Below are 54968 nucleotides of genomic sequence, written 5' to 3'. Positions count from 1 at the left end.
TTCTTCGAGACCATTCGGCCCTTCCGTACGACGTTCCCGGAACGCTTCCAGTTGAAGATCTTCGCGGTCCCGCGGAACCTGCTCGGGCGGTCGGAGGCCGATCTGCGGCAGCTCACCGCGCGGGCCGTGCGCCCGAGCGGCGGCTTGCCCGCCCTGCTCACCCCGTTGCTGGAACGGCTGGCGGACACCTCCGAGGCATACGCGACGCCGGTGGGCGAGCGATTGGCCGAGGGCGTCCTCGACCTGATGGCGGCCACGGCGGCGGACCGGTTGGGCGAGGACACCGCCGTCCTGCCGGGTGCCGACCGGGTCCTGCTGCTGCGGATCAAGACCTTCATCCGCTGGCACCTGTCGGACTCCGGTCTGGCCCCCCGGGCCGTCGCCCAAGCCCATGGCATCTCCGTCAGGTATCTGCACCGGCTGTTCGAGGCCGAGGACACCACCGTGTGCCGGTGGATCCGCGAGCTGCGGCTGCACGAGTGCCGTAGGGAACTCGTCGCACGGGCACCGGGATCGGTCAGCCTGGGCCAGGTCGCGCGACGTTGGGGCTTCACCAGTCCCGCCCGGTTCAGCAGGGCCTTCCACAGCTCCTTCGGCCTGTCTCCCACGGACTGGCTCGACCGGGAGCGTGCAAGCCGTGGGACGGGAGAAGTGCCGTGCTGACCGGATCAATGACCACCCCCGGCCAAGGGGCGTCCTTCTCCACCCGGAGCCTCGCTCCCAGGGACCGCACCGCCGCGTGGGAACGCGCGCTGTCACAGGTCTTCGTGGGTCTCGAGGTCGCCGTGGAGGGCGGCCGTCCGTGGGCGGGCGAGCTGACTGCCGAGCGCCTGGGCGCGCTCCAGATCGCCACCGAGGAGTTCGGCCCGGGAACGATCCTGCGCAGCGCCCGCTCGGTGGCCGCCGATCCCAGCACCCACATCCTCGTACGTCTGCAACTGGACGGCACCGCAACGCTGTTGCAGGACGGCCGCACCGCCGAACTCCGGCCCGGCAGCCTGGCGTTCCACGACGCGCGGCGCCCGTACCGGATCGTGCTGCCCACGCGGCAGCGGGCCCGGATCCTTATGATGCCCCGCGCCCTGCTCCGGCTGGAGGAAGGACAGCTGGCCGCCCTGACGGCAACCGTGGTGGACGACGCCGGGGAGGGAGCAGCGGCCTTGCTGCTGCCGCTGCTGTGCGGGCTCGTCGACGAGATCATGCGGACCCCTGCGACCAGACGCGACCACCTCGCCCGCATCGCGGCGGAGATCCTGGCCACTCTGGCCCTGGAGCAGGTCAGCAGTCGGCCCGCGCCTGCGCTGTGGGAGCGGATCACGGCATCCGCCCAGGCCCGGTTGCAGGACCCCGGACTCACCCCTCAGAGCATCGCCGACCAGCACGGCATCTCCCTGCGCTACCTGCACCGGCTCTTCCAGTTGCAGGGCACCACCGTCAACGCCTGGGTGCGGACGAGGCGGCTCGAGTCGGCGCGCGAGGAACTCGCCCGGGCCGGCGCGGCCCACAGGTCGATCGCGGCGGTGGCCGCCCGCTGGGGATTCACCAACCCCTCCCACTTCAGCCGGACGTTCCGCGAAACGTATGGGATGTCGCCGGTGCAGTGGCGCGCTGCGCACCTGGGGACCGGACACCCGGCCGGCACTGTTCCCGGAATGGCATAACCCCGGGCGCTGTCAGCATGATCGCCCCCGCGCTCGGCGCCTAGCTTTCGCTGTATGCGGTTCCTGCGGAAAGGAACGGAAATGAAGCGCAGAGCGATGGCGTGGATGCTGCCCGCCCTCATGGTGGCACTGAACGTGGTGGGATCCGGGGCACCGTCCTCGGCTCAGGACGAGGCGGCCGCTGCGCCGGCCTCGACCACGGCGGTAGGTCCCCAGTACGACACCACGCACGTCTATGTCACCCCCGGAGCGGTGGACGCGTTCGTTGCCGGCTGGGGCGCGACCTTCGGCGGTACCCACACGGCCAAGATCCTCACGACCGTCACGCCGACGCCCAGCAAGACCGAGTCGGAACTGGTGATGTCGCCCGTCGGCAACCTGTCCGTGTTCGACTTCCGGACGCCCGCCCCGTACCCGTTCGGCGCCGAACGGACGGGCTGGCTCATGAGCGACTTCGACAAGGGCGTCCGACTGGCCAGGCAGAGCGGGGCGCAGCTGGTCGTCGCGCCCTTCGACGACCCCATCGGGCGGGACGCGATCGTCCAGTTCCCTGGCGGCATCAACGCTCAGCTGTACTGGCACACCACGGCGCCGTCGTACAAGCCCCTGGAATCCGTGCCGGACAACCGCGTCTACCTGACGCCCGACTCGGTGGGCCAATTCCTCGGCTCCTACCTGCGGTTCACCGGAGGGCGTGTCGTCTCCGACCGCCGGGCGGCGGACGGCGGTGACATCGGCTTGCCCAAGGAGACATATCGCCGGATCGCCATCCGCTCCCCGTTCGGCTGCACGGTCGTGAGCGTCACCGACGGCCATCTTCCCTACCCGTTCGGGCGGGAGACCACCGGTTACGCGGTGAAGGACCTCGTCCTGACACTGCGGAAGGCCGAGGCGGCGGGTGCGAAGGTGCTGTGGGGCCCGTACACCGGCGACGGCCACTCCAGCGCCATGGTGCAGTTCCCCGGCGGTTATGTGGCCGAACTGCATCAGGACAGTGGTCACAGGTGACCGACGGGACGATGGGGGACGACGTCTGCCAGCCGGACGGCTCGGAGATGCAGGACGACGACGGCCTGCTGGACGCGTCGGACCGGCCGGGCCGAATCCGGCTATGACGTGGAGACGGATCTCGGCGTGGAGCCGCGTCAGCGTAGCGGCTCAGCCGTTCGTCCAGCTTTCCAGGCCTTTCTCCGTCTTCACCGGCACCCCGACCCGCGTCGGTCTCAGACGTTCCCCGCCGCGCCGGATCGCCCCTGGCGAGGAACCGGTCGGCTCCATCGAGGGCTTCGGCGAACCGCGCCGACGGTTCGCCGGCTGAGCACACACGTCGAGTCTTCACAACGGAAAGGAACACCACCATGTCCGCAGCCAAGCGGTGGTCACGGACCGGCCTGCTGGCCACAGCCGTGGCGGCGACCCTCACGGTTACCGTCACCGGCGCGGCGACCGCCGCTGCCGGCCCGGTCTCGGACGCACGCTTCCTCGCGCATCTGAACATGACCGACGGGCAGCGACCGGAAAACATCGCCCTGGAGCCTGGCGGCAGCGCGGACGTCACCTTCGAGCTGCGGCCCACCGGATTCCTGGGTGCCAACGGCATCAAGATTTACAACGGGACGGCCTGGGTGTCCAACCTGGACAAGGGCACCGTGCTGCGCATCCCCCTCACGTGCCACGGCAGCGCCGGGCCCGTCGAGACCCGGGCCACCGGACTGGTCGACATCGACGACTTCGACTTCACCGGCGCCGGTGACACCCTGCTTGCGGCGATCAACAAGGGCAACGAGGTCGTCCTGGTCAGGCCCGGCGGCAGCCACAGCATCGTGCTGACTGCCGCCGACGGGCTGCAGAACCCCACCTCGCTCGCCGTACGGGGCGGCACGGTGTACATCGCCGGCGGCGCCTACTTCACGAACAGCGACCCCAACGTACTCGCGGCCCACATCGAGCACGGCAAGTGGCGCAAGGAACCGATGTGATGGGCAATCAGACAACTGCGGACACCAAGGATTTCGACCCCGATGCCTTCCCGGTCGTACCGGTCCGGACCTTCGAGGAGTTGCGCGTCGCCGAGGTCTTCCGTGCGCCCAGCCGGACCCTGACGGATGCCCATGCCGCGGCGTTCCAGACGGTCTCCGCGGACAACCAACAGCGATCCGCTCGACCCCGCCACCGTGGTATTCCCCTTCGCACGCACCGGTGAACGTCGGCGCTCCGGAGTCCCACCATGGCAAAAGCGGCAGCTCAGCGCGCACGCGGTAGCTGGGGCGGGCTACCCGGGGCAGACGCATGAGGCCCTCGCACGGCTGAGCTGCGCCACTTGGCGGGGGAAACCCCGTAAGCGGCCCGGAACACCCGGCTGAAGGGGGAGACACGTGTGAAACCCCAGCGGTGCGCCACCGCGGCGATGGTCAGTCCCGCCGCCTCCCGGCGGGACAGCGCACGCCGGCACTGCTCCTGTCGGCGCTGCTGGATCCACCGGCTGACCGTTGATGTTCTTCAGCTGGAACAGCTTGTGCAGATAGCGCACGGCGATGTGGTGGGCCCGGGCGATGGCCTCCGGTGTCAGTACCGGCGGCGGTACGCCCACTACGGTCACGGCCGCCCCGAGGAGGGCATCGTCGGTCTCGGTGGTCAGGCCTTCATGCGGAGGAACTTGCAGGGCGTGTACGGGAGTTCCGCCCCTACCTCGACAATGCGCCGGTCTACGGGTGCGGCCCCTCCCTGGAGAACTGAGCAGACACCGCTGACGGTGGGCCTTCCGCAGCAGGTCATCGAGTGGACGCCGGCCTTCCATGAGACCGTCGGCGACTACAGCGGCAGCTGTTCCTCATGGACCACGCGGGCCTGCCCCTGAAGGCCGTACTGGAACAGCTCGACCTGCTCGGCGAGGAGGTGGTGCCCGTGCTGCGCAAGGAGTTCGCGAACGACCGCCCCGCCGATGTGCCGGACGCGCCAGACACACGCTGTCCGGGTCGCCGCCGCGGCCTCCCCGAAGGGAGAGACCGCCGCATGAAGCTCGTCGCCGTGTCCGCGGGGCTGAGCACCCCGTCCTCCATCCGTCGGCTCGTGGACCTCCTCGCCGAGGCGGTCCATGGCGAACTCGCCACCCGGGACCTCGACGTGGAGACCGAGGTCGTCGAGCTGCGTGAGCCGGCCGTCGCCGTCGCCGTCGCCAACAACCTTGCGACCGGCTTCCCGCCGCCCCCGCCGGCCGCCGCGATCGACGCGGTGACGGGCGCCGCCGGTCTGATCGCCGTGCCCCCGTTTTCACGGCCTCGTACAGCGGGCTGTTCAAGTTCTTCTTCGACCTGATCGATCCGGGCGCCCTCACCGGCAAGCCGGTCCTGATCGCGGCGATCGGAGGCGCGGCCCGCCATTCCCCGGTCTTGAGGCGCGCGCTGTTCTCCTACCTGCGGGCGGCTGTCGTTTTTACCGCGGTGTACGCGGCGTCCGAGGGCTGGGGATCGGGCGGTGACGCCTACACGGAGGGGCTGCCCGCGCGCGTCCGGCGGGCGGGCAGCGAGCTGGCCGCCCTCATGGCCGCCCGTCCCTCCGAAGCGATACCCGAGGACGACGTCACCGCGCTCGAACGGCAGCTGTCCGACCTGCGCTTCGACTGAGGGCGGCCGCCGCGGGCCCTGCCGGGCCGCCGCCGGCCCGGTCCCCGCCTCGCCCGAGGCGGACGACCGCGGTCGGCGGCCGGGCAGGCAGGCCGAGGTCCTGCTCCTGCATCGCGATCACCACCGAGGTCTCGGGCAGTGTCCGGAACAGCGCGTCCAGCAGTGCCTCGGCGGTGGGCCGGTCCAGGCCGGCGGTGGGTTCGTCCAGCAGGAGCACCGGGGGGTGCCGGAGCACGGCGCGTGCGATTGCGAGGCGCCGCCGCTGCCCCTGGGACAGCAGACGCCCGCCGGGGCCCACCGGGGTGTCGAGCGGCAGCGCGGAGAGACCAACCACTTCCTTTACGGCCCGCAGGGCGGCGGTGTCGGCCGAGGGGGCGGCTCGACGCAGATTGGCCGCCACCGTGTCGTCGGCCAGCCAGTCGTCGGCCTCCACCAGGGTGACCGTCTCGGCGACAACCCGGGCCGGCAGCTCGTGCGCCGGTGTGCCGCCTAGGAGGACCGTGCCGACAGGGGCCGGTATCCGTCCGGCGAGCTGTCCGAGCAGCGTCGACTTCCCGCTGCCGTTGGGGCCGGTGACCAGCACCAGGCCGGGGCCGGACAGGGTCGTGGAGAGGGTTGCCGGCGAGCCGGGAAGCGGCAGCCCGTCCGTTTCCAGGACGTGTGCGGTCGGCCGCTGCCGACCCTCGGGTGGCTCCTCGGCAGCGAGGGGCGCGAGGCGTCCGGCCGCTTCGCCCGCCTGGGTCAGCAGGTGCAGCAGCCGGGGCAGCCGCTCCAGCAACTCCCACCCCGCGGCCATCAGCAGCACCTCGCCCACCATGGAGGCGACCGGCTGAGCCGGGGCCGCGCACAGGGCGATCACCAGCACCGACGCCTGGCCGACGGCGGCCAGCAGGCGCAGCGCCAGACGTCCCCGCCGTTCGGCTCGGGCGGCGGCCCACTCGGCGGATTCGACAGCCGCCAGCGCGGCCGTCGCCGACCTTCGCGCCTGCGGTACGGCGTCCAGGCAGCGTAGTTCGTCGAAGGCGGCCCGGCTGCCGAGCAGCACGGTACGGAGCTCGGACCTGGCCTCGGCAGCGGTGCCCACATGGGCTCGCGCGCGGCGGTGGGCTCGCCGGGCGCAGACCAGCCCGGCCGCCCAGACGACCAGCTCGGCCGCCCCCAGGAGCGGCATCGCCCACAGCAGCAGGATCTCGATCAGGCACGCGGTGGTGACGGCCGCCGCGAGCGGTGCGTAGACGTTCGCGGGCAGACCCGCGACGGTCTCCACGTCGGAGGTGAGCCGGGCGAGCAGTGTCCCGTCGCGTTGTCCGCGCAGCTCACGGGGGGTGAGCCGGGCGGCGCCACGGGCCAGCCGGGTGCGCAGCGCCACGGAGGCGGACAGCAACGTCCGGTGGCTGACCAGGCGTTCGAGATAGCGCAGTCCCGTGCGGGCCAGGGCCAGCGTCCGTACGGCACCCGAGGGATACATCCAGGACCAGGTGGTGTTGGCCTGGAGGGTGACCACAGCACAGGTCGTCAGAAACCATCCGGACACGCCGAGGAGCGCGGCACCGCTGAGTTCGGCCGCGATGGCCAGCAGCGTGCCGGTCAGCAGGGCGCGGCGCGGAGCCGCCATGCGCAGCAGACGCCAGGCGCCGGTCCCGTTCATCGGACTCTCCCGTGCCTCAGTGTGATGACCTGGTCCGCCAGCGGCAGCAGTGCCGGACTGTGGGTGGCGAGCAGGACCGTACGGTCGCGGGCCAGCGTCCGCAGCGCCGACAGGACCCGCTGTTCCGCCTCCGGGTCGAGGTGCGCGGTGGGTTCGTCCAGGCACAGCAGGGGCGCGTCCCGCAGCAACGCCCGAACGAGGGCCAGTTGCTGGGACTGGCCGGAGGACAGGCCGGTGCCGCGTTCGCCGAGCGGTGTGTCCAGTCCGTGGGGCAGGGCGGTCAGAAGGTCTTCGAAGCCGAGGGAGGCGATGGCGCCGAGCAGGTCGTGGTCGCTCGCGGTGGGCCGGGCCAGGAGAAGGTTCTCGCGCAGGGTGCCGGGCAGCAGGTGCGCCGGCTGGCCCACCCAGGAGACCCGGACGGGATCGGCGGGGACGGTCCGTCCGTCCAGCATGTGGAGCGCGCGTCCCTCGTGCGGGGCGGACAGACCCGCCGCTACGGCCAGCAGGGTGGACTTGCCCGCCCCGCTCGGACCGGTGACGGCGAGACACCGGGCCGGTGCGAGCCGCACACTGACCCGGTCCAGAGCAGGCGCCACACGTCCTGGATGACGGACCGTCACGGCTTCCAGACACACCCCGGGAGGCGACGCGCCACGGGCCGGCCTGAGCAGCACGGCCGACAGCAGGTCCGTCTCCTCGGGTGCGTCCAGGACCGGGGCCAGCAGCTCGGCGGCGGCAGCGGCCTGGGCGCGGGCGTGGTAGCCGGCGGCCAGGTCCCGGGCCGGGGCGAAGTAGGCGGGTACCAGGACGAGGACGAACAGCGCGGCGGACAGGCTCATGCGGTCCGGGACGACGGGCAGGTGCAGGTAGTCGAGCAGGACCAGGCCGCAGTAGGTCGCCACCACGGCGAGGGTGCCGGCGATGAGCAGCTCGACCCACGCGGTCGACAGAAAGGCGATCCGCAGAACCTTCTCGGTCCGCCGGGCGACCTCCCGGTCGTCCCGCTCCAGGGCACGGGCCGCCTCGTCGTGTGCGCCGAGGCCGACCAGGGTGGGCAGCCCGCGCAGGTGGTCCAGCAGCCTGGCCTGATGGGCGCGGATCCCGGCCAGCTGGGCGCGGACGGCGCCCTGTGTGCCGAGGCCGATGACCTTCAGGTTGGCCGGGAGCAGCGGGGTGGCGGCCAGTACGAGCAGGGCGACGAACCAGCTGCGGCAGGCGATGGCGGCCAGGACGAGACCACTGCCGAGCAGCATGGTCGTCCGTGCGGGCACGTATCCGGTGAGCCAGTCGGTCAGCTGGTCCACCTCGCCGTCGACGGCCCGGTCGGGTGCCGCCTCGTCCAGGTCGGTGCGGGCCGGTCCGCGGGCGGGCAGTGCCGTCTCGATGATCCGGCGGCGCAACGTCTCGCGTACGGTGCGGGCGCCACGGGCGGCTGCCGCGTCACCCGCGGCCAACAGGCCGGCGCGCAGGGCGACTCCGACCACGGTCAGCAGGGCGGGCAGCACCAGGGCCGTCGCGGGCACCTCGCTGTGCAGCGACAGGCCGCGTTGCGCGCCCCAGGAGAGCCCGCCCGCCCACAGCACCGTGCCCGACTGGGCCGCGCCGCGCAGGATCCCCGCGCGACGCAGCTCGGGCCGGCCGACCGCGGCCCAGTCCTTCAGCCTGGCCGCGACCCGGTATTCGGTCCGCTCCGCGGCCAGTTCGTCCAGCAGTACGGCAGTGCCGCTCACGAGGTGGTCTCCGCCCCGGTGTCCATGTCGAAGTATCCGGCGCGGCCGTCACGGCGGTCGCCGACGATCCAGGCGGCCAGTGCGGCACAGCCCAGCACCGTGACGCCGATCGGGCCGATCAGATCGGAGATGCCGCCGAACACGTCCTGGGAGAGGCCGGTGGCCAGGACGCCGAGCACCGTCAGCAGGACGCGTCGCAGGATCGTCCGCGGTGCGCTGGTGGACGCCGGTGCGGCCGGAAGCGAGCGGCCCCGGGCGGGCAGCGGCGGCAGACGGCTCTCCACCGAATCGCCGTACTTGCCGCGGAAACTGCGCCACGCGTAGATGTTGTAGGCCAGGACGAACGGCATGCACAGGCCGACGCCGAGGACCAGGAAGAGCTGGGAGGAGTGCGGGCTCGCGGCCTGCTGGACGGTCAGGCCGGGCGGCACGACGACCGGCAGGGAGACGGCGGCGAGTCCCAGGAGCCCACTTGCGGTCATGGTGGCCACGGCCGCGAACGGCCGCCAGTCGGGGCTGCGGCCGAAGCCGTACCAGGCGACGGCGCCGGCCACGGCGGCGACCCCCACGGCGAGCCAGAACAGCATGGCCCGCACCGGCTGGCCCAGATGGAACTGCTGCGGGTCGGCGCCCGGCAGCAGCAGGCCGAGCACGAGCGCCATGACCACGGTGGCCAGCAGCAGGGAGCGGCCTGTGCGCCGGACTCCCGACCGCGACCACCCTTCGGTCTTCTCCTGCAGCCAGGCGGCCCCGGCCAGCAGGTACACGACGACCAGGCCGAGGGCGCACAGCACGCCGTAGAGGCTGAACCAGTCGAAGGCCCCGCCGCGGAAGGCTCCGTCCTGCTGCTGCGGGCCGGTGAGCACGGCGCCCAGGACGAGCCCCTGGCACACGGTGGCCGCGAGCGAGGCGCCACCGAACAACAGCGCCCAGCCCCGCCGGTAGCGGCCGGCCGCGCTGTGCATCTCCAGGCCCAGTCCGCGCAGGATGATCGAGACCAGCATGACGATCAGCGGCAGATAGACGCCGGGCAGCACCACGGCGTAGGCGCCGGGCAGGCCGGCCCACAGGACGACACCGACCAGGATGAGCCAGCTCTCGTTGGCGTCCCAGGCGGTGGCGACGATCTCGCCGTATTCCCGCCGGCGCTCGGGCCTGGCCGCCAGACTGAGCATCCCCACGCCGAGGTCGTAGCCGTCGAGGACAACGTACATGCCGAGCGAGAAGAGGACCAGGGCGTAAGCGGCGTACTCAAGCAACGAGGGCCTCCGGGACGTCGGGCGAGGCGGGGCCGGTGGGCAGTGCCTCGGGGCCGGCCTTGACCGTGCGGACGATGTAGCGGGCCCAGATGGCCAGCAGGGTGATGTAGAGCAGGACGAAGCCTGCGAGTGTGGCGACGACTTCGGGTGTGCTGAGGTGGGAGACCGCGTCCGCGGTGCGCAACTGACCGTAGACGACCCAGGGTTGGCGGCCCGTCTCGGCGACGATCCAGCCGCCGGTGATGGCGATGATCCCGGCCGGGGTCATCCACACCATCCACCGCAGAAAGCGTGGCGAGTCGTACAGGCGCCGGCGCATGCGCAGGACCACGCCCGCGAAGGCCGTGCCGAACATGAGCAGCGCGGTGAAGTACATGGCGCGGAAGCCGTAGAAGGTGGTCCACATGTTGGGGCGTTCGTCGGGCGGGGTCTGCAGCAGTCCGGGCGTTGTCGTCCTGCCGCTGAGGTCCTGGGCGATGACCGAGCCGAGGTAGGGAATCTCGACGTGCAGCCGGTTCTCGCCCTTGTCGGTGTCGGGGATGACGAGCAGGTTGTAGCCGTTGTTGTCGCTCTTCCAGTTGCCCTCGAACGCCTCCAGCTTGGGCAGTTGGTGCTGTCCCATGAAGACGGCGGTGCCGTCACCGACGTACAGCTGCACCGGCATCAGCACACCGAGGACGCCGAGGGCGATGGACAGACAGCGGCGGGCCATCGGCTGGGCGGAGGTTCGTTTCTTCACCAGGTACCAGGCGGAGATGCCGCCGACGAACCAGGCGGAGCTGATCAGCACGGCCAGCAGCATGTGCGGGAAGCGGTGGGCGAAGGCCGGGTTGAGCAGGATGCCGATCCAGTCCTTCGCGTGGAACTGGCCGTCGACCTTCTCGTAGCCGACCGGGTTCTGCATCCAGCTGTTGGCCGACAGGATCCAGGTGGTGGACAGCAGGGTTCCGAAGGCGACCATCCAGCTGGCCAGGGCCATGGTGCGAGGGCGGATCCGTCCGTCCCCGTACAGCATCAGGCCGATGAAACCCGCTTCCAGGAAGAAGGCCGTGATCACCTCCATGCCGATGGTGACCCCGATGACCGGACCCACCGCGTGGGCGTATGTGCCCCAGTTCAGGCCGAACTCGAAGGTCATCACCGTGCCCGCGACGACGCCCAGGCCGAACCCGACGGCGAAGATCTTCTTCCAGAACCGGAAGATCTGCAGGTAGAGGGGATTGCCCGTGCGTACGTAGACCGTGTAGACGGCTGCAAGCAGCACGGAGAGCCCGACGGTGAGCGCCGGGAAGGTCATATGGAAGATCGCGGTGATCGCGAACTGCCATCGGGACAGTTCGACGACGGTGGACGAAGCCATGGGCACTCCAGGGGAGCAGCGATGTGACGGGCGTCGGGCGCGGGCCGGGCCTCCGGACAGCGCCCGGGGCGGGGACATGCACCGTATGAGCGGAAGGGGGCGCGGCACCCGCAGCCCGATGCCGTCGGGGCGTCCGCCGGTCTACTCGCCCGACGCTGCGCACCTTTCGCGTGCCGTGCGGACGGCTCAGGCCCGCACCAGCGGGGTGTCGACCAGGTGCTCGGCCAGGAACCAGGCCTGCAGTTCGCCGGCGCGGACGATCTGCGAGACCAGCAGGTCGTTGGTGCCGTCGTCGCCCAGCTCGGCCGTGCGGGCGGCCGCGTCATGGGCATCCGTGAGGATGATCTCGTGGGCTTCGAGCAGCCGCGACAGCATGGCCGGTACCTCCTCCACACCGTCCGGCGGGCGCGGAATCGACGTGATCTCGGCGACGTGCCGCGGATCGCCCACGGCGACACCACCCAGCGTCTGGACACGTTCGGCGAGGACGTCGACGAGTTCCAGTTGCTCTCCCGCGTGCTTGTCCAGGAGCAGGTGCAGCTGGTAGAAGGTCGCGCCCCGCATGCTCCAGTGATGCTTCTTGTAGAGGCCGTAGAGTATCCGGGTGTCCGCCAGCACCTTGTTCAGGCGCTGCGAGGAGTACATGCGGGCCTCGTAGGACAGAGCGACGGGAAACTGCTTGACGGTCCCGAACTCCTGGATGACCGAGCCCTTCTGGTGCAACCACGGCTGGCTGCTCGTGGGCTGGGAGCCGGTGGTCATGGCGTGCCTCCTGCGATGTCGTGCCGAAACGTGCGCGGTCGACGCTAGGGGCCGAACCGGGGGCCGCATTGCCCGCGAGCGCACGCGTAGACGCCCCTCAGCGCACCGGATCCGGGCGAGGCGGACGTGCCTCGATCCGGCGGCGGGGCAGGCCGGGCGGTCACTCGCTGCCGGCCGTGAGCTGTTCGACGACGCGGCCGAGATCGATGTGACGGTGCTCGGCGCCCGGCGGCACCAGCGCGTCGGCGCGGTGCAGAAAGGCCGAGACATCACGGGCGGCGACGTCAAGCACCGCCGCCCCCGTGCCGGGTCCTGAGCAGGACGCGGACCGCGTCCGGATGGCAGCGGTATTGGCGGATCGCCGGCCACGGTGACAAGGATCGTCGTCGTGAGGACGATCGGGGCTTCGTGCGCGGCGCCGGCAGGATGCCGTCTCATGCCGCCTCCCTGTCCGCGACTGTTCTGTTGCCTCCCTCGGCCGGGTTTCGGCGACCGTACGGCGGGTCCGGAGAACGGTTTGCCGACGAGCGCACGAGGTGTTGTCGGTCGAAGAACGTGTCGAAGAGCTTGAGAGAGCAGACCGTGCAGTGTGGAATTTCCTGGGCCGGAGTCATGGGTCGCGGTCACGAGGATATTGTCAAATCCCGGGGGAGTGGCAAACCTCTTCCGGCCTCAACCGAAAGGACACCCGATGAGCCAGTTTTCCGTCGCTCCGGTCATCGGGCGCGTAGATGCGGAGAACTGCTACGAAATCCTGGTCGACGGCGAGCGCACCGGGCTGACCGCCTACCGTGACCGCGGGGAACTGCGCGTCTTCCACCACACCGAGATCGACGACGCCGTCGCCGGACAGGGCCTGACCTCCCGACTGATCCAGGAAGCGCTCACCGGCGTACGGAACTCCGGGAAGCCGATCGTGCCCTTCGCCCTTACGTGGCCAAGTTCTTGAAACGACATGAGGAGTTCGCCGACATCACCGACCCCGTACGGTCCGACGTCCTGCGGTGACTGGACACGGAACCGGGCTGACCGCGCACCGCTTCTGTCCCCGGAGTGCACAGGGCCTGCCTGTCGCTCGCTCTGCCGCTTCCTCCGCGGCTAAGGGCTGTCCCGTAATCCCTGGCGGGCGTGCGACGACAGCTACGGCACCTCGCCGCGTTGTCGGAACGCCCGAATACATCCAGTATGAGGGCGTCCCTCCGCCTTGCGATGCACCGCATCTGACGCCGCACGCTGATCCACCAGGGATTACGGGACAGCCCTTAGTATCCGAGCAGCTGAATTCCACCGGCGTGCTGTTCCATCGAAATGGCGTCGGAATGGCGTCAGTTCCCGCAAAGACACGAACGGGGTGTTGTTGTGGAGCAATGGACAAGGCGTGAGGACGAGCGGCTGCTTTCCGGGAAAGGCCGGTATGTTGCCGATATTCGCGTTCCTGGATGTCTGGACGCGGCATTTGTGAGAAGCAAGGTGGCCCACGGCGTACTGCGTGCCGTGGACTGCACGGCGGCCCGGGATGTGCCGGGGGTCGTGGGAGCCTGGTCGGCCGCGGATCTGCCGGAGCTTCCACCGGTTCCGTACACCCTGCTGGCCAGGCTCTCCACGGAGGACGCCGTCGCGGGCCGGGAGTGGCCGGCCCTCGTGACGGACCGGGTGCGGTATCCGGGCGAGGCGTTGGCGGTCGTCCTCGGGGAGGACCGGTACCGGGCCGAGGACGGGGCCGCCGAGGTCACCGCCATGATCGATCCGCTGCCCGCCGTGGTGACACCCGCCGCGGCGCTGGACGACTCCGTCCGGCTGTTCGACGGACTGAGCAACGTCGCCCTGCGCGGCGAGGCGGGAGAGCCCGTCGATCCGTCCGTCTGGCAGGACGCCGCAGCCGTGGTCGAGGCCACGTACCGTCAGCAACTGCTGATGCCCAGCCCCATGGAATGCCGGACGATCCTCGCCGTACCGGACGGAGACCGGCTGACGGTGTGGTCGGGGCACCAGATGCCGCACCGGCTGCGACGTGAACTGGCATCACTGCTCAGCTGGTCCGCCGACCGGATCCGGGTCGTCGTCCCGGACACCGGAGGCGCCTTCGGGTCGAAGAGTGCCGCGTTCCCCGAGTTCGTGGTTGTCGCCTACCTGGCGGTGAAGCTCGGGCGGCCGGTCCGCTGGATCGAGGACCGCCTGGAGTCGACGCTCGTCGCCACCCGGGGCAGGGGACAGGATCAGACCGTACGCCTCGCCGCCGACGCGGCAGGACGGCTCCTCGCCTACGAGCTGACGATCGACGCCGATGTCGGCGCCTACCCGCACCTGGGCGTGGGACTGCCGATGCAGACGGCGTGGATGGCGACTGGCGCGTACACCACCCCACGCGTCCATGCGACCCTGCGGTCGGTGCTCACCAACACCATGGTGACCTACCCGTACCGTGGCGCCGGGCGTCCCGAGGCGGCGATCGCGATCGAGCGGGCGATGGACCTGCTCGCCCGGCGGCTCGGGATCGACCCGATCGAGCTGCGGCGGCGCAACTTCATTCCGCCCGATGCCTTCCCGTACGAGACGCCGACCGGACGCCGCTACGACAGCGGGGACTACGCCGCCGCCCTGGACCTGGCGCTGGAGACGCTCGGCCACGAGAAGTGGCGTGCGGAGCGGGCCCGTCGTCGCGAGGATCCGGACGCGCTGCCGCTGGGCATCGGAGTCTCCTGCTATGTGGAGCGCTCGGGCGGTGAACCCGGTGGCCTGCACGAGTTCGGCAGCCTGGAAGTCCACGAGGACGGCATCGTCACCGCCCGCTGCGGCGCGGCCCCGAGCGGCCAGGGGCACGAGACGGTCTTCCCCGCCCTGGTAGCCAAGGTCCTTGGCATCCCGGAGGCGCGGGTCCGCCTCGTCGAGGGCGACACCGACGAACAGCCCGAAGGACTGGGCTCGTTCGCCAGCCGGTCGGCCCAGGCCGACGGCGCCGTGCTCCAGCACGCCGCGACCCGCCTGATCGAGGAGGCGCGCACCCGGGCGGCGAACCTGTGGGACCTGCCGGTCGACGAGATCGAGTGGTCGGACGGCGCCGTACACGCCGCCCACGACGGTTCGGCAGCCACCGGCCTCGGCGAACTGGTGAAGTCGACCGGCCCGTTGCGCGTGGAGGAGCGCTATGAGGCCGGCATGGCGTTCCCCTTCGGCGCACACGCTGCGGTGGCCGAGGTGGATCCGGAGCTGGGCACGGTGAACGTCCTGCGGCTCGTGGCCGTCGACGACTGCGGCGTGGTCCTCAACCCCATGGTGGTGCGCGGGCAGGCGTTCGGATCGGCCGTGCAGGGTATCGGCCAGGCCCTCTACGAAGGCATGACGTTCGACGACGCGGGAGTGCCGCGGCTGGCGAACGGCTTCCTGGACTACCTGCTCCCGACGTTCACGGAGGTCCCGCCCATCGACATCAAGGACACCCGCACACCCGGCCCCGGCACACCGCTGGGCGCCAAGGGCGCGGGGGAGTCGGGCTGCATCGGCACCCCGGCCGCCATTGTCAACGCCGTGGCCGATGCCCTGCGGATCGCCGATCCCGGCCTGCTGCAGATGCCGCTCACCCCGGACAGCGTCTGGCGGGCGGCGCAGGCCCCGAAACATGAGGAAGGCGTCCGGTGAAACCCGCATCCTTCGACTATGTGGTCCCTCGTACGGTCGCCGAGGCCGTCGAGGCACTCGGCGGCACCAGGCGCAAGGCCCAGGTGCTTGCCGGAGGACAGAGCCTGATCCTGGAGATGCACCTGCAGCGCATCCGCCCCGAACGCGTCGTCGACATCAACCGCATCCCGGAACTGGACCGCATGAGCGTCGAGGGCGACGAACTGCGCGTGGGCGCCCTCGTCCGCCACGCGGCCTTCGAGCCGGCCGGTGCCGTACCGGGCCCGCTCGGCACCCTGCTGTCGCGGGCCGTGGTCAACATCGCCCACCCGCCGATCCGTTCTCGCGGGACCATGGCCGGCAGCTTCGGCTGGGCCCATCCCGCCTCGGAATGGTGCGCCATCGGCGTTGCCCTGGACGCCATCGTGGAGGTGACCGGCCCCGACGACGCCCGCGCGATCCCGGCCGGCGACTACTTCCTGGGGCCGTACCGCACCGCACGCCGACCGTGGGAACTGATCACCGCCGTACGGCTCCCGCTGCTCGGCGAGCACACCGGGGTCGGCTTCATCGAGCACCGCCGAACCCACTTCTGCTTCGCCCAGGTCGCCGTCGCGGCCGCTCTCACGGTGCACGACGGAGTGATCGGCGACGCGCGGATCGGACTGGTCAACTCTGCCGACCGCCCGGTACGGGCCCGTGCCGCCGAACGCACCCTGCTCGATACCGAAATCGGCACGCTCCCCGCGGGGCGGCGGCTGCCCGACGACCATCCGTTCGCCCGCGCCGGCCGAGTCGCCGCCCAGGAGGACGCCGCACCGCTCGCCGAACCGTACGCCGACGTGGAGTACAAGCGGCAGGCCATCGCCGTCCTGGTCGGCAGAACACTCCGCGAGGCGGCGCTCGACCTGCGCGCACGTCTCGCCGCACGCGAGAGGGACCACCGATGAAGATCACGCTCACTGTGAACGGAACCGCACACCGCCTCGACGTGGAGCCCCGGCGCCTGCTCGCCGACGTCCTACGTGACCACCTGGGCCTGACCGGTACGCATCTGGGCTGCGAGCACGGCATCTGCGGGGCCTGCACCGTGCTCATGGACGGCGAGCCGGTCCGCGCGTGCCTGGTGCTGGCCGTGCAGTGCGATGGCAGCCCCGTTCGTACAGTGGAGGGCCTCGCGGGACCCGGCGGCGAACCCCACCCGCTGCAACGTGCCTTCTCGGCCGAGCACGCGCTCCAGTGCGGCTTCTGCACACCCGGCTTCCTCATGGTGGCCGCAGGAGCGCTCGACACCGATCCCGACCTCGCTGACCATCCGGAGGCCATCGCGAGCGTTGTCGGCTCCAACATCTGCCGGTGCACAGGCTACGAACCCATCCGACGCGCCATCACGCGCGCGGCCCAGGAACAACGGGAAACCACCGCCTGACACCCGTCTGCCCCGCGCGGGGACGCGGCTCCCCGGAGTCGGCCGAGGAGAACGCCATGAACGGTGACGGCGATCTCGAGCTCGGTCGCGAAGGCGATGGCATCGGTGATGCCGGCCTCCGGCAGCGGTCGCGGTCCTGCAACGCCCCGGGCTGATCGGTCGCTCTGGCCGGGCACGACACGGGTACCACCCGTATGGCCAGCGGTATGTCCGGATTCGCGGTGCAACTCGCCCTGAAGGACATCGAACTGGCCGCGGCGGCTGCCGCCCCCAGCCCTATGCTCCAGGTCGTCCGAGACCGCCTGGAAGCGACCGTCGCAGCCGGCCACGACAGCGCGACCTCGCCGCCGTCGACTGCTTGAGGAACCCGCCGTCGTAGTCCTTAGGTGCTCGGCGATCCGAGGATCAGTAACGATGTCACCCGGCCGGGCTCCCCGGCGCGGGGCGCAGGGGACAACCGGTTCCCGTGAGCCGGCTCGTCGGCGTGCTGTGGGCATCGCGCGCACCGCGCTCAATGTGATTTGCCGCAGTGTCGGGCGCGCTGCTGCCTGCCCCGCTCGGGGAGTACGGAGGTCTCAGGCACCGGAGTCCGGGGTACCGGTGGCCGCCTGATGCGGTACCGCAGGTCCGGACGTGGTGTCGAAGGCATGGGTCACCTCGGGGAGGGTTTTGGGCGTGAGCAGTTCACGAGCCCTCTCCTCTTTGGCGGCGGTCGGTGGCCGTCAGCCGGACGTGATGCTGGGCGAGGTGTTCCGCCCAGGAGGAGACCAGATAGGTTTCGACGAAGCGTTCCGGGGCGTTGCCGTCCTGGTAGAGGCCCCAGGTGAGGGCTCCCGTACGGCGTCTGGACCGGGCCACGTGGTGCATGCGGTCCGTGAACTCGGCCCGGTTGTCCGCGGGGACCCGGTAGGCGACGGAGACCAGGACCGGGCCGTCGGCCTCTCCCGGCTCGAACACCAGGGGAGGCGCGGGCCAGTGGTCGGAGGTCGAGGGGTTGATCCCCTCGCTGTCGTGCAGCGGCCACCGCCGCACCCGTCCTACTCGTCTCCGGCCCGGGAGAGTGGCACGCCCCGCACGGTGTGCGAGCTGACGAGGAACCTCTGGCTCGATGTGCTACGGGGTGAGTCAGTTGCGCAGGAGTCTGCTCACGGTGGGCATCGCCACGTACGTCATCAGCACGTTGACGACGCAGGCGACGATCGCGCTGCTGAGCAGGAGTGGGAGCGCGGCCAGGCGTGGGATGAGGAAGAGGCTGCCGAGCACGGAGATCGGGTAGATCGCCAGGGTCGCGCTGATCGCCATCTTTCACGGAGGCGGTGCGGGCCGTGTCGAGCCCGGCTTGGCGAACCAGGTTTTCATGCCGGTCGGTTTGCGTCGGGCGATCTCGGTGTGGTGGTGTCCCTGGCAGTCGGCGAACCAGGAGGCCCGCTCGGGCGAATCCTGCCAGGCCCGGCAGGCCTCCGCGTCCCGGAAACGGTGGACGAGGAACCAGGGGCGTCGCCGCCGAAAGGGAGGAAGAGTTCGTATCCCTGGTGGCCGGGGAAGGCGGCCGCGCTGTCGAGGATGTCCTTCGCCCACGACTCGGAGGCGGCTTCGTGACCGGGCTCCACCCGGCGGGCCATCACAAGGGTCACCTCGCCGGTGCCGGCGGGGACATTGGTGTGCTCAAGGCTGACCGTGGTCGCACATACTCCTCGTGATCACACCGCGCCCGTCCGCACTTTGCGCCCTGCTCGGTCAGCTCGGGCTGTCTGTTCGGTGGCGTCAGCGTCCCAGCTGGGCGTCGAGCCACGTGAGGACCTCGGGGGTCACGGGGTCGGTGATGTCCGTGAACTCCTGGTGCTTCTTGAGGAACTTGGCCACGTACGGGCAGACGGGGACGATCCGCATCCCGGAGGCGCGGACGTCGGTCAGGGCCTGCTCGACGAGGATCGCGGCGAGTCCCTGGCCGGCGTGGGCGTCGTCGATCTCGGTGTGGAAGAAGACCCGGCGGTCGTCGCGGTCGCGGTAGGCGGTCAGGCCGGCGCGCTTGTCGTCGACGAGGATCTCGTAGCGGTGGCGGGCATCGACGCGACGGACGAGGGGGGTAGTGCTCTGCTCGCTCATGACGGTCCTTTCGGTGGGGGGTCAGTGATGGGAGGGGTTCTTGCGGGGGGCGATGACGGCGTTCGGCAGGGCGGGGGCGGGCAGCCGGTCGCCGGGGTAGCCGTCGACGCTGCCGAAACGGTCGGAGGCCCGCTCCCATTCCTCCCGCGCCTCGACGATGTCCTGATGGCTGCGGCCGATGAAGTTCCACCACATGACGATCTCTTCCCCGAACGGCGTGCCGCCGAGCAGGACCGCCCGTGCGCGGTGGTCGGAGGCGTTGGTGAGGGTGAGCGTCGTCCGCCCCGTGGCCACGTAGCCGAGTTCGGCGGGGTGGAGGACCGTGCCGGCTAGGTGGACGTCGCCTTCGTCGACGAGCAGGCCGTGTTCGAAGGCCGGGTCGACGTCGAGGGTGACGGTGGCGCCGGGGTCGAGGAGGAGTTCGGCGCCGAGGAGCGGGGTGAAGGTGCGGACCGGGGAGGTCTCGCCGGCCAGTGTGCCCAGGAAGACCCTGAGTTCGGCGCCGTCGACGCGGAGTGGCTCAGGGGCGTGGTGCTGGAAGTCGCGAGGGGCGTGGCGGTGTTCGTCGGGAAGGGCCAGCCAGAGCTGGACGCCGTGCAGGACGGCGGTGTCGGGTGTGGAGACCTCCGTGTGGCTGATGCCGTGTCCGCCGGTCATGAGGTTGATCTCTCCGGGCCGTACGAAGGCGTGGGTGCCCAGGCTGTCGCGGTGCTCGATCTTGCCGGTGAAGAGCCAGCTCACGGTCTGCAGTCCGGTGTGCGGGTGAGGGGCGACGTCCATGCCGCCGGAGTCGGCGACCAGGTCGGGGCCGTAGTGGTCGGCGAAGCACCAGGCCCCGATGAGCGTCCGGGCCCGCTGGGGCAGTGTGCGGCGTACGGTCATGGCGCGTGGGCCGCCCAGTGGGACGTCCCGGGCCGTGAGGACCTCGACCTCTGTGTCGCCCATCTCCTGACCCCTCCAATGTAGTTTTGATTTCAACAATTATGGAGGATGATAGCCGTGACGACAACGCCCGGCAACAGACGAAGGAGTACAGGGTGAGCGAGACGGCACAGGTCACGACAGCCCTCCGGCCCACCGGACGGATCCACCTCGACAAGCAGAGCCCCACCGCGTACCAGGCACTGGTGAAGACGGCCGACGCCGTCCGTACCACCGCCGCCGATGCGGGTCTCGACCGGATCCTGGTCGAGCTGATCAACCTTCGCGTCTCCCAGCTCAACGGCTGCGCCTACTGCCTCGACGTGCACACCCGGGCCGCGCTGCGGGCCGGTGAGACCACCCGGCGCCTCGGCGTGCTCGCCGCCTGGCGCGACACCGAACTCTTCACCGCCCGCGAGCGCGCCGCCCTCGCTCTCGCCGAGGCCACCACCCACCCCGCCGACTCCCTCGCCCAGGAGCGGGCGTACGCCGAGGCCCACGAGGCGCTGAGCGACGACGAGCTGTCCGCGGTGATCTGGGTGGCCATCACCATCAACGCCTTCAACCGGGTGTCGATCCTGAGCAAGCACCCGGTACGGGAGACTCCCTCCCGCTGAAGCGCATGACCCGGCTCACGGCGCGGCGGCCCACCCCGCACCCGGGACCGAGAGTCGCCACAGAACCGCCGCGCCCGTGGCGAGCAGTGCCAGCGCCACCGCCAGGACGAGGGAGATCCCGATCTTCAGGAGTACGGCTCCGGCGAGGGCGCTGAGGAACATCGCCAGCACGGACAGGATCCGTCGGCCGGGCCGGGGCGCCGCTCCGCCGGCCGGGCCGGAGTCGGCGGCGAGCCCGGTGAGGGTGAGGGTGAGTACGGTCGTCGTCAGGTCGGGGACGCCGAGCCGCCGGGCGACCGCGTTCTGCAGCCCCATCGCGAGGCCGAGGAGCACGATCAGGGTGTACTGGACGGTGGTCCCCACCTTGTCGTGCCCCGCGACGGTCGTGCCGAGCGCCCCGGCGAACAGCACCGCCTGTACGGCCATGGCCGAGGCGAGCAACCGGCCTCGGTGCACGGCGAACCGGACGCCGAAGCGGCCGCCGGCCAGCGCACCGGTGAGAAAGGCCACCAGGGAGACGACGGAGGCGAGTGCGGACAGGCCGTCGGCTCCCGCCAGGGCGAAGCCGAGGAACACCACGTTGCCCGTCATGTTGGCGACGAAGACATGTCCGAGCCCCAGAAAGCTCACCGCGTCCACCAGACCGGTCACCACCGTGAGGGCCAGCATCAGCGGCGGCAGTGGGCCATGCCGGTCCCCCTTCGGGGGGACCAGCGTGCGGGCCGCGTCAACCAGCAGCGTGCGCATCGTCGGATGCTCCTTCCGCGACGGAGGGGTGGTGCAGCAGTGCGCGCGTCAGCAGCCCGCTGACGGGACCGAGGACGAGGGCGGCGACGGAGACCCACACGGGCCACGGGGCCAGCCCGAGAGCGTGATCCGCCGACCAGCGGCCGGGGCCGGTGAGCGCGAGCACCGCGGCCACGACGACGAGGAAGAACGGGTACTCGTACCCGTCGTGCTGCACCCACAGCCCATTGCGCCACTTGACGGTCGTGGCCACCGTCATCACTCCCGCGGCGGCCATCGCCGCCGCGGGAGTGAGCAGCCCTGCCGTCAGGAACAGGCCGGCGCCGACCTGGCCGCCGCCCGCCGCGAGCGCGGTGAGCCGGCCGCCGCGGAACCCGTCCCGCCGGAACTCCTCGGTTCCCCCGGCCAGGCCCTCGCCGCCCAGCCGGAAACTGACTTTCTGCACTCCGTGCCCGGCGACGAGGAGTCCCGCCACCAGCCGGAGGACCAACAGTCCGGTGTCCATCACGTTCCTGCCTGTTCCCGTCTTCTCCGTCCCTGTCCGTCCCCGGTTTCTCAGCCGGCCGCGTGGGCGCCGATCATGGCCTGCGCGTAGACCACCCCGAGGCCGTAGGCACCGGCGTGCTCCTTGACGACGTCGGTGGTGGCGACGTACGTCTCGGTGCGCGCCCAGTCGCGCTGGAGCTCCAGGAGCGCCTGGACCCAGGTCACCGGTATCGCGCCGCCCTGGATCATGCGCTGCACGGCGTGCTCGTGCGCCTGCGGGCTGACGCCGCCGGACGCGTCGGTCACCACGTACACCTCGTAACCCTGGGCGATGGCGGACAGCGTGGGCAGGACCACACAGACCTCGGTCCACAGGCCGGCGATCACGAGCTTCTGGCGTCCGGTCGCCTTCACCGCCTCGACGAAGGCCTCGTCCTCCCAGGCGTTCATCGAGGTGCGGTCGATGATCTTCTGGTCGGGGAAGACGTCGGCGAGCTGCGGCAGGATCGGGCCGGAGAAGGACTCGGCCGCCACGGTGCTCAGCACGACCGGCACGTCGAAGACCCGGGCGGCCTTTGCCAGGCCGACGGTGGAGTTGATGATCGCGGTGCGGTCGCCGCTGCCGGTGCCGAAGAACATCTGCGGCTGGTGGTCCACGAAGAGGACGGCGCAGTTGTCGGGGGTGAGCAGGTCGGGGCTGGGGGCCGCGGTGACCTGGGCGATGTCGACCATGGGAGTACTGCCTTTCGTCGTGGACACAGTGGATACACAGGTGAATCGGTGTGGTTTCAGAGGGAGACACAGGGGTCGAGAAACCCGTCCCCGTCCGCGTCCCCGCGCTGGGGTACGAGGCCCCGGCGGACCCGCCACCGCAGGTGCTCGCCGGCCTCGCCGACGGCCTCGCCTATCAACTCGGCCTGGCGGACGCCGCCGAGGCGCGCGGGGTCGGCGGACCGGTAGCCACCGAAGTGCGCGACCGGGCTCCAGGCGGGGGTCACGGGCGGCAGTTCCTCGTCGAGGCCCTCGTACTCGCCGGCGGCGTACACGATGCGGCCGCCCACGACCGTGAGCAGGGACTCGATGTGAGGGATCACGGGCTCCGGCACGGTGAAGTAGTCCTCGGAGAGGACCGCGAAGTCGCCCAGGTACCCCTGGCGCAGGACGCCCTTGACGTCCTGTTCGCCGGTGAGTTCCGCGCCCGCCGTGGTGAACATCGCGAGCGCGGTCTGCCGGTCGACCCGGTTGGACGGCGGGCGGATGAGGCAGTCGCCGACGGTGCGGCCGGAGACCAGCCAGTGGAGAGCGACCCAGGGGTTGTACGTGGAGACGCGGGTGGCGTCGGTGCCGGCGCCGACGGTCAGGCCGCGCTCCAGCATGGCCCGGATCGGCGGCGCGGCGGCGGCGGCGCCGATGCCGTAGCGGCGGACGAAGGCCTCGCCCTGGAACGACAGCCGGTTCTGCACCGACAGGGCGCCGCCGAGCGCGGCGATCCGGTCCAGGCTGTCCTCGGTGACGGTCTCGGCATGGTCGAAGAGCCAGCGGTTGCCGGACGGGAACAGGCCTTCGGCGGCGAGCCGTTCGAAGACGGCGAGGTCCCTGCGGATGGTCTCGTCGTAGGTGGCGTGCAGCCGGAAGCCCCAGCCGTTCTCCATGAGGAGCCGCACGGCCTTCTCGAATTCCGCCTCGTAGTCGGAGGCGAGTTCGGGGCGGGGCTGGGCGAAGTTCTCGAAGTCTGCCGCGGCCCAAGTCAGGTTCTCTCCCGCGCCGTTGAGCCGCAGCCACTCGTCGCCGTCCTCGGGGCGGGCCGTCTCGACCCAGCGGGTGAGGTCGGCGATCTCCTGGCCCGCGGTCTGCGGGAAGAGGTGGTAGGCGATGCGCAGCGACAACTGTCCCGCCTTTGCGAGGTCGACGACCGTGGCGTAGTTGTCGGGGAAGTTCTGGAAACCGCCGGCCGCGTCGATGGCCGAGGTGAGCCCGAAGCGGTTGAGTTCCCTGAGGAAGTGGCGGGTGGAGGCCTTCTTGTCCTCGTCGTTGAGGACCGGGGCCTTGGCGAGGGTCGAGTAGAGGATCAGGGCGCTGGGCGCAGCGAGCAGCATGCCGGTCGGCTCTCCGTCCCGGCCGCGTACGATCTGGCCGCCCCGGGGTTCGGGGGTGTCCCGGGTGAAGCCGGCGGCCCTGAGCGCCGCCCGGTTGAGCACCGCCGACTGGTACAGGTGCAGCACGAACACCGGAGTGTCGGGGGCGGCGGCGTTCAGTTCGGCGACGGTCGGCAGCCGCCGTTCCGCGAACTGCTCGGCCGACCATCCGCCCACCACACGCACCCACTGCCCCTTGGGCGTACGGGCGGCCTGTTCGCGAAGCAGCGACAGGCCCTCGCGGAGACTCGGTACGCCGTCCCAGCGCAGCTCCAGGACATAGTTGAGGCCGCCGCGGATGACGTGGAGATGGGAGTCGTTGAGCCCGGGCACCATCCGGCGGCCGAGCGCGTCGACGACTCGGGTCGCGGGGCCTACATGTCCGCCCATGTCGTGGTCGTCGCCGACGGCGAGGACACGGCCGTCGCGGACGGCGATCGCCTGGGCGGCGGGGCGGGACGGGTCTCCCGTGTGGATCTTCGCATTGCGGACGACGAGGTCCGCCGCGTTCTCGGTGACGCGGGGCACCAGCCCGTCGACCGGCATCGTGGACACCTTCCGGAAACCTCCTGCGACGTGGACGAACGGCTCTCGATCCGCTTCGTCGTCACGCTAAGTCCGCTCACGGCGCTCGGTTTTCCCGAGAGCGCACCGGCATCGTTCCGACAGTGCACTCAGGGCGTAGCCCGGTTCACCATGCGTTGCGGGGAACATCGCGGTGCGGGCGCGGGCCAGTCTCCGAGCCCGTCGCGGCCCAGTAATGCAACGGTCTTCTGTGTGATGGTGGGTCGGTCTCTGGTGGTTGCGTGGCCTCGTCGTCCGTAGTGGCTGGTGCGGCCTGGTGTTGTCTGCGGCGGCGCCGGTCGGACCAGTGCAGACGTGCTCGATGCTTGAGCGGGGCCGGTCGAACACGCGTGGGCCGTGGGCGCCATTGCCGTACGGGCGGCGTTTCCACTTCTGCCGGGGCGGACCCGGGAACAGGTCATGGACGGCGTGGTCGATGGCCCGGCGGGTGACGACGGTGTCGTGCCGGGTGGTGGCCATGACGTGGCAGACGTCGGCCCGCTCAAGCTCGTGCCGCCAGCCCTTGCTGTAGCCGTAGGCGGCATCGGCCGTCACCCAGCCGAACGGGATCTTCTCCGCGATCGCGCGGCGGACCATCGCTTTCGCCATGGCGACTTTGGTATCGAAGCCGGTCGCGTCGTCGATCCCGGCCCGTCGGCACCGCTCGCGGTCGTCGGTCCACGACGTGGGCCCCGTAAGGGCAGCCGGATCAGGCGGCGGACTCCGACGCAGGCCGAGAACGCGGGGAACACCAAGCAGATCGAGACCGGGACGGTCCCGGGCGACGCCGGCGGACTCATCGGTGGCGTGTTCTACGTCGTCGACCACATCGAGAAGGTCGGCGAACCGCAGGTCCTGAAGAAGACCGAGGGCTGCGACGGCTGGTGGGACCAGCTCTTCTACGACGGCGACTGCACGATGACCCAGAAGATCGGGTACAAGGCCGACCTCGACCTGTACATGTGCACCACGGAGGTCTGGGAGAACTCGTGCTTCTCCGGGGACACGCTGTACCTGGGCGAGCACAAGACGGAGACGCAGTACACCGAGGTCACGCACACCATCACGATCGCGGAGTACCAGCAGGGCGTCGACCCCGTCGACATCCTCTTCGGCAGCTGGATCCGATGCGCCCAGAAACTCACCCCCGGTGGTGAGAACGGGAGCTGGGGCGGTTGCGCCTGGGCCGTGGTGGATGTGGCGTCACTGTTCGCCGGCAAGATCATCCGCCCCATCGCGGACGCCGTCCGGGCGATGGACGCTGCCGCCAGGACCGGAATCGGATTCATCGACGCCTGGGCGGCCCTGCGTTCGCTCCGGTTGTCCGAGGTCGCCGTCGCGGGCATCGCCAGCAAGATCATGCAGGCGGTGTACGAGGCGTGCGAGACAGGCACTTCGAGGGCGCTGCCCACCGCCGGCGCTCGGGCGTTCGCCGCTCAGAGCTCGCCTCAGGAGTGCATAGAGACGGTCCTCAAGGGCCTGGTGAAGGACGGAGACCACGTCGTCCTCGGCATCAACCCCTACGCGGACGACCTGGCGAAGACCATCGGCGCCAAGACGTTCAACAACGGTGCCTATGGCGCGAACCTGCCCCGGGAGATGGGTATGGGCGAGCGTCTGATCTGGACGGTCGGAGTCGAGAGGACGGTGTCCAACCCCAACGTGCGGCTGACGGTCTCACTGGACGGCGTCGCCGGCGCCACCAACGCCGACGACGCGCTCAAGCGTCTCCTGCAGCGGGGTGAGACGATCAACGGCAGCGACTGGGAGATGATCAGGTCCAGCGGCTACGGCACCGCGTGGGAGATGACAAAGCTGCGCACCGCGGTCAGGCTGGGCGATCGCAGCTGGTCGTCGATCGAGTGGCGCATGGGCGGCAAGGAAGTCTTTCCCGAGCGCTCCAAGCTGGCCCACGGGGAGCCGGTGCCGTGATCAAGAGAGGGCTTCGGGCATGACCGATTTCATCCGTACCGGGAGGCTGTTCCGCGTGGTCGGGTTCAACCCGTCCCACCGGCAGCTCTTCCTGCACAGCGAAGCGACGCTGATCGACAACACCTCGACCCACATCGAGGTGTACATCGGCCACGTGGAGCTGATGCTCTTGCAGCCTTACTACCGCAACGGCCTGCACATCCGGCGCGCCAGTCCGGAGGAGTTCGCGGCGCTGGCGGAGCGGCACGGGCTGAAGCCCGACAATGCGGCCCACACCTGGATGCTGGACCCTGACGGCGACAGCTTCGTCGTCGGCAGCAACCCGAACTGGCGCGAAGCGGAGTACGCGCTGATGGGCGACCGGGAGTCGCTGTACGCCGGGCCCTGGCCGCCGGACTTCCCGGCGGATTCGGGGAACGTCTACTGACACCTCGGCGCTGCGGACATGAAAGGTGAGGGCGGCACCCGTATCGCGGGTGCCGCCCTCGGCTTGTCACTCATGGTCCGGCATCGAACGCGACTCGACCTCGAAGCAGGCAGTTCCGCTGATCAGCTGGCCTGCTGGCAGGCGCCGGGCAGCCCGGCCGGAACGGCTACTGTTCTCCTGCAGCGGGGCCGCGAGTCCCACGGGGACGCTGTCCGACTTGCACGCGCACTGCCAGAACCGTATGCACAGGTCGGCTTCGCCGGGGGTGAATGGACCGCGCCCTGGACGTCTACGCCGCCTGGCTCCAGTAGGGTGCAGCCCTCTCGCCACGACCATCCCGTCATCGAGGCCCTTACCGGGGATCGGAAGCGTGTCCGGCTCAGGGACGCGAACCCAGGGCGCTGATCATCATGAACAGCGCATCCTCCGAGGGGTCGTCGAGGCGGTCGCCATTCTCGCTGTCGGCGCCGTAGCACTGAGCCCCCATCGTTGCCTCTCTTTCACGCGCTGGAGAAGCGGGGCTGGCTGGTGCGGGCGAAGGACGGACGGTTCACGCCCGCGCCCGGAGCAGTCGGCCGGGGCGCTTCTCCGGCCAGCGCGGAGCGTCTCCGGCCAGGCGCCGGGACAGCCTGATCACGGCGGCCCACCACACCATCTGGGCGTGGTGGTCGAGGCGGCGTTCGTGGTCGCGGTTGAGGCGGCGTGAGCAGGAGAGCCAGCTCAGCGTGCGCTCCACAACCCACCTGCGGGCCAGTACGACAAATCCGCGTTGTCCGTCGGAGCGGCGCACGACCTCGATCCGGACTCCGTGGCGGGCGAACGCCTTCGCCAGCGCCGGACCCTGGTAGGCACTGTCGACCCACACCAGCTTCAACAGCCGGCCCGGCTGGTCCATGAACGTCTCCAGCAGCGCGGGGGCGGCCTTGGAGTCGTGCACATCGGTCGTGGTCACGGTGACCTCGAGGAGCAGACCCTCGGTATCGGTCAGGATGTGACGCTTGCGCCCGTCACGTGACTTGCCGCCGTCGTATCCGCGACTGTCCTCGCCGACGGTCTCGGAGGCGTCCACCGACTGACTGTCGATGATTCCCGCGCTGGGCTCGGCATTGCGGCCTGCGCGTGCCCTCGCCGTGAGGCGCAGGCGTTCGTGCAGTTCACGCACGTAGTCGCAGGCCCGCCGGCGGCGGAAGAAGTCGTAGACCGCCTGTCAGTGCGGGAAGTCGACCGGCAGGGCCATCCACTCGCGCCGTTGTCGACCAGGTAGCGCACAGCGTCGGGCATCTCGCGGTGGCAGTACGTCTCCGGACGCCCGCCACGCGTGAGGAGCCAGGCCGGCACCGGCATCGCGGAGCGGACCTCGGCCCACTCCGCATCCGTCATGTCACTCGGATAGCAGCCTGCCCGCAGTCCTGGAGCGATCGAACCGAACCGGTGCACGTAGCAGTCACACCCAGGGGTGACCGTGGTGGACGCAGGCACGGTGGTGCTCAACTGATCAGGCAACGGGCTTCCTTGGTCGTGCTGGGTCTCGTAACCGCGTCACTACCAAGGTGCCCGTTCTTTCATGCCCGCGGCCGCACCCGTACCTCTGTCCAGACGAACACCGCGCCGCACACCTCGAACGAAATCCGGTTTGCCACAACGCACTTATGCCGGTGAGTCCCTTTTCGACCAGTCCTTGCGAGGACCGCTGCGGGTGATCCTCCGGGTCATCAGGGTGATGAGTGCCCAGGTCAGGTGGGCTTCGGAATGTTGTGGCAGACGTTCGTAGTCGCGGACGTTGCGCCGGGCCTTCATGATCCAGCCGAGGGTTCGTTCGACTTTCCAGCGGCGGGGCAGGACGACGAAGCCCTTCGCACCGCGGGGCCGGGAGACCGTTTTGAGGGTCATGTTGAGGAAGTCTTCGGACCAGTTGACGAGCTGGCCGGCGTAGGCGGAGTCAGCCCAGACCTGCGTGATCTGCGGTTGCATGAGCCGTAGGCGCCAGAGGAGTTCGCGGGCTGCGTCGCGGTCGGTGGTGTCGGCGGGTGTCACCGTGATCATCACCGGAAGCCCGAGGGTGTCGACGGCGATGTGTCTCTTGCGCCCGTTGATCTTCTTTCCGGCGTCGAAGCCGCGGGTGGCCTTGGAGACGGTCTCTGCCCCTTTGACCGACTGTGAATCGACGATCAACGTCACTGGCCAGGCGCATCGGCCCTGGCCAGCGCGGATCTGCCGACGAAGTTGATCACGGAGGAAGGCGATGACGCCACGGCGGTGCCAGGCGGCGAAGTGGTAGTAGACGGTCTGCCAGGGCGGGTAATCGGCTGGCAGCGCGCGCCATTTGACGCCGTTGTCGACGAGATAGCGGATCGCGTCGACTATGTCACGGCGGTGCCACTTCTCCGGCCGACCGCCGGTCTTGGTCTGGCAGGCCGGGACGGGAAGCAGCGGTTCGTTCTCTGAACTAAGTCGTCACGCCGCTTGATGACTTGTGTAGCCTGCGGTCGGTGGACATGGGACTGAATGCAGATGACTGGCTGGCAGATACGCGGACGTCTTATGACACCGTCGCTGCAAGTTACGCAGAGCTGACACGTCACATCTTGGATGAATCACCGGAAGAACGTGCGGCCTTGGCCCTGTTTGCCGACCTGGTGCGTGCCCAAGGCGGCGGGCTGGTCGCGGACGTGGGGTGTGGGACAGGCAGGATCACAGGCCACCTGCGGGAGCTGGACCTGGACGCGTTCGGCATCGATCTGTCACCTGGAATGATCGATGTGGCCCGTCGCCATCACCCTGGGGTGCGGTTCGATCTCGGTTCCATGACGGACCTCGCCTTGGCTGACGCCTCGGTGACTGGCCTGGTCGCCTGGTACTCACTGATCCACATTCCTGACGACGAGATCAGCTCGGTTCTTGCGCATTTCCGTCGAGTGCTCCGGCCCAGTGGGCCGTTGCTGCTCAGCTTCCATGTCGGCGATGAGTCGCGGTTGAAGACGGAGGGCTATGGCGGGCACCCGATGAAGGTCTATGTCCATCGTCGGCAGCATGACCAGACGATTGAGTGGCTTAACGAAGCTGGCTTCGCCGTCGAGACGCACAGGACTCTCACCTCGGCCGAGAGCAAGTTGGGAGGGATCACCCTCGCGCGTCGTCAGCCTTGAGTGTCTCCGCCAGTCGCCTGGCGGAGACGGGATCAGGTGGCTCGTGCGGCGATCTCGTGGAAGGTCGGAATCCCGAGGTTGATGGTCGTAGCCCGGCGTCGGCGGTCGTCGAGCTGAGCGAGCTTGTTCTTCGTGCCGGCAAGGCTGAAGCGCAGACCTTCGGCCTCGCCGAGCCAGCCTTCGCGATCGGCCTCAGCGATCCGCTCGTCCAGATTGCTGCGGATCGCTTCCAGACGGAGCCGCTGAGCAGGGTCGATGCGGAGAAGTGGGCAGCGGACGCAGCTGTGTTCATGCTGGCAACTTGTGCCGTAGGCGCGACCGCAGTCGCCCAGAGCAACCTTCCTCCGCTCGAAGTGGCCGAGGAACTCTTCCCACTCTGCATCGGTTGGCGTGCGGTACTCCTCACTGGGACGCAGTGCCCGGCGGCGGGCGATGAAGGCCCGGTGACCGTTGATCGCTTCCTCGGGATAGACCGCCTTGTAGCCCATGGTGGTGTTGATGTTTTTGTGGCCGAGGATGAGCTGGGCGATGTGGGGTGGCATCCCGTTCATGATCGCTTCTGTAGTGAAGATCCTCCGGAAGTCGTGCGGCTGGTAGTTCAGAGGCTGCCCGGTGGCGTTGGTAAGGCCGGCGGCCTGGAGGATCTCGTTGAGTTCCTTCCGGATGGTCTTGGAGGAGACAAGCCCGCAGCTGACCTCCGCTGGACCACTGGAAGAGGAGTGGAGTTGGCGGATGCCAGATCTTCTCCAGGCCGTCGTGGAAGGGGATCAAGGGGATGGCCCCACTGGCCCCACGGACCCGGCTGACGATCGCGCTGAGGACGTCGGCGAGTTCCGGGCTGACAACCATTCTCTGAACTAGGGTCGGGAATCGCCCAGTTGTGGTGTCCTGGTGTGTTTCCAGACCAAGATCTCCCTGAGGGCAGCAGTAGCTGCCGCTCGTGACGCTCGGGAGGAGCCCGCAGCGACGGTGTTCCGTCGTCCTGGGTCGGGTAAGGATCCGGCGTCGCGTGGATCTGCGAGAGGAATGTTCGAAGTGAGTGACTCTGTGACCAACGAAGACGGTGTGAACGTGGAGCCGACGACCTTGACGATCTCGGCGGAGAGCCTGGCCGATGCCGGGCTGGAGTCGCAGGTCCAGTCGTGGATCGGCGAAGGCCCCAACGAGTCGATCACCGCCGATCAGATCGCTGCGATCGTTGGCGAGGACCAGCTCGCCCAAGCCGCCGAATCCCTGGGCAAAACCCCCGACGACCTGGCTGCGGACCTCGCCGCCAAACTCCCCGGACTCGTCGACGCCGCGAACGCGCAGGGCCAAACACTCGAACTCCAGGGCCAGTTGCGTGGGTTCGCCATTATCGCGCCGGCCAGCGACCTGACCCTCATCGACGAGTTGCCGATCGACGGTCACGCAACACTTCAGCTCAAGTACTTGTAGGCCAGCGACCCCGGGAGTGCGAAGGTCCCTGGCCGAAGCCCCCGGTCGGTGCGTCGATCAATCCGCGTGCCGATCGAATACCGCTTCCCGAACGGCGACTTCGCCGATTGTCGGGAACCCGAGAAGAACGGGCGATGCGGCCCGCTCCTTTTGAGTGTTCAATCGGGTGATCTTCTCCTCGGCGGCGGCAAGACTGCCCGAGAGTCCCTGGATCTCTCCGGACATTCCTCGCATTCGGTTTCGGATACAGAGCCCGGGCCGGCAAAGCGGCGTGCGCCGGGAGCGGCCTGCCGGTCATGCCGGGTCCTTGTCCGAGGGTTTGGTGCCTGGATCATTGCTGGCGATGCGGGCGATGGTGGGCATGCCGACGTCGACTGGGAGAGCGGCCTTTGAGTGGCGGTCGATCTGAGCGAGTTTGTCACGGGCGCCGGCGAGGCTGATCCTGAGCCCCTCGGCCTCACCGCGCCAGCCCTCACGTTCGGCTTCGGCGATGCGGGCGATCAGGTTGTCGTGGATCTCTGCGATGCGGGGTCGTTGGGCGGGATCGGGCCAGTGCATGCTGCAACGCAGGCAACTGTGTTCGTGGATGCAGGGGGTCCCGAACGCGCGGCCGCAGGTGCCGGTGGCGACTTTCCGCAGTTCGAAGTGGCCGAGGAACTCGGTCCATTCCTCGTCGCTGGGGACCCGGTACTCCTCTCCGGGCCGAAGGGATCGGCGGCGGGACAGAAACGCCAAGTGGGCCTGGATCGCCTCTTCGGGGTAGACCGCCTTGTAGCCCATGGTCACGTTCAGATCCCGGTGACCTGCGATGATCTGGGCGATGTGAGGGGGCAGGCCGCTCATGATGGCGTCGGTAGTGAAGATTCTTCGGAAGTCGTGCGGGGTGTAGTGCAGTGGCTGTCCGTCGGCGGGGTCGACCAGTCCGGTGTGGGCGAGAGCACCGTTGAGCATCGTTCGCAGTGAACTGTCGCTGATCGCACGGCTCTCGGACTTGAAGCGACGCTGGAACAACACCGGGGACGGCGCCTGCCAGAGACACTCGTAGCGGTCGTAGGCGGGAACGAGCGGCACCAGCGCCCGAGGGTTGGCGGACCCGGCGAATGATGGTCGACAGCACGTCTGCGAGCTCCGGTGAGACCACGAGAAGACGTTCCTCATCGGCCTTGGACGGGACGATCTGCAGCAGCGGAACGAGTTCACCGGTCGTCGGGAGCCGATACTGGATCAGGCTGTGGTGGCTGATCTCCAGCAGTTCCTCCACACGGCAACCGGTGAACCGAAGGACCTCCACGGCAGCCCAGGCACAGAATGCGTGGTCTTCCTCGTGTTCCAAGTCGCGACGCTCTCCGGTGGCCGGGTCGTCTGCCCACACCTTGTCCGAGACGCTCTTGACGACACCGCAGGTCAGAGACTGGCCGCCGGCAGTGAAATTGTCCCCGGGCGTGGTCTCCCGTGCGGCCCGCAAGAGGGCTTCGGCGCTCTTGCGCCGGTCGTCGACGGTGCGCACCAAGACCGGTAGAACCGGTAGCCGTTCGCGCGTGCGCGCGTCCATGCGTGCCTTGCGCCGTCGCCCGAATTTCCGCTGATTGATCTCCTCCTTCCCGACGGGGCAGGGAGCAACCCACAGCCCCCAGCGACCCGGGTCCTCGATCGCCCACTGCGCGAGATCGAGGTAGAGGGCGCGCACCGGTGTCAGGCATTGGCGGTAGCCGACCCGTTCGACCGTGACCAGGGTCCTTTCGCCGGACTCGGCAGTGATCATCTGGGGTTTTGTGCGCTGGCGCCGCTTCCACGCATCAGCGACCTCCCTGGTCAGGCGCAGGTTCTCGATGCCGGGGTGGTGCTCCTCAAGGTCGACCCAGAACCGCTGTCCCAGGTAGTAGGCGAGGTTCTTCAGGCTCGTGTAGTCCATCGCAGGCTGGCGTTCGCGCAGGTAGTCCACCAGCAGGTCGCGGACAGGCCGGCAGGCCGGCTTGTAGCGGTCGATCAATTCCGCCGGCGTGAGCTGCCCCGCGGTACGGAACTCCCGCAGACGCGCGGGCGCCTGGGCACCGAGGATCCCCATCTCGTGGAGCATCCGGTAGAACACCTTGGTGTCCCGGGTAGCCGCAGCGAACGTTGCCGATTCGCAGTCCAGCAGTTCCAGGACGTTGCCGACAGTGATGTCGGCAAGCATCCCTCCCTTGGCCGCGTTGATCAGGGAGCTCCGCCTCACGGTGTAGTTCCCGGCCGCGGCGGAGACGCCGGGGTCTCCGTTACACAGCTCGCGCAGTCGTGCGAATCCTTGCGGATCGCGGATCCTGGCCAAGTTCCTGGCCAGGGATCCTTTGCCCGCAGCGCCGGAAACCAGACAGCCCAGCGAGGGACGTACGAGGTCCGCGCAGATCGCCACGACAAGCGATCCGGACAATTCCTCGCGCAGCCATTTGGAGTTCCTGCCGCGCTCCTGAAGCCATCTGATCGGCACCTGCCGCCAGGCGCCGTCGGCGGCATCGGCGCCGCTGGCCAGCCAGCGTTCCTGCCAGGTGGCGCCCGGCTGGTCGGCCAGCCACTTCAGCAGCCAGGCCAGACCGCGGACGCGTCTTTCCTGGCTGTTGGCGTTCTCCAGGACGAACGGCCCGCGCGTGAGCTGTTCGGACAGCTCTTGGTGTTCCTGTCGGGTGGCGGGCCAGTCCAGTGCCACGGGACGGGCAGGGAAGCCGATTCGCGCCGATTCGCGCTGTGTCTTCGACGGCCTGGCGGCGATACCCGGCGGCATGAGTACCTCGATCATGGCGTCCTGCTTCCGAACAGGACGTCCAGCGTCTCGGGTCGGTAGCCGGGGGCCGGGGCGGGACGCGCTTGGTGAACCGCCTGACGAGTCTGGTCCGCGTGATGGGCCAGTACGCGGCGGATCACGTCCTCCTTGCGTGGGGTCAGATAGATCTGAGTCGTCGTGAGCTGGGCATGTCCGAGTACAAACTGGACATTGGTGAGCGGGAGGGCGGGGTCTTCTGCCATCCGGTAGGCCGCAGTATGCCTGAGCGAGTGCAGTGTCGCCGACGTGACGACCCGGTTGTTGACCCGTTCGTACATGCGGTGCGTCGCGTGGTAGGTGAGCGGACGGGCGGACGCGAGGCCCACCACAGTGGTTGCCTCCGTCCCTTGGGGATCAGCTCGGCCATCTCTACCTGGTAGAGCCGCAGCCATACGAACGCGTCGGTGGAGGCCGGCAGCTCTTGCAGTTCGCGGGTGCCTTTGCGAATCACGGTGATCACCTGTCGTCCCGGGTCGACGCCGGCCAGAGTGGCGGACAGCAGTTCGCTGGCGCGCGCTCCAACGGAGACGTAGAAGGCAACCAGTGCTCGGTCCCGATGCGAGGGCAGCCCCGCGAGGATCTCGTTGAACTCGCCGTCCGGCACGCTGCGGGGAATTCGGCCAGGCACTTTCGGCCTGTACCGTCCGCTTCGTTCGGTACGGTAGGGCTCCATTGGATTGTGGTGCTCGTGCGCCCGCCTGCCGCGACGGTTCCGGTCCAGCGGGAAGGGATTGACGATCGGTCCGCTGCCCGCATCCAGGTGGAAGTCGTAGAAGGCACGGAGCACGGTCTCGGAATGCGCCCGGACCGAAGGGGCGAGCGCCTCACCAACCGGACCGGGAACAGACGCTCCCCCTGCCGCCTGGACGCGCCAGTGCGGCCGGGGCTGCTTGCCCGCGACTTGCAACCACCGACTGAAATCACGGGCCTCGATGCGAGTCGCCCGATCCCAGGCCACCCCGCCGTCCGCCCAGAGGAACCGGAACCACCGCAGGAGATCCATCCCGTAGGAGCGGACCGTGGACTCGGCCCGCCCCGCCGTCAGCAGGTCCCGGAAGTAGGCCGTGGCAGCAGACACGACCAGCCCTTCACCGTCGACCAACCGGTAAGGCTCGTAAGGATCGTCGGTGGCTACCAGCCGACCAGCCTGAGGTATCACCAACGCCGCCAGATCCCTGCACAGTTCATCGTCTCGGGTCATAGTGCGAGACCCTGTCAGGACAAACGGCGATGCACCTGCTGAACTGCAGAAACGCTCCCTCTTGTTCAGTCAACAGGCAGGAGCCGTTCCTCGTCGGTCTTGGACGGGGCGATCTGTAGAAGCGGGATGAGCTCGCCGGTCGAGGGGAGGGTGTACTGGGTGATGCTGTGGTGACTGCTCTCCAGCATCTCCTCGATCCGGACACCCGTGTGCCGGAGGAACTCGATCGTGGCCCAGCCCCAGAACGCGCGGTGCTCGGCGAGGGCGAAGTGGTGCCTGCGGCCCGACGCGTCATAAGCGCAGGCAGAACCACTGGCGTCGAGCCGAGTCGACTTGCCGGTGTCGGCGTACTCGCGTATGTGCAGAGGTAGGTACAGATGAACGTGCAGAGCAAGTAGCCGCCGAATGGCGCTCATTGCATGCGAGATGATGGGGCAGTGGATCTTCGTTACTTCAATCAAACGGGCTGGACTGCCATCTTCAACGGCACCGAAACCGAGATCGGCCGCATGGTGCGGGTGGAGGCATGGGACCCGGCAACGGGAACGGCACTTGTCGTCGACCCCAAGCGAGGCGCCATGCGTCCCGTCACGGACTACGAGGACTTCTCCCACCTTGAGAAGGCCGACCAGGTCGTAGCCGCAGTGCCTGGTGGCGGGTGGCGGGCCCACTGGAAGGACGAGGGCCCGGGGAAGACCCCGCTCACGGAACAGGTGCTCGCGTGGCTGATCACCTCGCAGGGCCGGGCAACGGCCATCACGATGGATGCTCACGGGCATGTTGATGGTGCCGACAGCGCCGACGCCTTCATCCCGCCGGGTGAGGAACTGGGGTAGGTCTGAGGCTCCGGATCAGGCGACTTCCGTCTCGCGTTCGATGGCCTTGAGGCGGTTCTTCAGCCGGTAGCTGGGACTGTTGATGGCGACGACTTCGCAGTGGTGCAGGAGGCGGTCGAGGATCGCGGTGGCGAGGACTTCGTTGTCGAAGACCTGGCCCCATTCATCTGGGGCTGGCACTTGTTCCCTCACGAGAGTTGCTGCTGCCACCTGGCCGTATCCCCTTCCTGCTGTCCTCGTTGATTCTCGTGGCGGCGCCCCGATTCTCCAGGTGCCGCCTTGACCGTTCAGGTGCGAGGAAGGTGTGCCGGTGGCCGAGGCGAGACTGCAGGTCATCGTGAGTGGGGCCGTCCCGCGGGAACCGCTGACGACGGATCCGTGGCAGTTCCAGACCGGGTGCGTCGACGCGCTCGTTGCTTCGTGGCGGGCCCGTGGGTTCAGCCCGGTGACCATCGACAACGACATCGGCTTGCTGGAACGGACCCTCAAAGCCCTGGGCCGGCCTGCGTGGGAGGTGACGCCCGAAGACATCGATCGGGTGGTCGGCGACTTGGCGGTCCAGGGCCGCAAGACATCCACCCGGCGCGAGTATGTGCAAATCTTCAAGGGGTTCCACCGGTTCCTGCAGGCTCGCAAGGCAGTCGAGATCGAGGCCGCGGTCGGCGTCCGGCTGGTCTGCCCGATCGACGAGTTCAACGCCTCCCGTCATGTCGGCGACGATTCCCCGGCCCTGCTGCCACCGCCGACGCCGGAGCGGGTGGGCGAGTTCTTCGACTTCATGAAGCAGCGGATCGCGACCGCGAGGAAGTACGGACCCGCGGCGCGGGACGATGCGATGTTCCGGACGCTGTATCACGCCGGACTCCGATCCGAGGAGGCATCGCTGCTGGAGAAGCCGGACCTGCACTTCACCCGCGGCCCGTTCGGCAAGCTCCATGTCCGCTTCGGTAAGGGCGCCCATACTTCCGGACCGCGGCCACGGTGGGTGCCCATGCTGGATGTCCTCGATCTGGTGCTGCGATGGTTCCTGGAGGACGTGCGGCCCAAGTTTCCCGACTCACCGGTGCTGTTCGCCGACGAGTCCGGCGGCAGCCTCCATCGCGGGACCATCTGCAACCGCCTGCGCTATCTGATGGAACTCGAAGGCCGCCCGGCGGCCGAGAGGTTCAGTCCGCATGCCCTGAGACGAGCGTGTGCGACCCACAACTACGAACGCGGTGTCGACCTGGTGGCGATCCAGCAGATGCTCGGTCACTGGACTGTCAGCTCGACCATGCGCTATGTCCGGCCGTCGGCGACCTTCATCGAGGACGCCTATCAGCGTGCCATTGCCAGCACTCTGGCCGAGCTGAGCGGGAAGGACACCACGGCGTGAAGATCCAATGGCGGCTGAGGATGGCGGCTGCCCAGCGCGAGGTGTGGACCGGCACCGAACTACGACGGCTGCTGGCCGAGAAGGCCGGCCTGGAGCTGTCCTCGGCATCGGTGTCCGCCCTGTTCGCCAAGGAACCCTCGCAGGTGAAGATGACCACGCTGGCGGCGTTGTGCACCGCTCTGGAGTGCACCCCCAACGACCTGATCGAGGTCGACATCACCCCCGTCGAGAGGCCGATTGCTCCCCCTCGCCCGGTCGCCGACCTGCCGCAGGCCGCCTCGGCCCGGGGCCGGTCGATGCCGCCCCTGTGACGGCGGACCGCGATGGGCAAGAAGTAACGGGACTGCGTCACCTGCGGCGGCCCGGTTGGATATCTCGATCGTCAGCACTGCTGCCCGTGCTGGCATCGTATGAAGGAGGAAGCCGCCAAGGCCCCGTGCCCTTCCTGCGGCCGCGACCGCGTACTGCAGAACGACACCGGTCGGTGCATCACCTGTTCGCGCGTCTGCACGGAATGCGGCCACCCGGTCCGGTCACCGAAGAACCAGCTGTGCCGGGAATGCCGACGCAAGGCCGGCCAGCTGGCTGACCAGCGGACATGCCCGCGCTGCGGAAAGCCGGGCTATCTGCGCGAGGAGACCGGCTGGTGCGGTCACTGTTCGCGGCCTCGGCCGGAGAAGAAGCCGCCGAGGATCTGCCGCGAATGTGGGCAGCTGCGGCGGCATTTCGGGCTGGGGCTGTGCTCGGCCTGCTGTCGGCGTACGACCTAAGCTCCCCAGCTGCGTACGGATGAACGTCCCCAGCTATGTCGCGGGAAGCAGCACGGCTGAGATCTTGGTTGAGATCGTCAGGCTGGCCGGAGACACTCGCACAATGAGTCGTAGCGCATCGCCCGGATCGGTCGAACGAGGTTGGGACGGGCCCTGGTACCGGGTTCGCGCGGACGCCTTCGAGGCATCGTTCCTGCCCAGCTCGGACGAGGAGTTGGACTCGGTGTGCAACGTCGATGTCTTCGTGGACCTCAAAGACGGCTCCCGGTGGAGCGCGACTGTCTTCACGGTCGCCGAAGTCGAACGCTTGATGGAGACTTGGGCAGGTAGCGACGAGGCTCTCGGCGGCCGCTACTTCTGGGTCTCGGACGGCCTGATCGTCCGAGACCCCGGCGTCGACAACATGACCCTTGTGATCGCCGGACTGATCGAGACGGACGAGTTCTCCGGGATCTTCCAACGACTCGACAGCGAGTGACCACGCCCTCGGCCGTGATCACGACGTGGCCAGTCAGGCCACGTCTGTATCCCGCTCGATGGCCTTGAGCCGGTTCTTGAGCCGGTAGCTCGGTCCGTTGATGGAGATTACGTCGCAGTGGTGCAGGAGGCGGTCGAGGATGGCGGTGGCGAGGACTTCGTCGCCGAACACCTGTCCCCATTCGCTGAAGGTCTTGTTCGAGGTCAGGATGATCGAGCCCTTTTCGTACCGTTTTGAGATGACCTGGAAGACCAGGTTCGCTTCTCCGCGTTCGAGGATCTCGTAGCCCACCTCGTCGACCACGAGGACGCCTGGCCGCAGGTAGGTGCCGAGCTTGTTGGCCAGGCGCCCGGCGGCTTCGGCGGCTTTGAGGTTGCGGACCATGTCGTCGAGGCTGGTGAAGTAGACCGAGTAGCCGGCACGGCAAGCCGCAACGGCGAGAGCGACGGCGATATGCGTCTTGCCCACCCCCGGCGGACCCAGGAGAGCCGCGTTGGCCTCGGCCTCGACGAACGAGAGGGTGGCGAGGTCCTTGACCTTGCGCGGGTCGAGGTCGGGCTGGAACGAGAAGTCGTAGTCATCGAGCGTCTTGTGGTGCGGCAGCCGGGAGAGCCGCAGGCCCTGGCGGAAGCGACGGTCATCACGGACGGCCAGTTCCTCGGACAAGACCAGGTCGAGGAAGTCGAGGTAGCCCATCTTCGCCTCGTCGGCCCGGCGGGCGAACTCGTTGATGGTTTCCACGAGGTGGGGCAGGCCGAGCTTGCCGGCCGTGGTGCGGATACGGTTGCCGGTCGGCTCGCTCAAGACGATTCCTTCGTCGCTCGATGGGTGGTGAAGGGACGGGTGCCGGTCAGCTCGTCATAGACCGACAAAGGCCGTCGGCCGACCTCGATCCGGGTGGCCGCGGCCCTGTTCAGCAGGGCCTGCAAAGGTCCGGCTTCCTCGCCCCGCGGTCGTCCGCTGCGAGGCTGGACGGGGACGTCGCCGGTGGTGGTCCGGCGTCCCTGACCGGTGGGCAGGCCGTCCCAATGGGACTCGTCGACGACACGGGCACCGCGTCCGATCGCCCGGGGATGGGCCGCCAGCAGCGTGCTGCCGTGGGCGTCGGCGAGGGTGGCATGCAGCATGACCTGGGACTTTGTCGCCCGGATCTCGACCAGCTGCCGCGGGCGGACCCTGCGTGCCGACACCGAGTAGAGGTTGCCGTCGAAGGCGACCAGGCAGTCCTTGCCCACGTGCCGCAGCTGCCGCTCGGCCACCAGATACGGAGTCTGCGGCAGCGGCTTGAGAGCCGCGTGATCCCGCGCCGCCCGATCCGCGATGACCTCCCGGTGCGTCTTGTGGATCTGGGCCCGCCGCACGGGCACCCAGGCGGTGAACGCGGCGTCCATCTCCTCGACGGAGGAGAAGGACCGGCCGGACAGGACGTGGTCGCGGACGATCAGCACCTGCCGCTCGACCCGGCCCTTGCCCTGCGGCCGGTAGGCAGCCAGGACGTCAATGTCAAAGTCGTAGTGGCCGGCGAAGCCGACTGCTTCCGGATGCAGCGGGACCGCCTCACCAGGAGCGACGTGTCGGCGGACGACGGTCTTGGTCCGGTCGTAGACGATCGTCATCGGAGCCCCGCCGAAGTGCGCGAACGCCCGGCGGTGGCAGTCGAAGAACGTCTGCAGGTCCTGGCTGGTGGTGAAGCAGCAGAACGGGTCCCGCGAGTACGAGAGCGTCATGTGGAAGGAGTAGCCCTTCGCGATACCCATGTGAGCGAGGATCTTGCCCTCATCTCCCCAGTCCACTTGGGCCTGGGCGCCAGGGATGACCTCGAACCGGCGGTGCATCCCCGCCAGTTCCTTGGGCGTGATCCCGAGTTCCTCAGCGATCCTCGGCCGGGCCGTCTGAACGTAGAGCTTGACCCGCTGATAGTTGCCGGTGAAGCCGTACTCCTGGGCCAGCCGCTCGTGAATGACTGCGGCCTTCATCAGGACCTCGGCCCGAAGCATCGAGTCGATCAGCGGCCCGAACTCGTCGATCACTCTTGCCCGCGACCGCCCGCTCGGCAACCGCCGCGGAGGCGTCGCCGGCCCCGGCGCCGACAGGTACTTGCGGACCGTCTTGCGGTCCAGCCCGGTCTCCCTGGCGATCTCCGACAGGCTCATCGCCCCGGACTCCAACAGGCCACGAAAGCGCCGAAGCTCCAACCAACGCTGCGGATCCAAGACCACTGCCAGCCCCCTCCGCCGCCCGTATCAACCAAGCAGCAGAGTGCCGAGCCGCAGGTCTCACCGCATCAGCAACTGTCCCTTTTTATCTGTACGAGGCTGGGGACGTTCACGTGTACGCCGACACCTGCTGGCAAAAGCACCCCAGCCGTCCCTTCATCCGCGGTGAACACCTTCGGGAACAACTCGACGACCCGCCCGAATGGCTCGCCGATTTCGTCGCCCAGGTCGCAGCCCGCCACTGCGTCGCCAGCGCCTGCGGCTTCATCACTGACCTGGGGCGGCTCCTGGAGGACGAGTACTCCAACTCGCCCCGGGCCCTGCTCGAACGATCGCGCAGGCCCGGACGATCGATGGGCTCCTTCGACCGTGCGCTCGAGGACTTCTTCACCCTCCGCGGCCTGGCACTGCCCACCGACCGGGCCGAACGACTCGCCGCGAGCCGACGCCGTCGGCGGGTCGAGTCCGTTCCCGAGCCCCTGCGACCATCCGTTGCGGCGTTCGACGTCTTCCGGATGCGAGCCCAGGACCGGGCTCGCCGAGCCGGCACCCGCCCGCGCAGCAACCACGCCCTGGAAACAGCCCTCGCCACCATGCGGGACCTGGCCATCTTCCTGATCAACGAGCGTGACAAGGAGAGCTGGTCCCTCGTCGACGTGCACGACATCGAAGCCTTCCTGGCCGTCCTGCCCATGGGACGTAAGCGGCGGCTGACCGTGCTGCGGCAGTTCTTCCGCTTCGCGCGAGCCCAAAAGTTGGTGCTCGTCGACCCGACCCGCGGCCTGACCGCGAAGGAGGCGACCGGCTTCCGCGGCCAGACCCTCACCCTCGATCAGCAGCGCGAACTGTTTCGACGCTGGACGGCCGAAAAGCACGTGCACCCCCACGAAGCGCTGGTGGGCATGCTCGCCCTGCTGCACGGCACCTCAAGCTCGGAGGTCCGGTTGCTCCAGATCACCGAAGTGGACCACCTCACTCAGAGCGTCCGGCTCGGCAAACGGCCCCACCCCGTCCCTCTGGACCCCGCCTCCTGGACGGTGCTGCAGAGATGCCTGGACCACCGCGATGGCTGGCCGACCGAAAACCCGCACGTCATGGTCACCAAAGGAACAAAGGCCGGGCGAAACCCGGCCTCAACTGCCTATCTCTCCCATGTCCTTGACGGCTGCGGATTCCCGCCCCGGGTGATCCGCAGCACCCGCCTGCTCGACCTGGTGAACACCATGGACCCCAAACTCGTCGCCGCCGCCTTCGGCATGGACCCACAAGCCACCTTGAGCTATCTGTCCGATTGCATCGACGAAACCCGCTTGTCACAATGGGAGACAGACAGAACCTGACCCCTGGTCAGAGTATGTAGGGATAGAGACTGACCTTCTCATGCTCGATGAAGAACTCGACCCACGTACTGGCGACATCTTCAGGCAGCGGATCAGCAAGGTCCAGCAGGATATTCGTGCTGTCGAAGTCGAGCAGGGCGGCACCGTCCTCAGTGAGGCTCAGCTGTCCCCGCAGAACTACGCAGTGCCCACCGGTCCGGAGCCCAGGACCGATGCCAACAGCCGGCTTGGCGTTGTGCCCCCAGACGATGTCCTCGTCGATCGTCCACTCGACGTGGTACTCGCCGGGCTCCGCGGCCTGATCCCCGCACCATCGGACCGCGGCGTGGCCGAACGAGGTCCGGACATCTGCCAGCCAAGGACGTCCAGGAAACTTTGCGACCTTCACCAGTTCGATCAGCACTGCTCGATCATGCAGCATCCGCGCTTCTGCCGGAACCAGCTAAGTTTCGGCGCTGCCTGACACAGGTTCGCCGGAACATGTGCGCTTTGCTGAAGGTCTTGTTCGAGGTCAGGATGTTCGAGCCCTTCTCATAGCGCTTGGAGATGACCTGGAAGACCAGGTTCGCCTCCGCTCGTTCGAGGGGCTGGTAGCCGACTTCATCGACCACGAGAACGCTCGGCCGCAGGTAGGAGCCCAGTTTGCTGGTCAGACGCCCTGCTGCCTCGGCTGCCTTGAGGTTGCGGACCATGTCGTCGAGGCTGGTGAAGTAGATCGAGTAGCCGGCCCGGCAGGCCGCGACCGCCAATGAGATCGCGATGTGGGTCTTGCCGACGCCGGGCGGCCCCAGCAGGGCAGCATTGGCCTTCGCTTCGACGAAGCACAGCGTGACCAGGTCTTTGACCTTGCGGGGGTCGAGCTCGGGCTGGAACGAGAAGTCGTACTCATCCAGTGTCTTGTGGTGCGGCAGCCGAGAGAGCCGTAGGCCCTGGCGGAAGCGTCGGTCGTCACGGACGGCGAGTTCCTCGGAGAGCACCAGGCCGAGGAAGTCGAGGTAGCCCATCTTTCCCTCGTCCGCCCGCCGCGTGTACTCGTTGATGGTTTCCGCCAGGTGGGGCAGGCCGAGCTTGCCAGCCGTGGTGCGGATGCGGTTGCCGGTCAGCTAGCTCAAGACGATTCCTTCGTCGCCCGGTTCCGGCGACTCACCGTGCACCTGCCTCCGGCGTACGCGCAACGCCTGTTCGACGCCCGCGACGCCGGGGCCAGCGACCAGCAGATGCGTGGGATCATCGCCGAAGGATTTAAAGACGTGTATTTCCAGGACGGTGGTGGCCGGGCCATGGGACTCTCGGACGTCGCTATCAACGACATCGACTACATGGATTTCGACTTCTGAGAAGAGGAAATCGTGACCGCTGAATTAACGGACTGAGCCGAAGCACGTTAGTTGTCACATAAACAGGCTTGTTGTCACCAGCGCGGACGCGGGCTGCCCCGATGGGACTCTGCGGGCCGGTACTCCTGTCCCGTCTCATGCAAGCTGGCAGATTCTCATCGCATCTCATGCTACGTGGCGGATTCTCAGTGGATGACGGCTGGTCTGAATTTTACGGTACGGCTGTCCGGGAGGAATCTGGTCGCGCCCCGGCTGCGGAGACGACAGGATGCGGCCATGGCTGACGATCTCTTGCTCATGCGCGCCCGGGAGCTTTGGACGGAGCTGGCGGGCACACCGGTCGAGTTTTGTCCTTCAGGAGGGGCAAAGGTTGTGGTCGCGCCCGGGTCGCTGTTGTGTCCGCCGCCGTGGACCGGAATCGTGCGGATCGGTGACGCCGCCCTCGTCACTGCGCCGAGTGTGCAGGCCGCCGGGATGGTGGACGACGCCGCGCGGAAGATGACCCACGAAGACGTCGTTGACATCGCTCGTCTGCGTGCGGTGCTGCCCGTTCTCGATGTTCTCGGGCCAGCTTCGCTCTTCTATCTCGGCCGGGACGGCTTTCTTCCTGCGCATGAAGGTACCGGGGTCGAGCAGTTATCGATCGGTGATGGCGGCCTGGCCGCGCTGCTGGCCTGGCCGGGGAGGAGGAGGCCGGCGAGAGCGGTCTGGAGGACATCTCTTCTCCCGCGTTCTGTCTTCGCCGGGGTGATGAGGTGGTAGCCGCAGCCGGGTATTGGTCCTCGCCGCAGTCGGTTGCCCACCTGAGTGTGCTGGTTGCCCCGCACTGTCGGGGCCGGCGGCTGGCCCGGGCCGTGGCGTCCGCAGCAGTGGCCCATGCCCTCGATGCCGGGTTGCTGCCGCAGTGGAGAGCACGGCCCTATCCATCACAGCGTGTGGCTGTAGCTCTGGGGTTCCGCGAACTGGGCGCCCAGCTCAGCATTCGGCTTGGCGACGTCCCCCTCGACCAGAGCCGGTAAGGATGGAGCCTCTTCCGCGACTGCCATGTCGGTTGAGAACGGCGAGCCCGAGATTCTCAAACGGCATGGCAACAACGCAGGTCAGCATCGTGGCTCCCGCCGATTGCGCTGCGACAGGACAACTCCTTCCAGCTCCCCGAGCTCCCGGCGTGCTGAGGCCCCTGCGCGATTCGGACGCCGCGGATCAGGAAGGGGACCCGCTCCCGGCCGCCGTCACGTCGGCGGTGGCGTCCGCGCCGGTCACCGGCTCGTAGGGGTGGGCCTGGCCGCCACGACCCGCTACGGCGCTTGAGACCTCAGGAGTCCGCGCGTCCGAAGTGAATCCCCTGCCCGGGCTCCCGGATGGCGATGTTGTCGGGTACATCGTCAAACAGGACAAGCAGCACGTCAGGGGCACTGTGCATCCGGCGTGACCCGTCCGGGGCGGACACAGGGTCGGGCGTGTGGGGGTGCGCCACGCCGTTCGACCAGGCGAATCGAGCTGGGGATGCCGTGCCGGAACCGTTCACGACGGGGAGCTCGGCCGGGACGTACTTCCCACCGCTCACGACGACCACGGGCTGACCGTCCCGGTACTCGATCGACAAGGTCGCGATGTCCTCGGGCTTGACCTGGTCTGCCGGGATCAGCGTCGGTTTGGGTGCCCCCGCCTCGGGGGACGGAGACAATCCGAGGTTTGCCGTCTGCTCGGGTGACATCTGTACCTGGGCGGGGCCCTTGGCGTTTGGCGTGGTCTCGGACATGGCGTCTCCTCACTGGACGGCTCGCTGCCGACGCGCCTGGATCTTCCCATGACGGAGTGTCAGCAAACCATTACTGACGCCCCTCACGGGAAGCTCCGGCAGCCGAAATGCCAGGTGTTCAGCAGTGGAGGGATCGGCCGGTGCGTCAGCCTTCCGGCTGGCCGCGGAAGGACAGGGATCCTGGCGGCCGGGCGTCCGCGCGGAAGTGGTGGCGGAGCTGGATTCGGCCCAGGCCGCGCTGACCCAGGAGGCACGCGCGCTCTCCCGGGCCGCTGACCCCGACGCACTCTGATCACAGCGGCCGACAGCACGAGACTCCGGGAGCCAACGCCCGGGGTCTCTGCGTGACATGACGTGACGTCTGTCCGACCGGTTCAACGACCGGCCACAGCAGGTGTCACGCCCATTCCACCCCGAGCCCGGCGAGGACGTCGCGGTGCGGGCTCGGTCTGTGGCCGACCCGCGGGCCCGCTCGTGCGCCTGGGATGCGGCGAGCGCTCCTTCTGCGGGTGGTTTGGCTCCTGCCGCGCTCCAGGGACGCCGATGAAGTGGATGTAGATTCCGCCAGTTCACTTCTGAAGGGAACCTCGATGATCAAGCGTGTCTCGCTGGCCGGTCTCATCCTGATGACCGCGACACTGACCCCGATGGCGGCTCCAACCGCCTCCGCCGCCCCGGCTGCGACCCCCGGCTACCGCTGCTCGTACCTGGTGTGGGACGGCGGGCAACAGTGGATCGGAACCGACGACTGCACGCCGGTGGGCGGCGCCCCGGAGAACGGCCCCATCCAGGGCACGTTCACCATCACCGGCCGCTCCCCCGCCGCCACCGTGAAATGCACCCAGCCGACCGAGTCGTTCCTGTCCGGCATCGCCGAGACCCCCGACCGCGTCACCGGCTACCAGTGCCGCCGGGCGTGACCGAGAGGCGACGCCAGCCAGGATGACGTCCGTGCAGGCACAGCGGCGATCGTGAGCGCGGACGCGCCAGCCCGCCGTGCTTGCCCTTGCGAGAGGCGGTGTCGAGCCCTTCCAGTGTGGACTCGCGGATGTTCTCCCGCTCGGCACTCTGCGGGAAATGGCAGCTCAGCCAGCGCGCGCAGTCCACTCCGGCGGCGTCCACAACCGGGCATTGGCGCTGCCGACCTGGATCAGCGTTCCGGTACGTCGATCCTGACGCGCTGGGCGGAACCCGTCGATCGCGAACACCTGCTGTCCGCGGGTGATGTCGACGCCCTGCAGACCGGCCTCGTCGGCGATCAGCAAATGCTCTCCGTCGGTGAAAAAGCCGAAATCGCCGACCGGCCAGGGGAACGTCGCGACCGCCTTGATCCATCGGACGCCCGGCGAGCGCAGTTCGATCGAGGTGGGGTCGAGGACGTGGACGGTACCGCTGCCGGCATCGTCCCGGTCATACACCGCGATCCGCCCGTCGTCGATCCACACCACCGGCCAGTTCCACTCCGAGACCTCGGGATACACCGCATAGCTGGGCCCGTCCTCGGACTCATACGGGTTGTCGTGCAGCCAGGCGGTCAGGCTCCACACCGCCGGCATCCCCCACGGCTGCCACACCCAGCCGCCGTCGTAGACACGAGTCCCGTCAGGACTCAGCGACAGCGCGCCGTGGAAGTAATCGAGGTCGTACTCCGCATCTTCCTCATCTCTATCCGGGCTGTCCCGCGCCGTAAGCACCTCGCCGGACGCGAGATCGGTGACATCCAACCGGTTCCAGTCAGTGCGATGGACGACAACCGGCCGGCCACCGTGTTCGGCGAACGCCAACGCGAACGGGACGGTTTCACAGCAGTAATCCCCGCCGTCCAACTTCAACGCTGGCGAACCGGTGGTGAGATCGACGACGGTGCCGTACCGACCGCGGTCTTGAACCACCGCCGCCCAACGGCCACATCGAGACACATGAAGCCGCAGTCGAACGCCGCCACCGTATTCGGACGCCAGCCTCTCCTCCCGATACCGGGCCACGTCCTGCACCTCGCCGGTCGTCGGCGTCCACCGCGCCAGCCGTCCGTCCTCGGACAGCACCAGCCACGCCGGACCCGCGTCACCGAGGGCCGCTGGCAACGCTGCCACATCCACGACCGGCCGCAGCGCGTCGGGAACTGCCACGTCCACCGTGATCGTCGCCATATTGATCCCCTCGGTGCGCCCGTGTGACCCCCCGCGGCAACGTGAACAGCAGGTGATACGGCACCGTATCGGCAAAGTCGGTGAGCGCCGCGATGCCGGTCACGGCGGTGAGGTCAGCACGGATCTGGTCTATGTCGGGCTCATTCTCGCGCAGGTCCGCCTCGGTGTCGTCCAGCGAGAAGCCCCCTCCGGTCGTCATGACCGGACCAACCTCACCGAGCACGGCCCCCGACAGACCCAGAAGATCCAAACCGCTGACAAGCACACCCCAGATCCGCTACAGAGAGCTACTTGTCACTTCGCCGTAGCTTCGGGAGAACAGGGCCGTGATGGGAAGATTCGGCCCAGGCCCGGGGAGTCGGGAGGCTTCTGGGCGGCGGCGGTGGTGACCGTGACCGTCGCCTGGTCAGTCTCGGCGGGCTTCGCGAGAGTCCGGCTGACCGCTCCTGCGGGAGTTTCGGCGGGTGATTCGCCTGGTCATGAGCGTGATCGCGGCCCAGGTGATGAGTGATTTCCGAGTGCTGGATGAGGCGTTCGTAGCTTTGCCGGCTGTGTCGGTTCGGGCGTTGCGTGGGCCGGCGGTGCGCAGGTTGCTCGCCCTGCGCGGGGAGGGGAAGCTCACTACCCGGCATGTTCGGGTGGCGGCGGACGCTTTGGGGGTGCGGGAGCGGGCGGTGGCTGGCTGCCGCCGAACAGGACGAGACCGCGGCTGCGGCGCCGGGGGAGCGGGCCCCCTGCCGCGGGTGGTTCATGGTCACCGCGGAGGTTCGGGCTCTGCTCGGGCTGTGGAAGGGGAACGTCGCCGCTGTCCACCGTGAGTTGACCGCTCGCGCGGCCAGGGGCGAGGGTGATCTGCCGCCGTCGGTTCCGACGCTGCATCGGGCGATCCGACGTGACCTGACTGCGGGGGAGCGGGCCGGGCTTGCCGGTGGTGAGCGTGCAGCCCGGAAGCACGATGTGTTCCTGGCCCGGCCTCGGGGGTGGCGGAACCAGGTCTGGGAAGCCGATCACGTCCAGGCTCCGGTCCTGGTTGATGTCGAGGGCGCCGCCCGTCGGCCGTGGATCACCTGGTTCGTGGACTGCGCCCCACCGACTCACCGGATGGCATACCCGTCCCACAGGGGGCCGCCAAACTGGTCTAGCACCTCTGTCACGACCGCAGCGAAGACCTTCGTATCCCCGGTGATCGCCTGCGCGGCAGCTTCGGACAACGCGTGGTGCACTCCGGGGGCGGCCGCAGCCAGCCGCCGCGACAACCACTTGCCTCCGCCGAGCCAGTGCCCGCCGACCAGCAGGACCAGCTCCGAGGCACGCTGCAGCATGTGCGAGACCAAGTACATCCGCTCCGCAGGGTCCGCGCAGCCACGCAGGTCGTCGAGCAAGTCGGTCAGGATGTACCGCTGGTAGTCACGCTCACGGTCCGAGAGCGGCGGCGGGCCCGCGGCCCAACGTTTTCGCGCCTCGTCCTGGAGCAAAGCGCCCAGCCCGTCCGTGTCTACCAGGAGCATGCCGTCAGCACACATGGCGAGCAGTGGAGAATTCCGCTTTGCGGTTTCCTGGTCGGCGAAGCTGTGCCAGGCGGCCTCGGTCTGCACGAACAGCTCCACCGGCCAGCCGCGGTACACCAGATTCTCCCGGTTAGGAGCGGGCGGCCCGTCCAAGAGGACCACGATGTCCAGGTCAGATGTGGGCGTCCGGCGGTCGGTCAGCACGCTGCCGGCGAGGAATGCCGCCTTGGCTGCGGGAAATCGGTCCCGCACCAGTTCGCGGGCGGTGAGCACGGGGTCATCCATGATCGCAGCGTACGTTCCGGCATGGGTCTCGTAGGAGGGCGGGTGCACCGCACCACAGCGGGTGCTCTTACGATCACGGGGACAATTGGGATCGGGACGTGCTGGCCTGGGGGTTTGGCTGTCGGGTGATCAGCGGGTCGTCGTGCGGACGGGCACCAGCTCGGTACTCGTCCTGCGGCGGGTTGCCCTGCGGGCGGAGCGGTCGGAGACCAGACCGGCGATGGCGCGGTGGGTCAGGCAGTCCTTGGTGATCTCGCGGATTACTGGCGGGAGGGGGTTATTCCAACCGTGCACTATTCCCCTTGGGGTAGCTTTCCTCCCGCAGACGACACCCCCGCTCACCAGAAGTGGTGTGCGAGGGGGCATCGTTCCTGCGGCTGTCAGCCGTGCGGGCACTTCTCGTCGAGGTCTTCCTCCTCCGACGGCAGCGCTGCTGCTTCCAACTCTTCCTTGTCGTCAAGCGTCAGGGAGCAGGCCGTGCAGTAGAACTTCTGCGGGGTCGTGATCGTCCGGATCCCGTCGTCGCTTTGGCAGTTGGGGTGTCCGTCGCAGGGGCATTCCTCCTGCTCAACGTTCCCGTACATATCCCCCCAGGCCCCGCAGGCCGGGCAGTGGAACATCCATCCGATCGATTCCACGTCATCCGTGAACGGGGCGGCCCCAAGCGTCCCGTGCTCGAACACTGAAACAATCACCTTTGCCACGGCTTCGAGGCTGCCACTCGCCACCACGCGTACCGAGTTGGAGTAGGCCGAAGAGAGCGCCTTCGCCGCGTCACCGCTACCGCTGCTACAACCCTTCTGGAACCCAGCGGCGACCCGTCTGGCGACCATGGTCTTCACAGCGAGGGCAGTACGGGCCTGCTCAGCGCGTGGCCCCGGCGAGTAGTAGGGGAATTCCTTGAGCCGAGTTCCACCGACAGGATGCCGGTCGAGCGGGAGTACCTCGTAGGACTCCAATAGTGCGACGGCGGCACGCTGGGCACGCAGCCCCGAGCATTGCAGAGCAGTTTTTACGGCTGCTCGGCTAGAGAAATTCTGAACTGTCTCCCGCTCCTCACCGCTACGCTCATGTGAACCCCCGAGAGCGACGCTAACGGCCATCTGACCAGCGACGGCGCCAGCATAGAAGGCCTCCTTCTCCTCGGCTGCGATCAGTTCGGTTGCCGCCGTCTCGATATCCGGTCGCTCCACTTTCACCGGCAGTGCCGCAACCTTCGCCAAGTCCATGTGGACGCCATCGAACTCCCCCCAGAAGTCGTCTGAGGCGATGGACAGCTCGATCCGGATCGCTTCCGCCACCTGGACACTCAAGGCGACCACCTTCTCCGTCACCTCGTCGTCGTGCCAGGCCGAGTGCGCCCTACCGTTGCGGGACTCCATGACCGGCTCGAATTCTTGATGTGAGATCGGCATCTTTCCCCGCATGACAATCGCAGCACCTTTGAAGGCATCGGACATGCCGATCGTTTTGGCATGCTTCAGGGGCTTAGCGCCATCCTCTTCGCTAAAGCCTAGAGCCTGGAAACGGTGCGCCATATCTCCCTTGTCGGAGATGAGTACAGGGTCATGATGGCATAGGACTGCTTTGAGCATGTGTTCGCAGGCAATTCCGGCATACAGCACAGAGAAGTCCCGGTTTCCTGCCCGCCAGGCCCCTAATGCTTCGCGTAGCAGGCCGCCGCCCATCACGGTGAAGCTCTCCTTGTTCATACGTACTCCTTGGTTTCCTGGGAGGGGGGCATTCTTTATCGGGTGGTCGGCGTCTCGACTTCCGCGAACGAAGTCGACGTGGTTTTGACCGCAGACTGTGTACGTCCCTGGGTCTCCGCCCCCTCGCAAGATGCCATGGCCTCGGCTCGGGCGACGAGGTACTCAGCCCAGTCGCGTCGGGCGTAGGCGACCCAGCGAAGGGCGGTGTGGCGGTGCATCCCGGTCACGTCGGCGAGGATTGGGCTGGGGAGATCAGCGGCGAGGGCGGCCAGCGCCGCGTTGCGCGCGGTGCGGACCGGGATGTCGTGCCGGTTGAGCTTCTGGGTCATGCCGTGGGTTGAGATCGGCTTGCCCGGAACCATGCCTGGGAAGAGCCACCGGGGGCCTGGGTGGACTCGCGAGAGCTGCGGCCTCAGCTGGGGTTGTTCGGCGAGGTGCCGCAGGAGCTCGGCGAGTCGTGGAGGCAGCAGGACGGGGTGGCGGCCCAGGACGAGGTGGGTGTGCTTGTCGCCGGATTTGAGGTGCTCGGGCGTCAGGTGGCAGAGGCGTTCGGTGGACGGGCCGAACAGCAGGGTGATCGCGCCAGCGGCGCGGACGTCCGTGGGCAGGGCATCGTCGGTCAGGCAGCGCTGGAGGAGCGGCCACCGATCGTCCTCGTCGAGCAGGTTCTGTGGTTCCTGCCTTGGGATGGAGGGGACAGTGAGTTCGCGGGTGAGCCGACGGCTCGTGGCCCATTTCAGGAAGTATCGGATCAGGTAACGGCGTTGGCTGGTGGCTCCGGTGATCCAGTCGTCGATGTTGTCTTGGTCGAGGTCGGCGAGGACCAGGCCGCGTTGGTCCATCCAGGCCAGGAAGTCCAGGGCGACGCTGACACGGCGCCGCAAGTCGCGGTCGGCGGAGGCGGGATGGGGGCGATTTACGGCCCGTTGGCGTGCTCGCCGAAGCAGGAACCAGTGCAGGAACGGCCGGGCGAGGTTGACGTGGGCGGCCGGCTTGTCCGCGAGTTCGTGCTCCAGCCAGCCGGGGATGCGTTCGAGGTCCTCGTTCCGCTCCTCCAAGATTCCTGTGTGGACGAGGAGTTGACGAATGTAGCGCTGGTTCCGACTGGGCGGGAGTTCGTCCAGCAACTCGTGTGTGAGCGTGTTGCCTTGCGCAACGAGTCGGGCAAGGAGCTTGGTGTTCGGGCTTTCCTTGATCCACTGGATGGCAGGGAACGGTGAGGGAACGTGTGTCAGTGCGTCCGCGAGCGGTTTCAGCTGCTCGGCGACGGTGCCGTCGGGCCCGGCCAGCAGGGCGTTGACCCGCTCAGCGAGGACGCAGTGAGCGCATCGGCCGCGACTGTGGGGGTTGCCAGCCCGGCCGCACTGGCGGCATGTGTAGTCGGAGGCGAAACCGACGCAGGGTCCGCAGATCTCGACACCATGGTCGTCTCGTGCGGTCAGCGGCTGGACCATGCGGCACCTTGGGCACTCGGCCGGTGACCGGAGCACTGCGGTGTAGCAGACATGGCAGACAGGTCCGATGGGCCACCGGGTGGTGCTCGGCTTAGTCCGGCCGCAACGAGCGCACGGATCACCGGTGCGATGACGCTGGTAGCAGGTGGCGCAGATCGGCTGGCCCTGCGCATCGCGGCTGGTGCAGGGCCGGATGCGGCTGCAGATCGAGCACTCCGCCTCGGGGCCCTGGTAGCAGCCCTCGCAGATGTCCGGCTCCCCGTCACGGGCGTTGCGGGCGATGAGCTTGAGCTGTCCGCACCGCCCGCAGAGGCGTCGTGGTCGGCGATGCCGGTTGTAGCAGAGGTGGCAGACCGCGCCGTCGGCGTCGACAAGGGCAGCGGCTGCGGTCTTGCCGCAGATCACGCAGGTGTGCATCGGGGGTTTCCAGCAGTTGATGCACAGTCCTCGCCCGTCATCCCGTCGCGCCACCGGATGCCGGAGCTGACCGCACTCGGCGCACTCTTCGAAAGTGGCGGGGTCCATGCGGTAGCAGCGGTTGCAGATCGGCCCTTCGGGGCGTCGTGCGGCGACGCGCTGACCATCACGGTGGCAGCGTGCGCAAGTCGCCCGGCGAGTCCGGGCACCGCACGTCCCGCAGAGCCGGCCCTCGGGCTGCAGGTCCCGCAGGTTGGTCCGCACCTTGCCGCAGTGAGCGCAACCGGGACGGACCACCGGGTGGCCGGCTTCGTCCAGCACATGGGCCAGCCGCAGCAGGACCGGCGGGCAAAGTGAACTGCCCGACGTCAACGCGTCAGGGTGGGCGGAGAGGTGTCCTGCCAGTTCCTCCAGGAACTTCGCCGCCCCACGTACGGGGATCGGGACCGCGGTCACCAATGCGGCCTCGGCGTCCTGAGCGTCGAGCGACGGCAGGGCCGAGGTGAGCCGACCGACGGCGGCGGCCGTCGCGGCCTCCATTCGGGCGGCCTGCGCGGCAAGACGGGCGACGACCGACGGAGCGGTCGGAGAGGGCGCAGTCACAGGCCCTCCGGTCGCCGGATCGAGGTCCGGCGCACGGCCGGGAGCGGGCCGGGCGTCTCGCCGCCGGCGGTCTTGCGTACCTCTTCGTTGACGACCTGGACCTCGATGAGGTCGTTGGGCTGGCAGTCGAGGATGTCGCACAGAGCCGCGAGGGTGTCCATCGACATCCGCTGTGGCGGCTGCGTGACCAGGCGGAAGACCTGCTCGCGCGAGAGCGTGACGCCTCGCTCGGCCAGCAGCGGCACCAGGTCGGTGGTCTGGAACATCTCCCGGTCGGCCATGAGCTTGCGCAGGTTCCAGCGGTAGCCCATCTTTTTGATCACTTCGGGTCCTCCCAGATGCCCGGGTAACGCTGGCCCAACTTCTTGTGCACCAGCCGGTTGCGGTACTCGTCCGAGACGCCGGTATAGAGGGCCGTCGTGCTGGCGTAGCCATGACCGGCCTGGTCCTGGATGAACCGTTCCGGATAATCAAATTCGGTCAAATGCGTGATATAGGAATGTCTCAGGCAGTGCAATTCGAGTTCTTCGGGCAGGTCGGCGGCCTGTTTGGCAGCCTCGAAGGCTTCGTTCGCCGACCGGCGCGACAGGCGCCCGGAGCGTTCGGTGACCCAGATCGCGGGGTGCTTGCCCACCCCGAAGCGGGGCCGGACCTCGGTCAGGTAGTGGTCGAGGTCCTCGACGATCCAGTCCATCTCGGGGACGGTGAAGATGGTGCGGCGCTTGGGAGGGCTCCCCTTGGAGGACTTACCCCAGCGTACGAACACCGCCCCGTGGCGCCTGTACTGCGGGGCCTTCGGATTGCGCCTCAGGTCGGCGATGTCCAGGCCGACGTTCTCCCGGCGCCGCATGCCGTAGGCGTAGTAAGACCGTGTCCTGTGTGGTGATCGCTCGTTGAGCTGTTCATGGGGCGGGATGCGTGGAGTTGGATTGTTCCGGACGGGCTGTGGGAGATCGCGAAGCCGCTGATCCCGCCGTCGAGGGTGCGGCCGCAGGGCGGCGGGACGCAGGACACGTCTGATGAGACGCTGTTTGCGGCCATCGTCTACGTGCTGGTGAGCGGGTGTGCCTGGCGGGCGTTGCCGCCGTGCTTCGGGATCTCGAAGTCGACTGCCCACCGGCG

The 54968-nt window shown here is 68.5% G+C and carries 58 protein-coding genes and 8 pseudogenes (1 of these 66 running past the window's edge); 28 read left to right on the top strand and 38 right to left on the bottom strand.

What is annotated here, in order from left to right:
* From ACFVT1_RS35280 to ACFVT1_RS35260, 5 genes are all read left to right on the top strand, one after another.
* Nucleotides 1-663, top strand: the 3' portion of a protein-coding gene (locus ACFVT1_RS35280) for a helix-turn-helix domain-containing protein (protein WP_389803265.1). 375 nt of this gene lie to the left of the window's left edge; only the last 663 of its 1038 coding nucleotides appear in the window; its start codon lies beyond the left edge, outside the window; the stop codon is at nt 661-663.
* Nucleotides 657-1661, top strand: a complete 1005-nt coding sequence (locus ACFVT1_RS35275) for a helix-turn-helix domain-containing protein (RefSeq protein ID WP_389803263.1) — start codon at nt 657-659, stop codon at nt 1659-1661. Before ACFVT1_RS35280 ends, ACFVT1_RS35275 begins: the two co-directional genes overlap by 7 nt.
* Nucleotides 1662-1742: 81 nt before the next feature.
* Complete coding sequence (locus ACFVT1_RS35270; protein ID WP_389803260.1) at nt 1743-2669, top strand: glyoxalase; 927 nt, start codon at nt 1743-1745, stop codon at nt 2667-2669.
* Between the two features lie 350 nt (nt 2670-3019).
* Entirely contained in the window at nt 3020-3640 is a 621-nt protein-coding gene (locus ACFVT1_RS35265) for a hypothetical protein (protein WP_389803257.1), read from the top strand.
* The gene (locus ACFVT1_RS35260) at nt 3640-3864 is read left to right on the top strand and encodes a hypothetical protein (RefSeq protein ID WP_389803254.1); all 225 of its coding nucleotides are present in this window, start codon (nt 3640-3642) and stop codon (nt 3862-3864) included. The genes ACFVT1_RS35265 and ACFVT1_RS35260 overlap by 1 nt, the downstream gene beginning before the upstream one ends.
* A 41-nt stretch (nt 3865-3905) precedes the next feature.
* On the opposite strand, the gene ACFVT1_RS35255 is transcribed toward ACFVT1_RS35260, so the two are convergent.
* The gene (locus ACFVT1_RS35255) at nt 3906-4100 is read right to left on the bottom strand and encodes a helix-turn-helix domain-containing protein (RefSeq protein ID WP_389803328.1); all 195 of its coding nucleotides are present in this window, start codon (nt 4098-4100) and stop codon (nt 3906-3908) included.
* Between the two features lie 130 nt (nt 4101-4230).
* Here ACFVT1_RS35255 and ACFVT1_RS35250 point away from each other — a divergent pair.
* Together ACFVT1_RS35250 and ACFVT1_RS35245 are read left to right on the top strand one after the other, a co-directional pair.
* A pseudogene (locus ACFVT1_RS35250) lies at nt 4231-4677 on the top strand (5,10-methylene tetrahydromethanopterin reductase); the annotation flags it as partial.
* A pseudogene (locus ACFVT1_RS35245) lies at nt 4674-5284 on the top strand (CE1759 family FMN reductase). The pseudogenes ACFVT1_RS35250 and ACFVT1_RS35245, both read left to right, overlap by 4 nt.
* Here the strand turns inward: ACFVT1_RS35245 and ACFVT1_RS35240 are convergent.
* The 6 genes from ACFVT1_RS35240 to ACFVT1_RS35215 all read right to left on the bottom strand — a co-directional run bounded on the left by ACFVT1_RS35240 (nt 5241) and on the right by ACFVT1_RS35215 (nt 12335).
* The gene (locus ACFVT1_RS35240) at nt 5241-6932 is read right to left on the bottom strand and encodes an ATP-binding cassette domain-containing protein (protein WP_389803251.1); all 1692 of its coding nucleotides are present in this window, start codon (nt 6930-6932) and stop codon (nt 5241-5243) included. The pseudogene ACFVT1_RS35245 and the gene ACFVT1_RS35240 sit on opposite strands and share 44 nt — an antisense overlap.
* Nucleotides 6929-8662, bottom strand: a complete 1734-nt coding sequence (locus tag ACFVT1_RS35235; RefSeq protein WP_389803248.1) for an ABC transporter ATP-binding protein/permease — start codon at nt 8660-8662, stop codon at nt 6929-6931. Before ACFVT1_RS35235 ends, ACFVT1_RS35240 begins: the two co-directional genes overlap by 4 nt.
* Complete coding sequence (locus ACFVT1_RS35230) at nt 8659-9921, bottom strand: cytochrome d ubiquinol oxidase subunit II (protein WP_389803245.1); 1263 nt, start codon at nt 9919-9921, stop codon at nt 8659-8661. The genes ACFVT1_RS35235 and ACFVT1_RS35230 overlap by 4 nt, the downstream gene beginning before the upstream one ends.
* Complete coding sequence (locus ACFVT1_RS35225; protein WP_389803242.1) at nt 9914-11281, bottom strand: cytochrome ubiquinol oxidase subunit I; 1368 nt, start codon at nt 11279-11281, stop codon at nt 9914-9916. Before ACFVT1_RS35225 ends, ACFVT1_RS35230 begins: the two co-directional genes overlap by 8 nt.
* Nucleotides 11282-11467: 186 nt before the next feature.
* Entirely contained in the window at nt 11468-12043 is a 576-nt protein-coding gene (locus tag ACFVT1_RS35220) for a Dps family protein (RefSeq protein WP_389803240.1), read from the bottom strand.
* A gap of 160 nt (nt 12044-12203) precedes the next feature.
* Nucleotides 12204-12335 (bottom strand): hypothetical protein, encoded by a 132-nt coding sequence (locus ACFVT1_RS35215; RefSeq protein ID WP_389803238.1) that lies wholly within the window; start codon nt 12333-12335, stop codon nt 12204-12206.
* Between the two features lie 399 nt (nt 12336-12734).
* Here ACFVT1_RS35215 and ACFVT1_RS35210 point away from each other — a divergent pair.
* The 5 genes and pseudogenes from ACFVT1_RS35210 to ACFVT1_RS35190 all read left to right on the top strand — a co-directional run bounded on the left by ACFVT1_RS35210 (nt 12735) and on the right by ACFVT1_RS35190 (nt 17449).
* A pseudogene (locus ACFVT1_RS35210) lies at nt 12735-13051 on the top strand (GNAT family N-acetyltransferase).
* Nucleotides 13052-13501: 450 nt separating this feature from the next.
* Entirely contained in the window at nt 13502-15679 is a 2178-nt protein-coding gene (locus ACFVT1_RS35205) for a xanthine dehydrogenase family protein molybdopterin-binding subunit (protein ID WP_389803235.1), read from the top strand.
* Nucleotides 15676-16608: an FAD binding domain-containing protein gene (locus tag ACFVT1_RS35200; protein ID WP_389803232.1), complete on the top strand. Its 933-nt coding sequence runs from the start codon at nt 15676-15678 to the stop codon at nt 16606-16608. Before ACFVT1_RS35205 ends, ACFVT1_RS35200 begins: the two co-directional genes overlap by 4 nt.
* Nucleotides 16605-17087, top strand: a complete 483-nt coding sequence (locus ACFVT1_RS35195; RefSeq protein ID WP_389803229.1) for a (2Fe-2S)-binding protein — start codon at nt 16605-16607, stop codon at nt 17085-17087. The genes ACFVT1_RS35200 and ACFVT1_RS35195 overlap by 4 nt, the downstream gene beginning before the upstream one ends.
* 206 nt (nt 17088-17293) lie before the next feature.
* The gene (locus ACFVT1_RS35190; protein ID WP_389803227.1) at nt 17294-17449 is read left to right on the top strand and encodes a hypothetical protein; all 156 of its coding nucleotides are present in this window, start codon (nt 17294-17296) and stop codon (nt 17447-17449) included.
* Nucleotides 17450-17771: 322 nt separating this feature from the next.
* Here ACFVT1_RS35190 and ACFVT1_RS35185 read toward each other — a convergent pair whose 3' ends face one another.
* The 4 genes from ACFVT1_RS35185 to ACFVT1_RS35170 all read right to left on the bottom strand — a co-directional run bounded on the left by ACFVT1_RS35185 (nt 17772) and on the right by ACFVT1_RS35170 (nt 20138).
* Nucleotides 17772-18119 carry an MFS transporter gene (locus ACFVT1_RS35185; RefSeq protein ID WP_389803224.1) on the bottom strand — a complete coding sequence of 116 codons (348 nt, stop codon included), beginning with the start codon at nt 18117-18119 and terminating at the stop codon, nt 17772-17774.
* A 93-nt stretch (nt 18120-18212) separates the two neighbouring features.
* Nucleotides 18213-18389: a hypothetical protein gene (locus ACFVT1_RS35180; RefSeq protein ID WP_389803222.1), complete on the bottom strand. Its 177-nt coding sequence runs from the start codon at nt 18387-18389 to the stop codon at nt 18213-18215.
* Between the two features lie 462 nt (nt 18390-18851).
* Nucleotides 18852-19193, bottom strand: a complete 342-nt coding sequence (locus ACFVT1_RS35175; protein ID WP_382946535.1) for a GNAT family N-acetyltransferase — start codon at nt 19191-19193, stop codon at nt 18852-18854.
* 21 nt (nt 19194-19214) lie between these two features.
* Nucleotides 19215-20138: a pirin family protein gene (locus tag ACFVT1_RS35170; RefSeq protein WP_389803219.1), complete on the bottom strand. Its 924-nt coding sequence runs from the start codon at nt 20136-20138 to the stop codon at nt 19215-19217.
* A gap of 92 nt (nt 20139-20230) precedes the next feature.
* Between ACFVT1_RS35170 and ACFVT1_RS35165 the strand changes: the two genes are divergently transcribed.
* Nucleotides 20231-20731 carry a carboxymuconolactone decarboxylase family protein gene (locus ACFVT1_RS35165; RefSeq protein WP_389803216.1) on the top strand — a complete coding sequence of 167 codons (501 nt, stop codon included), beginning with the start codon at nt 20231-20233 and terminating at the stop codon, nt 20729-20731.
* 15 nt (nt 20732-20746) lie between these two features.
* On the opposite strand, the gene ACFVT1_RS35160 is transcribed toward ACFVT1_RS35165, so the two are convergent.
* The 5 genes and pseudogenes from ACFVT1_RS35160 to ACFVT1_RS35140 all read right to left on the bottom strand — a co-directional run.
* Nucleotides 20747-21478: a YoaK family protein gene (locus tag ACFVT1_RS35160; protein WP_389803214.1), complete on the bottom strand. Its 732-nt coding sequence runs from the start codon at nt 21476-21478 to the stop codon at nt 20747-20749.
* The gene (locus ACFVT1_RS35155; RefSeq protein ID WP_389803211.1) at nt 21459-21983 is read right to left on the bottom strand and encodes a DoxX family protein; all 525 of its coding nucleotides are present in this window, start codon (nt 21981-21983) and stop codon (nt 21459-21461) included. The genes ACFVT1_RS35160 and ACFVT1_RS35155 overlap by 20 nt, the downstream gene beginning before the upstream one ends.
* A gap of 50 nt (nt 21984-22033) precedes the next feature.
* Nucleotides 22034-22696, bottom strand: a complete 663-nt coding sequence (locus tag ACFVT1_RS35150; protein WP_389803208.1) for a hydrolase — start codon at nt 22694-22696, stop codon at nt 22034-22036.
* A 56-nt stretch (nt 22697-22752) separates the two neighbouring features.
* Complete coding sequence (locus tag ACFVT1_RS35145; protein WP_389803325.1) at nt 22753-24645, bottom strand: amidohydrolase; 1893 nt, start codon at nt 24643-24645, stop codon at nt 22753-22755.
* A 339-nt stretch (nt 24646-24984) separates the two neighbouring features.
* A pseudogene (locus ACFVT1_RS35140) lies at nt 24985-25362 on the bottom strand (transposase); the annotation flags it as partial.
* Nucleotides 25363-25581: 219 nt separating this feature from the next.
* Here ACFVT1_RS35140 and ACFVT1_RS35135 point away from each other — a divergent pair.
* A complete protein-coding gene (locus ACFVT1_RS35135) occupies nt 25582-26595 on the top strand; it encodes a polymorphic toxin type 27 domain-containing protein (RefSeq protein WP_389803323.1) in 1014 nt (337 codons plus the stop codon).
* Between the two features lie 19 nt (nt 26596-26614).
* Nucleotides 26615-27022 carry a hypothetical protein gene (locus tag ACFVT1_RS35130; RefSeq protein WP_389803205.1) on the top strand — a complete coding sequence of 136 codons (408 nt, stop codon included), beginning with the start codon at nt 26615-26617 and terminating at the stop codon, nt 27020-27022.
* A gap of 550 nt (nt 27023-27572) precedes the next feature.
* On the opposite strand, the gene ACFVT1_RS35125 is transcribed toward ACFVT1_RS35130, so the two are convergent.
* Together ACFVT1_RS35125 and ACFVT1_RS35120 are read right to left on the bottom strand one after the other, a co-directional pair.
* Nucleotides 27573-28184, bottom strand: coding sequence for an IS5 family transposase (locus ACFVT1_RS35125; RefSeq protein ID WP_389803203.1), 612 nt, complete (start codon nt 28182-28184; stop codon nt 27573-27575).
* Nucleotides 28185-28669: 485 nt separating this feature from the next.
* Entirely contained in the window at nt 28670-29452 is a 783-nt protein-coding gene (locus ACFVT1_RS35120; RefSeq protein ID WP_389803320.1) for an IS5 family transposase, read from the bottom strand.
* A gap of 71 nt (nt 29453-29523) precedes the next feature.
* Here ACFVT1_RS35120 and ACFVT1_RS35115 point away from each other — a divergent pair, with 71 nt between their 5' ends.
* The gene (locus ACFVT1_RS35115) at nt 29524-30168 is read left to right on the top strand and encodes a class I SAM-dependent DNA methyltransferase (RefSeq protein WP_389803318.1); all 645 of its coding nucleotides are present in this window, start codon (nt 29524-29526) and stop codon (nt 30166-30168) included.
* 32 nt (nt 30169-30200) lie between these two features.
* On the opposite strand, the gene ACFVT1_RS35110 is transcribed toward ACFVT1_RS35115, so the two are convergent.
* On the bottom strand, nt 30201-30812 hold the full coding sequence (locus tag ACFVT1_RS35110; RefSeq protein WP_389803315.1) for a tyrosine-type recombinase/integrase: 612 nt from the start codon (nt 30810-30812) through the stop codon (nt 30201-30203).
* A gap of 403 nt (nt 30813-31215) precedes the next feature.
* Between ACFVT1_RS35110 and ACFVT1_RS35105 the strand changes: the two genes are divergently transcribed.
* The gene (locus ACFVT1_RS35105) at nt 31216-31605 is read left to right on the top strand and encodes a YidB family protein (protein WP_389803200.1); all 390 of its coding nucleotides are present in this window, start codon (nt 31216-31218) and stop codon (nt 31603-31605) included.
* A 57-nt stretch (nt 31606-31662) separates the two neighbouring features.
* Here the strand turns inward: ACFVT1_RS35105 and ACFVT1_RS35100 are convergent, their stop codons facing one another.
* The 5 genes and pseudogenes from ACFVT1_RS35100 to ACFVT1_RS35080 form a co-directional block, all read right to left on the bottom strand.
* Nucleotides 31663-31830: a hypothetical protein gene (locus ACFVT1_RS35100; protein ID WP_389803198.1), complete on the bottom strand. Its 168-nt coding sequence runs from the start codon at nt 31828-31830 to the stop codon at nt 31663-31665.
* A 69-nt stretch (nt 31831-31899) separates the two neighbouring features.
* Nucleotides 31900-32763: a tyrosine-type recombinase/integrase gene (locus ACFVT1_RS35095; RefSeq protein ID WP_389803313.1), complete on the bottom strand. Its 864-nt coding sequence runs from the start codon at nt 32761-32763 to the stop codon at nt 31900-31902.
* 1611 nt (nt 32764-34374) lie between these two features.
* Complete coding sequence (locus ACFVT1_RS35090) at nt 34375-34680, bottom strand: tyrosine-type recombinase/integrase (protein ID WP_389803195.1); 306 nt, start codon at nt 34678-34680, stop codon at nt 34375-34377.
* A 674-nt stretch (nt 34681-35354) separates the two neighbouring features.
* Nucleotides 35355-35405: pseudogene (locus tag ACFVT1_RS35085) on the bottom strand (hypothetical protein); the annotation flags it as partial.
* A 263-nt stretch (nt 35406-35668) separates the two neighbouring features.
* Entirely contained in the window at nt 35669-36019 is a 351-nt protein-coding gene (locus ACFVT1_RS35080) for a hypothetical protein (protein ID WP_389803193.1), read from the bottom strand.
* A gap of 21 nt (nt 36020-36040) precedes the next feature.
* On the opposite strand from ACFVT1_RS35080, the gene ACFVT1_RS35075 reads away from it, so the two are divergent.
* Nucleotides 36041-36439 (top strand): hypothetical protein, encoded by a 399-nt coding sequence (locus tag ACFVT1_RS35075; protein WP_389803190.1) that lies wholly within the window; start codon nt 36041-36043, stop codon nt 36437-36439.
* A gap of 15 nt (nt 36440-36454) precedes the next feature.
* On the opposite strand, the pseudogene ACFVT1_RS35070 reads toward ACFVT1_RS35075, so the two are convergent.
* Nucleotides 36455-36604: pseudogene (locus ACFVT1_RS35070) on the bottom strand (ATP-binding protein); the annotation flags it as partial.
* A 145-nt stretch (nt 36605-36749) separates the two neighbouring features.
* Between ACFVT1_RS35070 and ACFVT1_RS35065 the strand changes: the two are divergent.
* The 3 genes from ACFVT1_RS35065 (at nt 36750) to ACFVT1_RS35055 (ending at nt 39062) form a co-directional block, all read left to right on the top strand.
* The gene (locus ACFVT1_RS35065) at nt 36750-37814 is read left to right on the top strand and encodes a tyrosine-type recombinase/integrase (RefSeq protein ID WP_389803188.1); all 1065 of its coding nucleotides are present in this window, start codon (nt 36750-36752) and stop codon (nt 37812-37814) included.
* Nucleotides 37811-38125 (top strand): helix-turn-helix domain-containing protein, encoded by a 315-nt coding sequence (locus tag ACFVT1_RS35060; protein ID WP_389803185.1) that lies wholly within the window; start codon nt 37811-37813, stop codon nt 38123-38125. Before ACFVT1_RS35065 ends, ACFVT1_RS35060 begins: the two co-directional genes overlap by 4 nt.
* A 562-nt stretch (nt 38126-38687) precedes the next feature.
* The gene (locus tag ACFVT1_RS35055; RefSeq protein ID WP_383724129.1) at nt 38688-39062 is read left to right on the top strand and encodes a hypothetical protein; all 375 of its coding nucleotides are present in this window, start codon (nt 38688-38690) and stop codon (nt 39060-39062) included.
* Between the two features lie 33 nt (nt 39063-39095).
* Here ACFVT1_RS35055 and istB (ACFVT1_RS35050) read toward each other — a convergent pair whose 3' ends face one another.
* Together istB (ACFVT1_RS35050) and istA are read right to left on the bottom strand one after the other, a co-directional pair.
* Nucleotides 39096-39866 (bottom strand): IS21-like element helper ATPase IstB, encoded by a 771-nt coding sequence (istB, locus tag ACFVT1_RS35050; RefSeq protein WP_389803182.1) that lies wholly within the window; start codon nt 39864-39866, stop codon nt 39096-39098.
* Nucleotides 39863-41281 (bottom strand): IS21 family transposase, encoded by a 1419-nt coding sequence (gene istA / locus ACFVT1_RS35045; protein WP_389803181.1) that lies wholly within the window; start codon nt 41279-41281, stop codon nt 39863-39865. Before istA ends, istB (ACFVT1_RS35050) begins: the two co-directional genes overlap by 4 nt.
* 110 nt (nt 41282-41391) lie before the next feature.
* On the opposite strand from istA, the gene ACFVT1_RS35040 reads away from it, so the two are divergent.
* Nucleotides 41392-42618 (top strand): integrase, encoded by a 1227-nt coding sequence (locus tag ACFVT1_RS35040; RefSeq protein ID WP_389803178.1) that lies wholly within the window; start codon nt 41392-41394, stop codon nt 42616-42618.
* Between the two features lie 7 nt (nt 42619-42625).
* On the opposite strand, the gene ACFVT1_RS35035 is transcribed toward ACFVT1_RS35040, so the two are convergent.
* Entirely contained in the window at nt 42626-43021 is a 396-nt protein-coding gene (locus ACFVT1_RS35035; RefSeq protein ID WP_389803175.1) for a hypothetical protein, read from the bottom strand.
* Nucleotides 43022-43106: 85 nt separating this feature from the next.
* Nucleotides 43107-43721: pseudogene (istB, locus tag ACFVT1_RS35030) on the bottom strand (IS21-like element helper ATPase IstB); the annotation flags it as partial.
* Nucleotides 43722-43748: 27 nt separating this feature from the next.
* On the opposite strand from istB (ACFVT1_RS35030), the pseudogene tpg reads away from it, so the two are divergent.
* The 3 genes and pseudogenes from tpg to ACFVT1_RS35015 all read left to right on the top strand — a co-directional run.
* A pseudogene (gene tpg / locus ACFVT1_RS35025) lies at nt 43749-43955 on the top strand (telomere-protecting terminal protein Tpg); the annotation flags it as partial.
* Nucleotides 43956-44231: 276 nt separating this feature from the next.
* The gene (locus ACFVT1_RS35020) at nt 44232-44717 is read left to right on the top strand and encodes a hypothetical protein (RefSeq protein WP_389803172.1); all 486 of its coding nucleotides are present in this window, start codon (nt 44232-44234) and stop codon (nt 44715-44717) included.
* Nucleotides 44711-44974, top strand: coding sequence for a GNAT family N-acetyltransferase (locus ACFVT1_RS35015; protein ID WP_389803170.1), 264 nt, complete (start codon nt 44711-44713; stop codon nt 44972-44974). The genes ACFVT1_RS35020 and ACFVT1_RS35015 overlap by 7 nt, the downstream gene beginning before the upstream one ends.
* Before the next feature lie 296 nt (nt 44975-45270).
* Here ACFVT1_RS35015 and ACFVT1_RS35010 read toward each other — a convergent pair whose 3' ends face one another.
* The gene (locus tag ACFVT1_RS35010; RefSeq protein ID WP_389803167.1) at nt 45271-45717 is read right to left on the bottom strand and encodes a hypothetical protein; all 447 of its coding nucleotides are present in this window, start codon (nt 45715-45717) and stop codon (nt 45271-45273) included.
* A 124-nt stretch (nt 45718-45841) separates the two neighbouring features.
* Here ACFVT1_RS35010 and ACFVT1_RS35005 point away from each other — a divergent pair, with 124 nt between their 5' ends.
* Together ACFVT1_RS35005 and ACFVT1_RS35000 are read left to right on the top strand one after the other, a co-directional pair.
* Nucleotides 45842-46009 carry a hypothetical protein gene (locus ACFVT1_RS35005; protein ID WP_389803164.1) on the top strand — a complete coding sequence of 56 codons (168 nt, stop codon included), beginning with the start codon at nt 45842-45844 and terminating at the stop codon, nt 46007-46009.
* 298 nt (nt 46010-46307) lie between these two features.
* Complete coding sequence (locus tag ACFVT1_RS35000) at nt 46308-46637, top strand: hypothetical protein (RefSeq protein ID WP_389803161.1); 330 nt, start codon at nt 46308-46310, stop codon at nt 46635-46637.
* Between the two features lie 165 nt (nt 46638-46802).
* Here ACFVT1_RS35000 and ACFVT1_RS34995 read toward each other — a convergent pair whose 3' ends face one another.
* The 8 genes from ACFVT1_RS34995 to ACFVT1_RS34960 all read right to left on the bottom strand — a co-directional run bounded on the left by ACFVT1_RS34995 (nt 46803) and on the right by ACFVT1_RS34960 (nt 54762).
* On the bottom strand, nt 46803-47867 hold the full coding sequence (locus ACFVT1_RS34995; RefSeq protein ID WP_389803158.1) for a hypothetical protein: 1065 nt from the start codon (nt 47865-47867) through the stop codon (nt 46803-46805).
* Entirely contained in the window at nt 47782-48132 is a 351-nt protein-coding gene (locus tag ACFVT1_RS34990) for a hypothetical protein (protein ID WP_389803155.1), read from the bottom strand. Before ACFVT1_RS34990 ends, ACFVT1_RS34995 begins: the two co-directional genes overlap by 86 nt.
* A gap of 829 nt (nt 48133-48961) precedes the next feature.
* Nucleotides 48962-49660 (bottom strand): nucleotidyltransferase domain-containing protein, encoded by a 699-nt coding sequence (locus ACFVT1_RS34985; RefSeq protein WP_389803153.1) that lies wholly within the window; start codon nt 49658-49660, stop codon nt 48962-48964.
* Nucleotides 49661-49789: 129 nt separating this feature from the next.
* Nucleotides 49790-49954 (bottom strand): hypothetical protein, encoded by a 165-nt coding sequence (locus ACFVT1_RS34980; protein ID WP_389803151.1) that lies wholly within the window; start codon nt 49952-49954, stop codon nt 49790-49792.
* Nucleotides 49955-50040: 86 nt separating this feature from the next.
* Nucleotides 50041-51372, bottom strand: a complete 1332-nt coding sequence (locus ACFVT1_RS34975) for a hypothetical protein (protein WP_389803148.1) — start codon at nt 51370-51372, stop codon at nt 50041-50043.
* Nucleotides 51373-51407: 35 nt separating this feature from the next.
* The gene (locus ACFVT1_RS34970) at nt 51408-53846 is read right to left on the bottom strand and encodes an XRE family transcriptional regulator (protein ID WP_389803145.1); all 2439 of its coding nucleotides are present in this window, start codon (nt 53844-53846) and stop codon (nt 51408-51410) included.
* Nucleotides 53843-54169 (bottom strand): helix-turn-helix transcriptional regulator, encoded by a 327-nt coding sequence (locus ACFVT1_RS34965; RefSeq protein ID WP_280892733.1) that lies wholly within the window; start codon nt 54167-54169, stop codon nt 53843-53845. The genes ACFVT1_RS34970 and ACFVT1_RS34965 overlap by 4 nt, the downstream gene beginning before the upstream one ends.
* The gene (locus ACFVT1_RS34960) at nt 54166-54762 is read right to left on the bottom strand and encodes a tyrosine-type recombinase/integrase (RefSeq protein WP_389803311.1); all 597 of its coding nucleotides are present in this window, start codon (nt 54760-54762) and stop codon (nt 54166-54168) included. Before ACFVT1_RS34960 ends, ACFVT1_RS34965 begins: the two co-directional genes overlap by 4 nt.
* On the opposite strand from ACFVT1_RS34960, the gene ACFVT1_RS34955 reads away from it, so the two are divergent.
* Nucleotides 54751-54968: transposase (locus ACFVT1_RS34955; RefSeq protein ID WP_389803309.1), on the top strand; the 218-nt coding region annotated here is incomplete at its 3' end. The two genes, ACFVT1_RS34960 and ACFVT1_RS34955, sit on opposite strands and share 12 nt — an antisense overlap.

It is taken from the genome of Streptomyces sp. NPDC057963 (genome assembly GCF_042887155.1).
GTDB lineage: Bacteria > Actinomycetota > Actinomycetes > Streptomycetales > Streptomycetaceae > Streptomyces.
This window is presented reverse-complemented; position numbering and strand designations above follow the sequence as displayed.

Bases quoted from the DNA above. Each gene is read 5' to 3' on its own strand.
- ACFVT1_RS35095 (WP_389803313.1), bottom strand. From the start codon at position 32,763: ATGAGGAACGTCTTCTCGTGGTCTCACCGGAGCTCGCAGACGTGCTGT.
- ACFVT1_RS35000 (WP_389803161.1), top strand. From the start codon at position 46,308: ATGATCAAGCGTGTCTCGCTGGCCGGTCTCATCCTGATGACCGCGACA.
- ACFVT1_RS35080 (WP_389803193.1), bottom strand. From the start codon at position 36,019: ATGAGCGCCATTCGGCGGCTACTTGCTCTGCACGTTCATCTGTACCTA.
- ACFVT1_RS35265 (WP_389803257.1), top strand. From the start codon at position 3,020: ATGTCCGCAGCCAAGCGGTGGTCACGGACCGGCCTGCTGGCCACAGCC.
- ACFVT1_RS35145 (WP_389803325.1), bottom strand. From the start codon at position 24,645: ATGCCGGTCGACGGGCTGGTGCCCCGCGTCACCGAGAACGCGGCGGAC.
- ACFVT1_RS35020 (WP_389803172.1), top strand. From the start codon at position 44,232: ATGGCTGACGATCTCTTGCTCATGCGCGCCCGGGAGCTTTGGACGGAG.
- ACFVT1_RS35270 (WP_389803260.1), top strand. From the start codon at position 1,743: ATGAAGCGCAGAGCGATGGCGTGGATGCTGCCCGCCCTCATGGTGGCA.
- ACFVT1_RS35240 (WP_389803251.1), bottom strand. From the start codon at position 6,932: ATGAACGGGACCGGCGCCTGGCGTCTGCTGCGCATGGCGGCTCCGCGC.
- ACFVT1_RS35220 (WP_389803240.1), bottom strand. From the start codon at position 12,043: ATGACCACCGGCTCCCAGCCCACGAGCAGCCAGCCGTGGTTGCACCAG.
- ACFVT1_RS35155 (WP_389803211.1), bottom strand. From the start codon at position 21,983: ATGGACACCGGACTGTTGGTCCTCCGGCTGGTGGCGGGACTCCTCGTC.
- ACFVT1_RS35180 (WP_389803222.1), bottom strand. From the start codon at position 18,389: ATGGCGATCAGCGCGACCCTGGCGATCTACCCGATCTCCGTGCTCGGC.
- ACFVT1_RS34985 (WP_389803153.1), bottom strand. From the start codon at position 49,660: ATGGATGACCCCGTGCTCACCGCCCGCGAACTGGTGCGGGACCGATTT.
- ACFVT1_RS35170 (WP_389803219.1), bottom strand. From the start codon at position 20,138: ATGGGCGACACAGAGGTCGAGGTCCTCACGGCCCGGGACGTCCCACTG.
- ACFVT1_RS35190 (WP_389803227.1), top strand. From the start codon at position 17,294: ATGTCCGGATTCGCGGTGCAACTCGCCCTGAAGGACATCGAACTGGCC.
- ACFVT1_RS35010 (WP_389803167.1), bottom strand. From the start codon at position 45,717: ATGTCCGAGACCACGCCAAACGCCAAGGGCCCCGCCCAGGTACAGATG.
- ACFVT1_RS35175 (WP_382946535.1), bottom strand. From the start codon at position 19,193: ATGAGCGAGCAGAGCACTACCCCCCTCGTCCGTCGCGTCGATGCCCGC.
- ACFVT1_RS35055 (WP_383724129.1), top strand. From the start codon at position 38,688: ATGAGTCGTAGCGCATCGCCCGGATCGGTCGAACGAGGTTGGGACGGG.
- ACFVT1_RS35260 (WP_389803254.1), top strand. From the start codon at position 3,640: ATGGGCAATCAGACAACTGCGGACACCAAGGATTTCGACCCCGATGCC.
- ACFVT1_RS35225 (WP_389803242.1), bottom strand. From the start codon at position 11,281: ATGGCTTCGTCCACCGTCGTCGAACTGTCCCGATGGCAGTTCGCGATC.
- ACFVT1_RS35160 (WP_389803214.1), bottom strand. From the start codon at position 21,478: ATGCGCACGCTGCTGGTTGACGCGGCCCGCACGCTGGTCCCCCCGAAG.
- ACFVT1_RS35195 (WP_389803229.1), top strand. From the start codon at position 16,605: ATGAAGATCACGCTCACTGTGAACGGAACCGCACACCGCCTCGACGTG.
- ACFVT1_RS35090 (WP_389803195.1), bottom strand. From the start codon at position 34,680: ATGTACGAACGGGTCAACAACCGGGTCGTCACGTCGGCGACACTGCAC.
- ACFVT1_RS35135 (WP_389803323.1), top strand. From the start codon at position 25,582: ATGACCCAGAAGATCGGGTACAAGGCCGACCTCGACCTGTACATGTGC.
- ACFVT1_RS35100 (WP_389803198.1), bottom strand. From the start codon at position 31,830: ATGTCCGGAGAGATCCAGGGACTCTCGGGCAGTCTTGCCGCCGCCGAG.
- ACFVT1_RS35150 (WP_389803208.1), bottom strand. From the start codon at position 22,696: ATGGTCGACATCGCCCAGGTCACCGCGGCCCCCAGCCCCGACCTGCTC.
- ACFVT1_RS34975 (WP_389803148.1), bottom strand. From the start codon at position 51,372: ATGAACAAGGAGAGCTTCACCGTGATGGGCGGCGGCCTGCTACGCGAA.
- ACFVT1_RS35130 (WP_389803205.1), top strand. From the start codon at position 26,615: ATGACCGATTTCATCCGTACCGGGAGGCTGTTCCGCGTGGTCGGGTTC.
- ACFVT1_RS34995 (WP_389803158.1), bottom strand. From the start codon at position 47,867: ATGGCGACGATCACGGTGGACGTGGCAGTTCCCGACGCGCTGCGGCCG.